This is a genomic window from Duganella sp. GW821-FHT07F09, from assembly GCF_059418705.1.
Genome location: NZ_JBWKQJ010000010.1, coordinates 1 through 56589, shown reverse-complemented (window position 1 = coordinate 56589; position 56589 = coordinate 1). Strand labels below are relative to the sequence as shown.

At 63.9% G+C, this 56589-nt stretch carries 52 protein-coding genes (1 of these 52 only partly in view); 20 read left to right on the top strand and 32 right to left on the bottom strand.

Going from position 1 to position 56589, the window contains the following annotated elements; all coding sequences use genetic code 11:
* The 7 genes from rodA (AC07P1_RS24445) to AC07P1_RS24415 form a co-directional block, all read right to left on the bottom strand.
* Window positions 1–498 carry the beginning of a rod shape-determining protein RodA gene (gene rodA / locus AC07P1_RS24445; RefSeq protein WP_494698283.1) on the bottom strand. It extends 648 nt beyond the left edge of the window, so 498 of the gene's 1146 nt are visible here — the first part of the coding sequence; its start codon is at window positions 496–498; its stop codon lies beyond the left edge, outside the window.
* A 10-nt stretch (window positions 499–508) separates the two neighbouring features.
* Complete coding sequence (locus AC07P1_RS24440) at window positions 509–721, bottom strand: hypothetical protein (protein ID WP_494698282.1); 213 nt, start codon at window positions 719–721, stop codon at window positions 509–511.
* On the bottom strand, window positions 721–1833 hold the full coding sequence (rodA, locus tag AC07P1_RS24435; protein ID WP_494698281.1) for a rod shape-determining protein RodA: 1113 nt from the start codon (window positions 1831–1833) through the stop codon (window positions 721–723). Before rodA (AC07P1_RS24435) ends, AC07P1_RS24440 begins: the two co-directional genes overlap by 1 nt.
* Window positions 1834–1843: 10 nt before the next feature.
* Window positions 1844–3826, bottom strand: a complete 1983-nt coding sequence (gene mrdA / locus AC07P1_RS24430; RefSeq protein ID WP_494698280.1) for a penicillin-binding protein 2 — start codon at window positions 3824–3826, stop codon at window positions 1844–1846.
* A gap of 13 nt (window positions 3827–3839) precedes the next feature.
* Complete coding sequence (gene mreD, locus AC07P1_RS24425) at window positions 3840–4352, bottom strand: rod shape-determining protein MreD (protein WP_315222306.1); 513 nt, start codon at window positions 4350–4352, stop codon at window positions 3840–3842.
* Window positions 4349–5536 (bottom strand): rod shape-determining protein MreC, encoded by a 1188-nt coding sequence (gene mreC, locus AC07P1_RS24420; protein ID WP_494698279.1) that lies wholly within the window; start codon window positions 5534–5536, stop codon window positions 4349–4351. The genes mreD and mreC overlap by 4 nt, the downstream gene beginning before the upstream one ends.
* 87 nt (window positions 5537–5623) lie before the next feature.
* Window positions 5624–6667: a rod shape-determining protein gene (locus AC07P1_RS24415; protein WP_008445008.1), complete on the bottom strand. Its 1044-nt coding sequence runs from the start codon at window positions 6665–6667 to the stop codon at window positions 5624–5626.
* 271 nt (window positions 6668–6938) lie between these two features.
* On the opposite strand from AC07P1_RS24415, the gene gatC reads away from it, so the two are divergent.
* The 3 genes from gatC to gatB all read left to right on the top strand — a co-directional run bounded on the left by gatC (window position 6939) and on the right by gatB (window position 10294).
* The gene (gene gatC / locus AC07P1_RS24410; RefSeq protein ID WP_209725246.1) at window positions 6939–7241 is read left to right on the top strand and encodes an Asp-tRNA(Asn)/Glu-tRNA(Gln) amidotransferase subunit GatC; all 303 of its coding nucleotides are present in this window, start codon (window positions 6939–6941) and stop codon (window positions 7239–7241) included.
* 75 nt (window positions 7242–7316) lie between these two features.
* Window positions 7317–8801 (top strand): Asp-tRNA(Asn)/Glu-tRNA(Gln) amidotransferase subunit GatA, encoded by a 1485-nt coding sequence (gatA, locus tag AC07P1_RS24405; protein ID WP_494698278.1) that lies wholly within the window; start codon window positions 7317–7319, stop codon window positions 8799–8801.
* 32 nt (window positions 8802–8833) lie between these two features.
* Entirely contained in the window at window positions 8834–10294 is a 1461-nt protein-coding gene (gatB, locus tag AC07P1_RS24400) for an Asp-tRNA(Asn)/Glu-tRNA(Gln) amidotransferase subunit GatB (protein ID WP_494698277.1), read from the top strand.
* Between the two features lie 191 nt (window positions 10295–10485).
* Here gatB and AC07P1_RS24395 read toward each other — a convergent pair whose 3' ends face one another.
* On the bottom strand, window positions 10486–11421 hold the full coding sequence (locus AC07P1_RS24395; protein WP_494698276.1) for an alpha/beta fold hydrolase: 936 nt from the start codon (window positions 11419–11421) through the stop codon (window positions 10486–10488).
* A gap of 130 nt (window positions 11422–11551) precedes the next feature.
* Between AC07P1_RS24395 and AC07P1_RS24390 the strand changes: the two genes are divergently transcribed.
* Window positions 11552–12160, top strand: a complete 609-nt coding sequence (locus AC07P1_RS24390; protein WP_494698275.1) for a CGNR zinc finger domain-containing protein — start codon at window positions 11552–11554, stop codon at window positions 12158–12160.
* 59 nt (window positions 12161–12219) lie between these two features.
* Here the strand turns inward: AC07P1_RS24390 and AC07P1_RS24385 are convergent, their stop codons facing one another.
* Complete coding sequence (locus tag AC07P1_RS24385; RefSeq protein ID WP_494698274.1) at window positions 12220–13221, bottom strand: proline iminopeptidase-family hydrolase; 1002 nt, start codon at window positions 13219–13221, stop codon at window positions 12220–12222.
* A 215-nt stretch (window positions 13222–13436) separates the two neighbouring features.
* On the opposite strand from AC07P1_RS24385, the gene AC07P1_RS24380 reads away from it, so the two are divergent.
* Entirely contained in the window at window positions 13437–15116 is a 1680-nt protein-coding gene (locus tag AC07P1_RS24380) for an alkaline phosphatase D family protein (protein ID WP_494698273.1), read from the top strand.
* A 17-nt stretch (window positions 15117–15133) separates the two neighbouring features.
* On the opposite strand, the gene AC07P1_RS24375 is transcribed toward AC07P1_RS24380, so the two are convergent.
* Entirely contained in the window at window positions 15134–15577 is a 444-nt protein-coding gene (locus tag AC07P1_RS24375) for a DUF2147 domain-containing protein (protein WP_494698272.1), read from the bottom strand.
* Between the two features lie 36 nt (window positions 15578–15613).
* The gene (locus tag AC07P1_RS24370; protein WP_494698271.1) at window positions 15614–16567 is read right to left on the bottom strand and encodes an SDR family NAD(P)-dependent oxidoreductase; all 954 of its coding nucleotides are present in this window, start codon (window positions 16565–16567) and stop codon (window positions 15614–15616) included.
* Between the two features lie 130 nt (window positions 16568–16697).
* Between AC07P1_RS24370 and AC07P1_RS24365 the strand changes: the two genes are divergently transcribed.
* From AC07P1_RS24365 to AC07P1_RS24355, 3 genes are all read left to right on the top strand, one after another.
* Entirely contained in the window at window positions 16698–17363 is a 666-nt protein-coding gene (locus AC07P1_RS24365; RefSeq protein WP_494698270.1) for a TetR family transcriptional regulator, read from the top strand.
* A 118-nt stretch (window positions 17364–17481) separates the two neighbouring features.
* Entirely contained in the window at window positions 17482–17853 is a 372-nt protein-coding gene (locus AC07P1_RS24360; protein ID WP_494698269.1) for a BlaI/MecI/CopY family transcriptional regulator, read from the top strand.
* A complete protein-coding gene (locus AC07P1_RS24355; protein WP_494698268.1) occupies window positions 17850–19103 on the top strand; it encodes a TonB family protein in 1254 nt (417 codons plus the stop codon). The genes AC07P1_RS24360 and AC07P1_RS24355 overlap by 4 nt, the downstream gene beginning before the upstream one ends.
* A gap of 34 nt (window positions 19104–19137) precedes the next feature.
* Here AC07P1_RS24355 and AC07P1_RS24350 read toward each other — a convergent pair whose 3' ends face one another.
* From AC07P1_RS24350 to pyrE, 3 genes are all read right to left on the bottom strand, one after another.
* On the bottom strand, window positions 19138–20001 hold the full coding sequence (locus tag AC07P1_RS24350; RefSeq protein WP_494698267.1) for an alpha/beta fold hydrolase: 864 nt from the start codon (window positions 19999–20001) through the stop codon (window positions 19138–19140).
* Complete coding sequence (locus AC07P1_RS24345) at window positions 20001–20372, bottom strand: hypothetical protein (RefSeq protein WP_494698266.1); 372 nt, start codon at window positions 20370–20372, stop codon at window positions 20001–20003. The genes AC07P1_RS24350 and AC07P1_RS24345 overlap by 1 nt, the downstream gene beginning before the upstream one ends.
* Window positions 20373–20490: 118 nt before the next feature.
* Window positions 20491–21159: an orotate phosphoribosyltransferase gene (pyrE, locus tag AC07P1_RS24340; protein ID WP_315222638.1), complete on the bottom strand. Its 669-nt coding sequence runs from the start codon at window positions 21157–21159 to the stop codon at window positions 20491–20493.
* Between the two features lie 97 nt (window positions 21160–21256).
* Between pyrE and AC07P1_RS24335 the strand changes: the two genes are divergently transcribed.
* The gene (locus AC07P1_RS24335) at window positions 21257–22030 is read left to right on the top strand and encodes an exodeoxyribonuclease III (RefSeq protein ID WP_494698265.1); all 774 of its coding nucleotides are present in this window, start codon (window positions 21257–21259) and stop codon (window positions 22028–22030) included.
* Between the two features lie 127 nt (window positions 22031–22157).
* Here AC07P1_RS24335 and AC07P1_RS24330 read toward each other — a convergent pair whose 3' ends face one another.
* The 13 genes from AC07P1_RS24330 to AC07P1_RS24270 all read right to left on the bottom strand — a co-directional run bounded on the left by AC07P1_RS24330 (window position 22158) and on the right by AC07P1_RS24270 (window position 34874).
* Complete coding sequence (locus AC07P1_RS24330; protein WP_494698264.1) at window positions 22158–23045, bottom strand: pseudouridine synthase; 888 nt, start codon at window positions 23043–23045, stop codon at window positions 22158–22160.
* On the bottom strand, window positions 23045–23926 hold the full coding sequence (locus AC07P1_RS24325; protein ID WP_494698263.1) for a M48 family metallopeptidase: 882 nt from the start codon (window positions 23924–23926) through the stop codon (window positions 23045–23047). The genes AC07P1_RS24330 and AC07P1_RS24325 overlap by 1 nt, the downstream gene beginning before the upstream one ends.
* On the bottom strand, window positions 23913–25169 hold the full coding sequence (locus AC07P1_RS24320) for an AmpG family muropeptide MFS transporter (RefSeq protein WP_494698262.1): 1257 nt from the start codon (window positions 25167–25169) through the stop codon (window positions 23913–23915). Before AC07P1_RS24320 ends, AC07P1_RS24325 begins: the two co-directional genes overlap by 14 nt.
* A complete protein-coding gene (gene metW / locus AC07P1_RS24315) occupies window positions 25169–25792 on the bottom strand; it encodes a methionine biosynthesis protein MetW (protein WP_494698261.1) in 624 nt (207 codons plus the stop codon). The genes AC07P1_RS24320 and metW overlap by 1 nt, the downstream gene beginning before the upstream one ends.
* Window positions 25789–26976 carry a homoserine O-succinyltransferase MetX gene (metX, locus tag AC07P1_RS24310; protein ID WP_494698260.1) on the bottom strand — a complete coding sequence of 396 codons (1188 nt, stop codon included), beginning with the start codon at window positions 26974–26976 and terminating at the stop codon, window positions 25789–25791. Before metX ends, metW begins: the two co-directional genes overlap by 4 nt.
* A gap of 79 nt (window positions 26977–27055) precedes the next feature.
* Window positions 27056–28801 (bottom strand): phosphoenolpyruvate--protein phosphotransferase, encoded by a 1746-nt coding sequence (gene ptsP / locus AC07P1_RS24305; RefSeq protein WP_494698259.1) that lies wholly within the window; start codon window positions 28799–28801, stop codon window positions 27056–27058.
* Between the two features lie 44 nt (window positions 28802–28845).
* Window positions 28846–29115, bottom strand: a complete 270-nt coding sequence (locus AC07P1_RS24300; protein ID WP_494698258.1) for an HPr family phosphocarrier protein — start codon at window positions 29113–29115, stop codon at window positions 28846–28848.
* A 76-nt stretch (window positions 29116–29191) separates the two neighbouring features.
* Window positions 29192–29593: a PTS sugar transporter subunit IIA gene (locus AC07P1_RS24295; protein ID WP_315222646.1), complete on the bottom strand. Its 402-nt coding sequence runs from the start codon at window positions 29591–29593 to the stop codon at window positions 29192–29194.
* Between the two features lie 66 nt (window positions 29594–29659).
* Window positions 29660–30610: a glutathione synthase gene (gene gshB, locus AC07P1_RS24290; protein ID WP_494698257.1), complete on the bottom strand. Its 951-nt coding sequence runs from the start codon at window positions 30608–30610 to the stop codon at window positions 29660–29662.
* A gap of 99 nt (window positions 30611–30709) precedes the next feature.
* Entirely contained in the window at window positions 30710–32011 is a 1302-nt protein-coding gene (gene gshA, locus AC07P1_RS24285) for a glutamate--cysteine ligase (protein ID WP_494698256.1), read from the bottom strand.
* A 189-nt stretch (window positions 32012–32200) separates the two neighbouring features.
* Window positions 32201–33739, bottom strand: coding sequence for an ammonium transporter (locus AC07P1_RS24280; RefSeq protein ID WP_494698255.1), 1539 nt, complete (start codon window positions 33737–33739; stop codon window positions 32201–32203).
* 11 nt (window positions 33740–33750) lie between these two features.
* Window positions 33751–34089 carry a P-II family nitrogen regulator gene (locus AC07P1_RS24275; RefSeq protein ID WP_090317127.1) on the bottom strand — a complete coding sequence of 113 codons (339 nt, stop codon included), beginning with the start codon at window positions 34087–34089 and terminating at the stop codon, window positions 33751–33753.
* Window positions 34090–34100: 11 nt separating this feature from the next.
* On the bottom strand, window positions 34101–34874 hold the full coding sequence (locus AC07P1_RS24270; RefSeq protein WP_494698254.1) for a TorF family putative porin: 774 nt from the start codon (window positions 34872–34874) through the stop codon (window positions 34101–34103).
* A 288-nt stretch (window positions 34875–35162) separates the two neighbouring features.
* Between AC07P1_RS24270 and AC07P1_RS24265 the strand changes: the two genes are divergently transcribed.
* Window positions 35163–35423 carry an accessory factor UbiK family protein gene (locus tag AC07P1_RS24265; RefSeq protein ID WP_315220310.1) on the top strand — a complete coding sequence of 87 codons (261 nt, stop codon included), beginning with the start codon at window positions 35163–35165 and terminating at the stop codon, window positions 35421–35423.
* 165 nt (window positions 35424–35588) lie between these two features.
* Here AC07P1_RS24265 and AC07P1_RS24260 read toward each other — a convergent pair whose 3' ends face one another.
* From AC07P1_RS24260 to AC07P1_RS24250, 3 genes are all read right to left on the bottom strand, one after another.
* Window positions 35589–38108, bottom strand: a complete 2520-nt coding sequence (locus AC07P1_RS24260) for a TonB-dependent receptor (RefSeq protein ID WP_494698253.1) — start codon at window positions 38106–38108, stop codon at window positions 35589–35591.
* 44 nt (window positions 38109–38152) lie between these two features.
* On the bottom strand, window positions 38153–39373 hold the full coding sequence (locus AC07P1_RS24255) for a glycoside hydrolase family 88 protein (RefSeq protein ID WP_494698252.1): 1221 nt from the start codon (window positions 39371–39373) through the stop codon (window positions 38153–38155).
* A 237-nt stretch (window positions 39374–39610) separates the two neighbouring features.
* Window positions 39611–40615, bottom strand: coding sequence for a LacI family DNA-binding transcriptional regulator (locus tag AC07P1_RS24250; protein WP_494698251.1), 1005 nt, complete (start codon window positions 40613–40615; stop codon window positions 39611–39613).
* A 176-nt stretch (window positions 40616–40791) separates the two neighbouring features.
* On the opposite strand from AC07P1_RS24250, the gene AC07P1_RS24245 reads away from it, so the two are divergent.
* Both AC07P1_RS24245 and AC07P1_RS24240 read left to right on the top strand, forming a co-directional pair.
* Window positions 40792–41607, top strand: a complete 816-nt coding sequence (locus AC07P1_RS24245) for an NAD-dependent epimerase/dehydratase family protein (RefSeq protein ID WP_363510179.1) — start codon at window positions 40792–40794, stop codon at window positions 41605–41607.
* Between the two features lie 52 nt (window positions 41608–41659).
* Window positions 41660–43591 carry a hypothetical protein gene (locus tag AC07P1_RS24240; protein WP_494698250.1) on the top strand — a complete coding sequence of 644 codons (1932 nt, stop codon included), beginning with the start codon at window positions 41660–41662 and terminating at the stop codon, window positions 43589–43591.
* Between the two features lie 52 nt (window positions 43592–43643).
* Here AC07P1_RS24240 and AC07P1_RS24235 read toward each other — a convergent pair whose 3' ends face one another.
* Both AC07P1_RS24235 and AC07P1_RS24230 read right to left on the bottom strand, forming a co-directional pair.
* Window positions 43644–45080, bottom strand: coding sequence for a glycoside hydrolase family protein (locus AC07P1_RS24235; protein ID WP_494698249.1), 1437 nt, complete (start codon window positions 45078–45080; stop codon window positions 43644–43646).
* A gap of 188 nt (window positions 45081–45268) precedes the next feature.
* On the bottom strand, window positions 45269–46921 hold the full coding sequence (locus tag AC07P1_RS24230; protein ID WP_494698248.1) for a glycoside hydrolase family 43 protein: 1653 nt from the start codon (window positions 46919–46921) through the stop codon (window positions 45269–45271).
* 155 nt (window positions 46922–47076) lie between these two features.
* Here AC07P1_RS24230 and kduI point away from each other — a divergent pair, with 155 nt between their 5' ends.
* From kduI to AC07P1_RS24190, 8 genes are all read left to right on the top strand, one after another.
* A complete protein-coding gene (kduI, locus tag AC07P1_RS24225) occupies window positions 47077–47925 on the top strand; it encodes a 5-dehydro-4-deoxy-D-glucuronate isomerase (RefSeq protein WP_494698247.1) in 849 nt (282 codons plus the stop codon).
* A 9-nt stretch (window positions 47926–47934) separates the two neighbouring features.
* Window positions 47935–48690 carry a 2-dehydro-3-deoxy-D-gluconate 5-dehydrogenase KduD gene (kduD, locus tag AC07P1_RS24220; protein ID WP_494698246.1) on the top strand — a complete coding sequence of 252 codons (756 nt, stop codon included), beginning with the start codon at window positions 47935–47937 and terminating at the stop codon, window positions 48688–48690.
* On the top strand, window positions 48687–49766 hold the full coding sequence (locus tag AC07P1_RS24215) for a hypothetical protein (protein ID WP_494698245.1): 1080 nt from the start codon (window positions 48687–48689) through the stop codon (window positions 49764–49766). The genes kduD and AC07P1_RS24215 overlap by 4 nt, the downstream gene beginning before the upstream one ends.
* A 13-nt stretch (window positions 49767–49779) precedes the next feature.
* A complete protein-coding gene (locus AC07P1_RS24210) occupies window positions 49780–50994 on the top strand; it encodes an AGE family epimerase/isomerase (RefSeq protein WP_494698244.1) in 1215 nt (404 codons plus the stop codon).
* Window positions 50995–51193: 199 nt separating this feature from the next.
* Window positions 51194–53071, top strand: coding sequence for a glycoside hydrolase family 97 protein (locus tag AC07P1_RS24205; RefSeq protein ID WP_494698243.1), 1878 nt, complete (start codon window positions 51194–51196; stop codon window positions 53069–53071).
* A gap of 12 nt (window positions 53072–53083) precedes the next feature.
* Entirely contained in the window at window positions 53084–54355 is a 1272-nt protein-coding gene (locus AC07P1_RS24200) for an oligosaccharide MFS transporter (RefSeq protein ID WP_494698242.1), read from the top strand.
* Window positions 54356–54371: 16 nt separating this feature from the next.
* The gene (locus AC07P1_RS24195; protein WP_494698241.1) at window positions 54372–55562 is read left to right on the top strand and encodes a glycoside hydrolase family 88 protein; all 1191 of its coding nucleotides are present in this window, start codon (window positions 54372–54374) and stop codon (window positions 55560–55562) included.
* 15 nt (window positions 55563–55577) lie between these two features.
* The gene (locus AC07P1_RS24190) at window positions 55578–56417 is read left to right on the top strand and encodes a hypothetical protein (RefSeq protein WP_494698240.1); all 840 of its coding nucleotides are present in this window, start codon (window positions 55578–55580) and stop codon (window positions 56415–56417) included.
* Window positions 56418–56589 lie beyond the last annotated feature (172 nt).

The following is a 56589-nucleotide window of genomic DNA, read 5'->3' as shown; positions in this document are numbered from 1 at the left end:
AGCCGTTCCAAGATCCGGCTGGCGCGCGATGAGGACCACGGGAACCGCCAGCAGCAGCGCGGCGACCGCGTACGCCTGCCAGCGCAACTGGCCGGCCTGGCGCTGGAAGAACCAGGCCAGCATCAGCGGCATGGCGATCTTCATGAATTCGGACGGCTGCAGCTGGATGCCGATGGTGATCCAGCGGCGCGAACCGCCTTTGATGGTGCCCACCAGCGCGACGGCGATCAGCAGCGCCACGGCCAGCGCGTACACCGGCACGGCGAGGCGCATCAGCGTTTGCGGTGGAATGTTCGCGGCCAGCCACATGACGAAGAAGGCGGCGGCGATATTGCGCAGCTGGTCCGACACCTTGCCCGGAATGGCGATGCCGGCCGAGTACAGCGTGACCAGTCCCACCGACAGCAAGGCGAGGATGATGACCGCCAGCGGAATGTCGAACACCATGACATGGGGGCGGAGGCGCTGCCATGGCGAGCGCCCGTCGTCGAAATGCATGCGGCGGCCCTTATTTGGCGCCGGCGGGCGGCTGCCCGGCCGGCTGCGCCACGGCGCGATTCTGCTCGGCCATGGCGGCATAGTCGTCATGCCGCACCACTTGCAGCCAGACCACGCGCGCCATCAGCAGACCGAGGCCGATCAAGGCGACGAGCGCCAGCCCCTTGAGGCGGCGGCGGAAGCGGCGAGCGTCGCCGTCGTGGCTATCGGTATGGGCGCGCATCACGTCTGCACCAGCTTGCGGTGGCGCTGGATGCTCATCAGGATACCGCCGGCGATGCCCAGGGTGAGCAATGCGGTGCCGCCATAGCTCATATACGGCAGCGGCACGCCGACCACCGGCAGGATGCCGCTGACCATGCCCATGTTGACGAACGCGTAGGTGAAGTAAATCATCGTCATGGCGCCGGCCATCAGCCGGCTGAAGAAATTGGGCGCGTTCCCGGCGATCATCAGGCCACGGCCGATCAGCAGCAGGAACAGCAGCATCAGCACCAGGTTGCCCACCAGGCCGAACTCCTCGGAGTAGACGGCGAAGATAAAGTCGGTGGTGCGCTCCGGGATGAACTCCAGGTGGGCCTGCGTGCCTTGCGTCCAGCCCTTGCCGGTGATGCCGCCCGAGCCGACCGCGATGGTCGACTGGATGATGTGGAAGCCCTTGCCCAGCGGGTCGGAGGTCGGATCGATCAAGGTCATCACGCGTTCACGCTGGTAGTCGTGCAGCAGCGACCAGATCACCGGCAGGCTGGCGGCGAAGGCGGCCAGCAGACCGGCCAGCGCCTTCCACGACAGGCCGGCCAGGAAGATGACCGAGAAGCCCGCCGCCACCACCAGCAAGGCGGTGCCGAGGTCGGGCTGCCTGACGATCAGACCCACGGGCATCATCAACAGCAGCGCGGCGATGCAATAGCTTTGCCAGCGCAGTTGACCGGCGCGATGCTGGAAGAACCAGGCCAGCATCATCGGGGTGACGATCTTCATGAATTCGGACGGCTGGATATCGATCCCCACGTGCAGCCAGCGCCGCGCGCCCAGCTTGATGGTGCCGACCAGCGCCACCGCCACCAGCAGGATCATGCCGACCGTGTAGGCCGGCACGGCGATGCGCATCATCATCTGCGGCGAGATGTTGGCGACGACCCACATGACCGCGAACGACAGCAGGATGTTGCGCATGTGGTCTTCCATCTTGCCCGGAATGCCGATACTGGCCGAGTACAAGGTGATCGAACTGACCGTCAGCAGCATCAGAATGATGAAGGTCAGTGGTCCGTCGAAAACCGTGAAGTACGGGCGAAGGCGGCGCCACAGGGAACGCCTTTCGTTGATGCGCATGCAGATCCTTTTATTCGGTGTTGCCCGGGGTTTCAGCACCCGGCTTTTTTTCATCGACCACGCCCTGTTCGGCCTGGAGTTCGGGCAGGGAGCGCAGCACCGCGTCCTCCTTCGGCACGGGCGTCGTATCCTTGTCGCCGGAGCGTTTGCCGAGCATGTAGTAATCCAGGGCCTTGCGCACGATGGGCGCGGCCACGGCGGCGCCGAAGCCGCCGTTTTCCACCACGACGGCGATGGCGATGCGCGGCTTGTCGGCCGGCGCGAAGGCGGTGTAGAGGGCGTTGTCGCGCAGGCGCTCGGCCACCAGGGCGGCATTGTACTTCTCGTTCTTCTTGATGGCGAACAGCTGCGCGGTGCCGGTCTTGCCGCCGGAGGTGTAGCCGGCGTTGGCGAACACGCGCGCCGCCGTGCCGCCGGTGGTCACGCCGACCATCGCGTTCTTGATAAAGTCGATATTCTGCTGCTTGAGCGGGATGCGGTAGCTTTCCTTGGGTACCGTCAGCCGGCGCGCGCGCGTGGTCGGGTCTTCGATGATCTTGACCAGGTGCGGTTTCATCACCACGCCGTTGTTGGCCAGGTTGGCCGTGGCGTGCGCCATTTGCAGCGGCGTGTAGTTGTTGTAGCCGTTGCCGATGCTGATGGAGATGGTGTCGCCGCCGACCCACTTCTGCGCCGCCACGTTTTTCTTGAAGCGGTTGCGCTTCCATTCCTTCGACGGCAGCACGCCCTGCTTCTCGTGTTCCAGGTCGATGCCGGTCAGTTGGCCGAAACCGAAAGGCTTCATGAAATCGCTGATCGCGTCGATGCCCATCTCGTTGCCGAGGATGTAGTAATAGGTGTCGCACGAGTCGACGATCGATTTGTACATGTCGACCGTGCCATGGCCGCCAGGTTTATCGTCGCGGAAGCGGTGCCCGCCCAGCGTGAAGTAGCCAGCGTCCGAGATCGACTGGTTGGGCGTGCGCTTGCCCAGCTCCAGCGCGGCCAGCGCCATGAACGGCTTGAACGTCGATCCGGGCGGATAGGTGCCGGACAGCGGGCGGTTGACCATCGGCCGGTCCAGCGAGGTATTGAGTTCGTTCCAGCTTTGCGAGTCGATGCCGTCGACGAACAGGTTGGGATCGTAGCCGGGCCGCGACACATAGGCCAGGATGTCGCCAGTCTCCGGCTCGATCGCCACCAGCGCTCCGCGCCATTCGCCGAAGGCCTCCTCGATGACCTTCTGCAGCTCGATGTCGATCGACAGTATCAGGTTGCTGCCCGGCGTGGCGTTGGTGCGCGACAGCGTGCGGATCGCGCGCCCGCCTGCCGACACCTCCACCTCCTCGTAGCCGGTGGTGCCGTGCAGGTGCTTCTCGTAGCTTTTTTCCAGGCCTTCCTTGCCGATATGGTTGGTGCCGTTGTAGTTGGCCGCGTCGTCGCTTTCGGCCAGGGCGCGGGCCTCGGACTGGTTGACGCGGCCGATATAGCCGATCACATGCGAGGCGATCTCGCCCTGCGGGTACTGGCGGAACAGGCGTGCCTGGATCTCCACACCGGGAAAGCGGAAGCGCTGCGCCGAGAAACGCGCCACCTCCTCGTCGGTCAGACGGGTACGCAGCGGCACGCTCTCGAAGCGTTTGGACTCCTCCAGCAGTTTGCGGAAACGCTTGCGGTCCTTGACCTCGATGGACACCAGCTTGGCCAGTTCGTCGATCGTTTCGTCCAAGGTCATGGACAGCTTGGCCGGCGTGACCTCCAGCGTGTAGGCCGAGAAGTTACGCGCCAGGACCACGCCGTTGCGGTCCAGGATCAGGCCCCGGTTGGGCGCGATCGGCACGATGGCGATGCGGTTGTCCTCCGCCTTGACGGCATAGTCGCTGTATTTGACCACCTGCAGCCAGATGAAGCGCACCAGCAGCAACCCGAAGCAAATGAACACCAGCCCGCCCAGTACCGTCAGGCGCAGACGGAACTTGTGAAGTTCGCGCTGGTTGTCCTTGAGCTCAGTCATGGCGGGGCTGGAATCAGATCGGGCGGGTGTGGTCGCGGTCGACCGCGCGCCGCTGTGGCGCCAGCAGCAGCCAGGTGGCGATCGGCCACAGGGCCACGGCGACCACGCTTTCGACGAAGTAGTACCAGCTCGGGAATTTACCGGAGACGAAGAAACGTATCACCAGCTGGATCGACTGCGCCATGACCAGCAGCGGGAACACGTGCATCGCCTGCGTCAACAGCGGGAACCACAACACGCGCCGGTGCAGCATGATGGCGAAGTATGACAGCAAGGTGTAGGCCAGCGCGTTTTCGCCCAGCAGGGTCGAGTCGTGGACGTCCATCAGCAGGCCGAGGAAGAAGGCGGTGCCGATGCCGACCTTGCGTGGCTGGTGCACGCCCCAGAACACCAGCACCAGTGCGACAAAATCGGGCACGCCGACGAACTGCCCCCATGGCAGCAGGTTCAGTAAAAAGGCGCAGAACAGGCTGAAGGCGATGAACAGCGGGCTGACCGGCAGCAGAATATAGTGTGGACGATTCATCGTGCCGGCTCCTTCGTTGTGGTGGCGGCGGCCGGCGCGGCGCGCAGCGGTGCCGTGGTCGCGGGCGCGGCGGCGGCAGGTGCGGCCGTGGGCGGTGTGGCGGTCGTGGGTTTGGCCGACCCGCCAGTGGCGGGCGCGGTGGCGCCGTCGGCCGGCGCGACCTTCGGCGCGAGCGGCGGCGGCATCACCGGCATCAGTCCCGGCGCGGCGTTGTTGACTGGAGCGGTGGCAGCGGCGGCCGGCGCGGCCTGGCCGTCGGCGCCCTCCTTCGCCGGATCCTTCACCGGCGCCATCTTGTTATTGCCCTTCTTCGGCGTGCGCGGCTCTTCGTCCGGCGGACGCGGAGGCAGTTCCGGTGTCGACATCAGGATCAGCAACTGGGTATTGTTGGCGACGCCGGCCAGTGGCTGGCAAATCACGCCGCCGAAGGAACCGCCGGCGCTGTTTTCCACCTGCGTCACGCGCGCCACCGCCAGGCCGGCCGGATAGATGCCGTCCAGGCCCGAGGTGACGACGATGTCGCCGACCTGGATATCGGCGTTGGGCGCGGTGAAGCGCAGCTCCAGCGCGCCGATCTTGCCGCGTCCATACGCGACGCTGCGCAAACCGTTGCGCAGCAGTTGCACCGGGATGGCCTGCTCCTTGTCGGTCAGCAGTGTGACCTCGGAGGTGAACGGGAACACCCGCGTCACCTGCCCGACCACGCCCTGGTTGTCGATCACCGGCATGCCGAGCATGACGTCGCTCTTGATGCCGCGGTCGAGGATGATCTTGCGGCTGTTGGCGTCGCGCGCGTCGTACAGCACCTCGGCCAGCATCGACTTGACGGGTAGCTGCTCGCGCGCGCCCATCAGCTTGCGCAGCTGGTTGTTCTCGACGGTGCGGAGCTGCGCCTGCTGCAGCGCCTGGGCGTCGGCGATCTGCTGGCGTTTGAGCTCATTGACCTGCTTTTTCATCGACGACAAGGTGGAGAAGTAGTCGCCGACGCCGTAGATGGCGTCGCGCGGCAGCAGCGCGACCATCTGCAGCGGATACAGCACGGTACCCGCGACCTGGCGCACGGTCGACAGGGTGCGCATGCGCGCGTCGACCAACAGCAGTGCAATCGATATGCACGCGAACACCGTCATCTTGACCCGGGCCGAAGCGCCTTGCTTGAAAAGTGGCGGAGGACTGTATTCCATGACTTCCAATAATCCGGCGCTCCCGCGCCAACGAGACTGTCAACTCATCCAAAGCACCGGGGCCGCTGTTTCGCGGCCCCGTCTTGATCATTCGTAGGAGAAGATCGAGCCCAGTTGGTCCATCCGCTCCAGCGCCATGCCCGACCCGCGCACCACGCAGGTCAGCGGGTCTTCGGCCACCAGCACCGGCAGGCCGGTTTCCTCCATCAGCAGGCGGTCCAGATCGCGCAGCAGCGCGCCGCCGCCGGTCAGCATCATGCCTTTTTCGGCGATGTCGGCGCCCAGTTCGGGCGGCGTTTGTTCCAGGGCGTTCTTCACGGCCGAAACGATGTTATTGAGCGGATCGGTCAGCGCTTCGAGGATCTCGTTGGACGAAATCGTGAACGAGCGCGGAATACCCTCGGACAGGTTGCGGCCCTTGACTTCCATCTCCTTGACTTCCGACCCCGGGAAGGCCGAACCGATGGCCTTCTTGATCGCCTCGGCGGTCTGCTCGCCGATCAGCATGCCGTAGTTGCGGCGGATATAGTTGACGATCGCCTCGTCGAACTTGTCGCCGCCGACGCGCACCGAACCTTTATAGACCATGCCGCCCAGCGAAATGATGCCCACCTCGGTGGTGCCGCCGCCGATGTCGACCACCATCGAGCCGGTGGCGTCCGACACCGGCAGGCCGGCGCCGATCGCGGCGGCCATCGGTTCTTCGATCAGATACACCTGCGAGGCGCCGGCGCCGAGCGCCGATTCGCGGATCGCGCGGCGCTCGACCTGGGTCGAGCCGCACGGCACGCAGATGATGATGCGCGGGGAAGGACGGAAGAATTTGGAGTCGTGCACCATGCGGATGAACTGCTTGAGCATTTGCTCGGTGACGGTGAAGTCGGCGATCACGCCGTCTTTCATCGGGCGGATCGCCTCGATGTTGCCGGGGACCTTGCCCAGCATCTGCTTTGCTTCCTTACCAACCGCCTGGATGGTTTTCTTGCCATTGGGGCCGCCCTCTTGGCGGATCGCGACGACCGATGGTTCATCCAGAACGATGCCCTGGCCGCGGACGTAAATCAAGGTGTTGGCCGTGCCCAAATCGATGGCCAGATCGGTGGAGATATACCTGCGTAAAAAACCAAACATGTGTGTCCTGTGGCGCTACTGGGTGCGCGTAAGCTGTAGAAAGATGTCCTGTGGTGAGCGGCGGCAGCAATGATTCAGCCCCGGCAACGCATCAACCCGCCATTCTACCTTATAATTTGAATGCGATTTGCCGAAAATCCACCCAAAAGTGTATCGGCCCAGCTTGCAAGTTAAGCGGCAATCGTCCGCTTTTGTCAGCGATTAGCCAGAACTTCAAGTTTTTTATCAATGTAACAATTAAACCCCGCGCGGCCCGTCCGCGCCATTCGCTATGTCCCTGACCCTATCCGACGTAACACGCATTGCCAAACTGGCCCAACTTGAGATGAGCGAGCAGCAGAGCGCCACCGCGCTCGAGCAGTTGAATGGCATTTTCGCGCTGGCCGAACAGATGCAGGCGGTCGACACCGACGGCGTCGCCCCGCTGAGCCACCCGCTGGCGGCGCACATGAACAACATCGCCCTGCGCCTGCGCGAGGACGCGGCCACCGAGGCCAATCGCCGCGAGGACTACCAGGCCGTCGCGCCGAAGACACAGGATGGCTTGTACCTGGTGCCGAAAGTGATCGAATAAGCAAAAAGCGCCGTGGTTTGCCACGTGTTTGCCCCCATCTTCGCCTCGATCCTCCCCGAATTGAATTGAAACGCCATGCACACCAAAACCCTTAAAGAGCTGTCCGCGCTCCTGCAGAGCAAAGCCGTCACCGCCACCGAGCTGGCCACGCACTTCCTCGACCGCATCGAGAAGAGCGACCTGAACGCCTTCCTGCACGTGGACCGCGCCCTGACCCTGGCGCAGGCCGCCGAGGCCGACGCCCGCATCGCCGCCGGCACCGCCACCGCGCTGACCGGCGTGCCGATCGCCCACAAGGATATCTTCGTCACGCGCGACTGGCGCTCGACGGCCGGTTCCAAAATGCTGGCCGACTACGTCAGCCCGTTCGACGCCACCGTGGTGGAAAAATTCCGCAAGGCCGGCATGGTCACCCTGGGCAAGCTCAATTGCGACGAATTCGCCATGGGCTCGGCCAACGAGAACTCGGCCTTCGGCCCGGTCAAGAACCCGTGGGACAAGAACGCCGTGCCGGGCGGCTCGTCGGGCGGCTCGGCCGCCGCCATCGCCGCGCGCCTGGCGCCGGCCGTCACCGGCACCGACACCGGCGGCTCGATCCGCCAGCCGGCCGCCTTCTGCGGCGTCACCGGCATCAAGCCGACGTACGGGCGCGTGTCGCGCTTCGGCATGATCGCCTTCGCCTCGTCGCTCGACCAGGGCGGCCCGATGGCGCAAACGGCCGAGGACTGCGCGCTGCTGCTCAACGCCATGGCCGGCTTCGACGAGCGCGACTCGACCTCGCTGACGCCGGAACTGGGCGGCGTCGACGAGGACTTCACGCGTGAACTGGGCCAGCCGCTGACCGGCCTGCGCATCGGCGTGCCGAAGGAATACTTCGGCGAAGGCCTCGCGGCCGACGTCGAACAGGCCGTGCGCGCCGCGCTGGCGCAATATGTGGCCCTGGGCGCGCAGTTGGTCGATATTTCGCTGCCGAACACCGCGCTGTCGATCCCGGCCTACTACATGATCGCGCCGGCCGAGGCCTCGTCCAACCTGTCGCGCTTCGACGGCGTGCGCTACGGCCACCGCGCCGCCGAGTACAAGGACCTGTCGGACATGTACCGCAAGACCCGCGCCGAGGGCTTCGGCGCCGAAGTCAAACGCCGCATCATGGTCGGCACCTATGTGCTGTGCCACGGCTACTACGACGCCTACTACCTGAAGGCGCAAAAGATCCGCCGCCTGATCGCGCAGGACTTCGAAGCGGTGCTCAACGGCCCGAACGCCGTCTGCGACGTCATCATGGGACCGGTCGCGCCGACCGTCGCCTGGGACCTGGGCGACAAGTCGGACGACCCGGTCGCCGCCTACCTGGCCGACATCTTCACCCTGTCGACCAGCCTGGCCGGCCTGCCCGGCATGTCGATCCCTTGCGGCTTCGGCCAGGGCGAGAAGAACGCCAACCGCCCGGTGGGTCTGCAAATCATCGGCAAGCATTTCGGCGAAGCGAAGCTGCTCAACGTCGCCCACCAGTACCAGCTGGCGACCGACTGGCACACCCGCGCTCCGGCCGGCGTCTAAGCATCCACCACACAGAATACAGCGAGAATCATATGGAATGGGAAGTCGTCATCGGTCTTGAGAACCACGTGCAGCTCACGACCGAATCAAAAATCTTCAGCGGCTCGCCGATCAAGTTCGGCGCCGAGCCGAACACGCAAGCCAGCCCGGTGGACCTGGCGCTGCCCGGCGTGCTGCCGGTGATGAACAAGCAGGCCGTCGACCGCGCCATCCGCTTCGGCCTGGCCGTCGGCGCCAAGATCGCGCCGGCGTCGATCTTCGCCCGCAAAAACTACTTCTATCCGGACCTGCCGAAGGGCTACCAGATCAGCCAATTCGAAGACCCGGTGGTCATCGGCGGCTCGCTGACGTTCGGCTTCGAGAAGGATGGCGAATTCGTCACCAAGACCGTCAACCTGACGCGCGCGCACCTGGAAGAAGACGCCGGCAAATCGCTGCACGAGGACTACGCCGGCATGAGCGGCATCGACTTGAACCGCGCCGGCACGCCGCTGCTGGAAATCGTCTCGGAGCCGGAGATCCGCAGCGCCGCCGAAGCGGTGGCCTACGCCAAGGCCTTGCACTCGCTGGTGATGTGGCTTGGCGTCTGCGACGGCAACATGCAGGAAGGCTCGTTCCGTTGCGACGTCAACGTATCGGTGCGTCCTAAAGGCCAGAAGGAATACGGCACCCGCTGCGAGATCAAGAACCTGAACTCGTTCCGCTTCATCGAGGAAGCGGTGCACGTCGAAGTGCGGCGCCAGATCGAATTGATCGAAGACGGCGGCAAGGTGGTGCAGGCGACGCGCCTGTACGATCCGGACCGCAAGGAGACGCGCGAGATGCGCAGCAAGGAAGACGCGCAGGACTACCGCTACTTCCCGGACCCGGACCTGCCGCCGCTGGTGATCTCGGACGAATGGATCTCGCAGGTGAAGGCCTCGATGCCGGAACTGCCGGCCGCCATGCGCGCGCGCTTCGTCAGCGAATACGCGCTGCCGGAATACGACTCGTTGGTGCTGACGGCGTCCAAATCGATGGCGACCTACTTCGTCGCAGTGGTGGAAAAAGCCGGCAAGGAAAACGCCAAGGCCGCCGCCAACTGGCTGATGGGCGACGTCTCGTCGACCCTGAACCGCGAAGGCGTGGACCTGGACGATGCGCCGGTATCGGCCGCGCAGCTGGCCGCGCTGCTCAAGCGCATCGCCGACGGCACGATCTCCAACAAGGCGGCGAAGGAAGTCTTCGCCGGCATGTGGGAAGCCAAATCGGCCGATGAAAACCTGGTCGACACCATCATCGAAGCCAAGGGTCTGAAGCAGATCTCCGACACTGGCGCGCTGGAAGCGATCGTCAACGACGTCATCGCCGCCAACGCCAAATCGGTGGAACAGTACCGCGCCGGCAAGGAAGCGGCGCTCAACGCGCTGATCGGCCAGGCGATGAAAGCGTCGCGCGGCAAGGCCAACCCGGCCCAGCTGACCGAGCTGCTGAAGGCCAAGCTGGCCGGCTAATCCGAGCAGGCGCAGTGCCGCAGAAATGGAAACGCCCCCCAAGCCGCAAGGCTTGCGGGGGCGTTTCCACAAAATCCGGAGGGTCAGTGCCGACATTCGGACATCAGGGAACTTTTATCAGCCTAAAAAGTTTCGAAATGTCCGAATGTCGGCACTGACCCCGTCGTTTAAGCCCCGCGCGTGGGCACGGCTCAGCGCTTGACGTTACGGTTCAAAAATTCCAGCATTTGCGTGGCGATCTCATCGCCGTGGGTCTCGATGGCGAAGTGGCCCGTGTCCAGGAAGCGCACTTCGGCCTTCGGATTGTCGCGCTTGAACGCTTCGGCGCCGGCCGGCACGAAGAACGGATCGTTCTTGCCCCAGATCGCCAGCGTCGGCGGGCGGTGGCTGCGGAAAAATTCATGCAGCTGGCTGTACTGCTTGATGTTCTGCCCATAGTCGAGCAGCAAGTCCATCTGTGCCTCGACGCCTATGCGCTCGATGGCCGCGTGCGCCAACAGCCAAGTCTCGGGCGCGATCAGCGACGCATCCCGCACGCCTTCGGTGTACTGCCATTTGGTCATCTCCAGCGTGTTGAAGCGGCGTAAGGACTCGCGGTTGGCGGCGGTCGGCTCCGCCCAGGCCTTGCGCATGTCGGCCCAGCCCGCGCTCAAGCCCTCTTCGTAAGCATTGCCGTTCTGGCTGATGATCGCCGTGACCTTTTGCGGGTTTTTCACCGCCAGGCGCCAGCCGACCGGAGCGCCATAATCAAACACATACATGGCATAGCGCTCGGCCCCCTTGTCCACGGTAAAGGCGTCGATCACGGAGGCGAGGTTGTCGAAGGTGTAGGCGAGCGGCTTGCCGGGCATGACGCTCGTCTGGCCGAAGCCCGGCAAATCCGGCGCGATCACATGGTACTTGACGGCCAGTTGCGGGATCAGGTTGCGGAACATGTACGACGAGGCGCCGAAGCCATGCAGCAGTAGCACAACGGGCGCCTGGGCCGGGCCGGCCTCGCGATAGAAAACGTTCACGCCCTGGACTTCCATCGTCCGGTGATGGACTTGCGGGGGAGTGTCGGCGGCGTTGGCGACGAGCGCGGTGGCCAGGCTGGCGGCAGCGAACAGCGACGATTTGATGGTCATGATGGTTCCTTCGGTTGGTAAACGTTGAACGGCTGAATAACCTGTATAATTCGATTGAATTGGTTACTTTGAACCGAGTATCCTCAGTTTAAAGTAACCTGTCAACATAATTTTTAACGGTTACCAGATCATGACAAGAGAAGAGCAATCAAGCGGCGGCTCCGAGGCGCCGATGGTGGGCGACCATCTGGCGATGGATCTGCTTAACACCGAGGCCAGCGTGGACGGACAACCGGTCGATTATTGGCAAAGCGGAGAGGACGTTCTCAGGTGGTTGGGGCGGCACGGCATCGCGCCGGTGCGCAAGGACAGCCCGATCGACCCGGCTGCGCTGCTGACGCGCGCGAAAACGCTGCGCTCGCTGGTGAGGCGGCTGATCGTGGAACGCAAGGAGGACAGGCTCGGCGATGTCGCCGGCCTGGACGCGTATCTGCACGCCCACGTCAGCGCGCCCCATCTGGCGCGCGACAGCGAAGGCGGTTTGACCCTCACGCGCCTGGTCCGCGCCGATCCGCTCGCGTCGATGTTGGGCGCGGTTGCCGAGGCGGCGGCGCAACTGCTGGTCGACGGCGATTTCGACCTCGTCAAGCAATGCCAGCACCCCGAATGCATACTATGGTTTTACGACCGCACCAAGGCGCACAAGCGGCGCTGGTGCAGCATGGCCCTGTGCGGCAACCGCTACAAAGCGGCCCAGTTCCGGAAGAAGGCGGCACGCGGGGCGGATGCCGGGGAATGACGCGTTCACTGCAAGTGGGGTCACGTCAGGCTGGTGCTTGCGTGGTGGGCGGCAGCCGGCTACACCCCCTTGAGGAACGCCAGCAACCGCTCGAAATAAAACGCCTGGTCGTCCCACATGCACAAATGGCTGCCGTTGGCGCAGATGACCGCCTTCGCGTTGCCCATCGCCGACGCCATCTTCGGCATGTCACGCGGGTCCATCTCATCGTAGGTGGCGCCGATGACCAGCGCTTTGACCTTGATCTCGCCAAGCCGATCCCAACGCTCCCAGTCCTTCAGGTTTCCCGTCATGACGAATTCGCTCCGCCCCTGCATCTGGTGATAGATTTTCAGGTTGGCGTGCGCGAACGTGCGGTTGACCGCGTCCGGCCACGGCGCGAGGCGGCAAATGAATTTGGGATAGAGCTCCTCCATCATGATTTGCTCGTAGTCGGGCGAGTCGTAGGCGTCGGCCGCCTCCAGTGCCTCGAGACGCGCCAGCGCCGCCGGCGGCAACTGCTGTTTGAGCACGGCAAGATGGCGCTTCAGCGCCTGCATCCCGGCCGTCATGTTCGAAATGACGAGGCCGCGCAAACGGGCTTGATGGCGCAGCGCGTAGTCGATCGCCAGCACGCTGCCCCACGAGTGGCCGAACAACACGAACGATTCCAGCCCGAGGCCGGCGCGCACCTCCTCCACCTCGTCCAGGTAGCGCGGCAGCGTCCACAGCGCGGGATCGTCGGGACGGTCCGAGTTGCCGCAGCCGAGCTGATCGTAGTAATACATCTCGATGCCCGCCTGCGGCAGGAACGACTCCATCGCCTCCAGGTACTCGTGCGAGAAGCCCGGCCCGCCGTGCAGCAGCAACACCTTGACCGGTCCGCTGCCGATCTTTTTCGTCCATACCTTGTATTTGCCGCCCATGACCGGCACCATGCGCACACCGGCCGTCCTGATGCCGGGCGGGTTCAGGCCGTCGGCCTTGGTGATGGTGGGGGGTTGCGGCGCCGGGCGCGACGCGGCGCTGGCGGCCGGGGATGCCACGGCGATGCCGGTGGCGATAAAATGACGACGATCCATTGCGTTCCAGGTGGGTTGCGATGACGGCATTTTGCGCAATACCGTCCGAAACCAGAATGGCCGCGCCGCGCAACACACTATTTCGCCCAGCGCGGCAATGGCTGCGCGACCGCCCCTGGGCGCGCAGCCCAGGACGCGATACCTCCCCATGTCATCAGCCGGTAACGCTGGCTATCTAAGCTACGCCTTCTTTCACTTTCGGCAACAGCCCAGCCATGACACCATCGAATTCGCGTCGCAAGTTCATCCGCAACTTTTCGGTCGGCACCGCCGCCATTTCGCTCAGCGCCTGCGGTGGCGGCGACCCGTACTACCAGCCGATCAGCTTCGCGCACGGCGTCGCCAGCGGCGACCCGCTCAGCGACCGCGTGATCCTGTGGACCCGCGTCACGGCCACGCCCGGCGCGGACGACATGGATGTGGGCTGGATGGTGGCGGAAGACAGCGCCTTCGCCAAGATCGTCGCCTCCGGCACCGCCCGCGCCGGCGCCGCAGGCGACTACACGGTCAAGGTCGACGCGACCGGCCTGTCGGCCAACCGCGGCTACTACTACCGCTTCCGCTGCCAGGGCGTGGACTCGCCGGTGGGCCGCACCAAGACCTTGCCGACCGGTTCCGTGTCGCGCGCCCGCTTCGCCGTATTCAGCTGCTCGAACTACCCGACCGGCTACTTCAACGTCTACGGCGACGCCGCCAAGTTCGACGACATCGACGTCGGCCTGCACCTGGGCGACTACATCTACGAATACGCGGCCGGCGGCTACGCGTCGCAGAACGCCGCCACGCTGAACCGCGTGTCGCAGCCGGCCACCGAGATCATTACCCTGACCGACTACCGCCGCCGCTACCAGCAATACCGCACCGATCCGGACCTGCAGGCCGTGCACGCGCGCATCCCGTTCATCGCCGTCTGGGACGACCACGAACTGGCCAACGACACCTGGCGCGAGGGCGCGGAGAACCACAACCCCGCCACCGAGGGCCTGTGGGCCGCGCGGCGCATGATGGCGATCCAGGCGTATCACGAATGGATGCCGATCCGCTTGCCCGACGCGGCGCGCCCGGACCGCATCTACCGCTCCTTCGACTTCGGCAACCTGCTGTCGCTGCACATGCTCGATACCCGCGTCATCGGCCGCGACAAGCAGCTGGCCTACGCCAGCTACGCCGGCGCCGATGGCAGCTTCAATAGCGCGGGGTTCACGGCCGACGTGTCGAACCCGACGCGCCAGCTGATGGGGACGGAGCAGACCGCGTGGCTGCAAAACCAGATGAGCAAGTCGACCGCCACCTGGCAGGTGCTGGGCCAGCAGGTGCTGATGGCGCGCATGCTGCTGCCGGCGCCGATGGTGCTGACCGCCACCGGCTACGCGTCCTACCTCGCCATCGCGGCCAAGGTGCGCGCGGGTGTGGCGCTGAGCGAGGCCGAACAGCAGCAACTGGCCGCGCCCAAAGTGCCGTACAACCTCGACGCGTGGGACGGCTATGCCGCCGCGCGCGAGACGGTGCTCAACATGGCGCGCACGCTCGACAAGAACCTGGTGGTGCTGGCCGGCGACACGCACAATGCCTGGGCCAGCGACCTGGCCGACCTCAACGGCCAGGCGGTCGGCGTCGAATTCGGCGTGCCGTCGGTAAGCTCGCCGGGCTTCGAAAGCTACTTCCCCACCGCCGCGCCGGCCACGGTGGCCGGCGGCATGGAACAGCTGATCGGCCCGTTGCAATACGCCGAGACGGCCTCGCGCGGCTTCGTCGTGCTGACGGTCACGCCGGCCGAGACGCGCGCCGAGTACCGCTACGTCGACACTATCCAGTCCAAGACCTACACGGCGTCGGTCGGCAAGACCTTGCGCATGTTGCCGGGATCGGCCAACCGGAAGATCGTGGCGGCCTGACGGGAATTGGCCATGACTTACTCGACCCGGGTCCAGCGCTGGTTGCGGAAGAACGGACCGATGTAGCCGCGCACCTCGAGCGCCTTGCCGCCCTCGATCGGCTTCAGGCGCACGCGATAGACCTTGCCGTTGTTCGGGTCGAGGATGTCGCCGCCCTCCCAGGTGCCGTCGCCGGACGCCTTGACGTTGCGCATGATCGTCATGCCCAGCATCGGCTGGTTTTTGCGCTCGTCGGCGCACAGCGTACACTTGTCGTTCTGGCGCGCCGGGTCGAGCAGCTTTTCCAGCTTGCCGCTCTGGACGCCTGCCGTCTCGCTGATGCGCACCAGCGACAATGGCTGCTTGGTGTCGTCGTCGAGCATCTGCCACAGGCCGACGGGGGTGCCCTGCGCCATGACGGCGCCGCCGGCCAGGCCCAAGATGAGCGCCAGCATGGTCATCAAACTACGTTTCTTCATCATGTTTCTCCAGGTGGTGGTGAGGTTGCGGCATGGCGTTTATCTCGGCTGGACCAGCGCCTCGCTGACGCTCCACAGCCGCCCGGCGACGGCGTCGTCGTGCGCCACCGGGTTGGGTGAGCGCAGCGGCCAGCCGCCGGCGCGCGAAGCCTTGTCCTTGTAGCGGGCGATCTGGCTGTAATAGGCGCCCGACTGTTGCTCCACCTCCGGCGCCAGCAGCGCGTGCAGGGTCGTCTGCGCGCCCTCCCACGGCTCGAGCATGCCGCCCAGGCGCAGCACCGGGATCACCAGTAGACGCTGCAGCCACATCGGCAGCGGGATCGTCATCAGGTTGGTGCGCACGAAGCCGGGATTGACGCTTGCGGTGGTCACGCCGGTGCCGGCCAGGCGGCGGCCCAGTTCGCGCGCGTGCAGCAGGTTGGCCAGCTTCGATTGCGCGTACGCCTCCCACGAGTCGAACGGTCGGCTGTGGTAGTTCAGATCGTCGAAGTGGATCTCGCCCTTGCGGCCCATCGCGAACTCGTGGAAAAAGCTCGACAGGTTGACCACGCGCGACGGCGCGCCGGCCTTCAGGGCGTCGGTCAGCAGGTTGGTGAGCAGGAAGTGCCCCAGGTGGTTAACGCCGAACTGGGTCTCGAAGCCGTCCTTGGTATGGCCGAACGGCGTTTTCATCACCCCGGCGTTGTTGACCAGGCCCTGCAGCTTCGGATGGTGGCGGTTGACCTCGGCGGCGAAGGCGCGCACCGATGCCAGCTCGGCCAGTTCGAGCTGGTAGACGAACAGCTTGGCCGATGCCGTCTCGCGGCGGATCCCGGCGGCCACGCGCTGGCCCTCCTTGACGCGCCGCACGCCCATGACGATGGTGGCACCCTGCTTGGCCAGTTGCTGGATGGTGACCAGGCCGATGCCCGAATTGGCGCCGGTGACGACGTAGGTTTTGCCGGTCAAGTCTTGGTTGAGCAGTTCCGAACGAACCATGAGTGGGGTGGGCATATCGCGCTCCGATAAAATACGAAAAATAAAGAACCAGTGGTCTTCAATATATAAGACCACCAGTCTCTTGTCAACCGGCGCCGCACCCGATACAGTTGCGCCATTCCGTAATTTTTATCGATTGATCTTTATGACAACGCCAGAACCCTTCCAACGCGCCCGCCGACCGGAGCAAAAGGAGGAGCGTCGCCAACATCTGCTGGACACGGCCCGGACGGCTCTGCACGGCGGCATGGAGCTGAGCGAGCTGGGACTGAACGAGCTGGCGCGCCAGGCCCAGATGACCAAGTCGAACGTGTACCGGTATTTCGAGAACCGCGAGGAGTTGCTGTTGGCCTTGCTGGAGGAGGAATCGGCGCGGTGGAGCGCCGAGCTCAGCGCCAGGCTGGCCGCCGCCACGCGGGTCACGCCGGAACAGATCGCGCGCGACTTCGCCGCCGCCAGCATGGCCTGCCCGCTGATGTGCAGGCTGTTCAGCATCCTGCCGTCCATCATCGAACGCAACGTCTCGCCCGAGCGGCTGACGGAATTCAAGCGCAATTCATTGGCGTCGATGGCGGGCGTGGCGGAGCAACTGCACCAGCTGGAGCCGGCGCTAACGTTCACCACCTATATGGAATTCCTGCGGCTGGCGATCCCGCTGATGATCGGCTTGTGGCCGCTTGCGACCCCCGCCGTGGCGCTGGCCGGCGTGCTGGAACTGCCGGAACTGCGACCGCTGCGCTACGACTTCGAAGCCGATCTCGGGACCGGCCTGCTAGTGCTGCTGCGCGGCCTGGAAACGCGCGCCGTCTGAACTATACATTCCTGTCTAGATAAAACAACACCGCCTTTCAGCCCTGAAATTTAAAGTATACATTTTTGTCTAGACAGACTAATCTACAAATACTTTAGCAAGCTGGCAAGAGGCGAAGATGTCCATTCCTAAACCCACGGCGGCCGAGCTCGACCTGCTGCAAACGTTGTGGCCGCTCGGCTCGGCCACCGCCAAGCAGGTGCACGAGGCCATGCTGGCCGACAAACCCGACCTGGCCTACGGCACCGTGCTGCGCCTAATGCAGATCATGCACACCAAGGGCATCCTCATCCGCGACGAAAGCCAGCGCTCGCACGTCTACGCGCCGGCCCAGGCGCAGGACGCGCTGCAAACCAATCTGCTCAAAGACCTGGTGCAAAAGGCCTTCGCAGGCTCGGCCAAGGCGCTGGTGCTGGCGGCGCTGCGCAGCGGCATCTCCAAAAAGGAGCGCCAGGAAATCGAGAAAATACTCAAGGAGGACGAGCAGTGAGCCCCTTTATCGTCGCCCTCGGTTACACGCTTATGCACTTCCTGTGGCAAGGACTGCTGCTGGGCTGCGCCACCGCCGCCGTCCTCGTCCTGCTGCGCAACAGCGGCCCGCACCTCCGCTATCTGGTGGCCTGCTCGGCGCTGATGGCTTGCCTTGGCTGGCCGGCGCTCGATCTGTACCAGCGGCTGGCGGGCAACGCGCCCGGCAACGCCGGCGGCGCGTCGGCGATGCTGCTGGCCGCGCAAGCGGTCATCGGCACCGTCCAACCGTTCAACCTGCGCGGCATCGTCAGCCTGTGGGCGCTGTGCGCGGCGCTGCTGTCGCTGCGCATCTTGCTCGGCTTGCTGTGGATCGACCGCACCGCCCGCCGCGCGGACGGCAGCCACGGACCGGAACAGGCCCGCTGGGAAGCGACCTTGTCGGCCCTGGCGCTACGCTTCGGCGTGACGCGCCCGGTGCGGCTGCGCATCATCGACACGCTGGCCAGTCCGATCACGGCCGGCTGGTGGCGGCCGGTGATCCTGGTGCCGGCGTCGCTGGTCTCGGGCATGTCGCCGCATCTGCTCGAAGCGCTGCTGGCGCATGAAATGGCGCATATTCGGCGCCACGATTTTATTGTCAACCTGCTGCAAAACGCCATCGAAGCGCTGCTGTTCTACCACCCTGCCGTCTGGTGGATATCGCACCGCATCCGCGTCGAGCGCGAACTAATCGCAGACCATATCGCGGCGAGGGAACTAGGCGAACCGCGGCGCCTGGCCCTTGCACTTTCTGAACTGGAGCGACTCCAGTTCTCCCACCACCACCTGGCCCAAGCGGCCAACGGAGGAAATCTGATGGAACGTATCAAGCACTTAGTACAACCGGCGCCGCGCGCGCTCAACTGGAAAGCGGCGATCCCGATGCTGGGACTGGCGCTGGTCTGCGCGTCGATCTATACCCAGGCCAACGCCGCCGACCCCGCGCCGGGCAAGCAAGTCCCGGCCGTGGTCAACTTCGGCAGCTGCGCCAAGCCCGTGTGGCCGGCCGGCGCCATCGCCGCCAACAAGACCGGCACGGTAACGCTGTCGTTCCTGATCGGCGCCGACGGTAAGTCGAAGGAGTCGAAGATCATCAAATCCAGCGGCCACGGCGAGCTGGACGAGGCGGCCCGCACCGGCATCGAGAAGTGCACGTTCAAGCCCGGCACGCTCGACGGCAAGCCGACCGAAGCCTGGATGATGATGCAGTACGTCTGGACGCTGGACTGATCCGGCGCTGACACCGCCGCCGGCGCGATGACGATCAGCCGGCGGTCGGCAGCCGCATCCACGCAAGGATGTCGGCAAAGATTTGCTCGCGATTGAGCTCGTTGAAGTTCTCGTGATAGTTTTGCGGATGGCGCTGATACGTCAACAGCGCCGCCGGCACCGATTTAAGCATCGCTTCGGCCGCGTCGGCGTCGGCCAGCTTGTCATCCCCCGCCACGACGGCGAACAAGCGATGGTTCCACGCCGGTAGCCGCGCCGCCAGCCCCCGCTGGGCCGCCGTCAGCGCGTTGCCGAAGCGGACCGTGATCTCGGTGGCGCGCACGCCGTCGCGCTCGTCGGCATGATGGCGCGCGGTGATGGCGCCGTCGTGCGTGAGCACGTCGGTCAGCGGCGCCAGCGGCACCTTCATGCGCGGCGCCAGCGCGCCCAGCACGCCGGCCAGCGCCAGCAGCAGCGGCGATACCTTGATCGCGTTGACATAGTAAGGCGACGACAAAATGAAGCCTTCGATCGCGGTGTCGCCGGCGAAGCCGCCCAGCCCCAGATGGGTGGCGATCAGCGCGCCCATCGAGTGGCCCATCACGAAGATCGGCACGCCGGGATACTCGCGCTTGACCCATTGCAGGAACAGCACGCTGTCGTCGAGGAACACGTGGAAGCCCGGAATGTCGACCCGGCGCGCATCCTGATGCCCGCACAGGTCGTAGGCGACGGTGGCGACGCCGTGCCGGCGGAAGTACAGCGCCGGGGTGACGTAGTCGCCGCCATGCGCCATGCCACCGTGGATGGCGAGCAGCACGGCGCGAGGCGGCGCCGGCGCCGCCGGTTCCCAGATGTGGATGCGCCGCTCGGCCTGCCCGCAACGAAAACCGGCAAGCCGCGTTTCGGCGAAGCGCATCAGGCGATGATGCTGAGCGTGATGCCCATTTCGACCAGCAAGGTCAAATCGGCCAGCGTAAAGTCCAGGCTGGGCGTCGCCGCGCCACGCTCGGTGGTGAAGGAGATGCGCAGTTCGGCCGCAACGTCCGAGCGTTCGAAGTGGATGCCGCGCGCCTGGCATTCGGCCAGGTAGTGGCGGATCTGCTTGAGCAGCTCGTCCGGGTTCTCGTCCGTGCCTATGCCGACGTAAAAGCCGGAATCGATGCGTACCCGGCCGTCGGGCTTGACGTCGCCCTTCTGCCAGTCGCTATCCGGTTCGGTTGGCAAGCCGTCGCGGATGTCTGCCAGTCCGGCGTCGTCGCCGTGCACCTTCATTGTTGCGATGTTCATGGATCTGCCTTGTTTGTCGACGGCCTATATACCGTCTCAAAAGGTTACACCATAGAAATATCAAAGTCTAGCAATATGGCCGATTCAACAAGGCATCAGCGCCAGACGGACCGATAGATCAGGCAATCCCGTAGCGTTCGCGATACGCCGCCACGGCGTCTTTATGCTGAAGCAACTGCGGATCGGCGCCCTTGCCGTTCAAATAGGCGAACAAATCATCCAGGTTGCCGATCGAAATGACCGGGATATTGTAGAGTTTGGACACCTCCTGCACCGCAGAATTCGGCGACATCACGCCGTCGGCGTTGGCGGAGCGCTCCATGCGGTCCAGTGCGATCAGCACGGCGCACGGCTCGGCGCCGGCGGCGCGTATCATGTCCACCGATTCGCGCACCGAGGTACCGGCCGAGATCACGTCGTCGATGATGACGACCTTGCCTTGCAGCTTGGCGCCGACCAGCGAGCCGCCCTCGCCGTGGGCCTTGGCTTCCTTGCGGTTGAAGGCGAACGAGGTGTTGCGGCCCTTGCCGGCCAGCGCCACCGCCGTGGCCGACGCCAGGGTGATGCCCTTGTAGGCCGGGCCGAACAGCATGTCGAACTCGACGCCCGAATCGAGCAGGGTCTGGGCGTAGAACTGGGCCAGCTGGGCCAAGGTCGCGCCGTCGTGGAACAGGCCGGCGTTGAAGAAGTACGGCGACTGGCGCCCGGCCTTGGTGGTGAACTCGCCGAAGCGCAACACACCGGTGTCGACCGAAAACTCGATAAACTGCTGACGTAAATTGTTCATGCTGCCTCATTTCTTTAAAGTGGCCGTATTTTAACGCTACACTAACGCATTCTGAAATTCCGACCCATTTTTAAGCACTTATTTAAGCACTACTTCCATGCCAAAAATCATTTCAGCCAATCTGAACGGCATCCGTTCGGCATCCTCCAAAGGCTTTTTCAAGTGGATGGCCACGCAGGACGCCGACTTCATCTGCGTACAAGAACTCAAGGCGCAAGCGCCGGACATGACGCCCGAGTTCCTGAACCCGGGCGGCTACCACGGCCACTTCCACTATGCCGAGAAAAAAGGCTACTCCGGCACGGGCGTCTACAGCAAGATCGAACCGGACCGCGTGGTCATCGGTTTCGGCGCGCCGGAATTCGACGCCGAGGGCCGCTATGTCCGTTGTGATTTCGGCAATCTTAGTGTGATTTCGGTGTATTGCCCGTCTGGATCTTCCGGCCCCGAGCGTCAGGAGGCCAAATTCCGCTTCATGGCGCTGTTCCTGCCGCACCTGCAGCAGTTGCACGCCGAAGGGCGCGAAGTGGTCATCTGCGGCGACTGGAACATCGCCCACAAAGAGATCGATTTGAAGAACTGGAAGGGCAACAAGAAGAATTCCGGCTTCCTGCCGGAGGAACGCGAATGGATGACGCGTGTGTTCGACGAGGTGGGCTTCGTCGACGTGCACCGCGGCCTCGACCCGCGCGAGGAGCAGTACACGTGGTGGAGCAACCGCGGCCAGGCGTACGCGAAGAACGTCGGCTGGCGCATCGACTACCACGTGGCGACCCCGGGCATCGCCGCCAAGGCCACCACGGTGGCGATTTACAAGGAAGAGAAGTTCTCGGATCATGCGCCGTTGATCATTGATTACACGCACGACTGAATACAGCGCCCTCGGAAACACCTCGGAAACACGTAGGGCGGATTAGGCGGAACGCCGTAATCGGCCATGCATGCGCCGTCGAGACGCATGCATGGCCGATTACGCTGCGCTAATCCGCCCTACGTAATCACAGGCTGCGTCGGCTGCTGAACTCGCGCCAGTCGCGGGTGAGCGGATCCAGGAAGGAGATGCGCCTTGCCAGCAGTTTCAATGGCTGCGACACGTCGTCCGCCTTGCACGGCAGCGCCACCGGATAGAACGCGTCGTTGATGATCGGGATGCCGAGCGACGACAGGTGCAATCGCAACTGGTGCTTGCGCCCCGTGTGCGGAAACAGCCGGTACAAGGTGCAATCGGCGCGGTGCTCGATGACCTCGATGATGGTCTCGGAATTGGGCTCGCCCGCCTCCTCCTTCATGATGAAGAACTTGTCGCCGTCGACCATCCGGCTGCGGTACGTGAACGGATACTCGACACCTGTCAACGTCGGCGCCAGCGCCTCGTATTCTTTCTCGATCACCCGCTTCTGGAACAGCGACTGATACGCGCCGCGGCTTTCCTGCTTGCGCGAGAAGATCACCACGCCGGCCGTCTCGCGGTCGAGCCGGTGGATCGGGGTCAGCGCCTCCTCCCCCAGCGTTTTCTTGAGCCGCACCAGCAAGGTCTCGTGCAGGAAGCGCCCGCCCGGCGTCATCGGCAGGAAGTGCGGCTTGTCGACCACCACCAGATGCTCGTCCATGTGCAGGATCTCTTCGGTGAACGGTATCGGCGTCTCCGCCTCCAGCTCGCGATAGTAGAACATGCGCATGCCGCGCTTGAAGGGGCTGTGCGGCGCCAGCGGCTTGCCGTCGCCGTCGACGACCTCGTCGCGCGCCATGCGCTCGTACCAGGTCGACGCCTCGACGTCGGGAAAGCGCGCCACCAGAAAAGTGATCAGGTCCGGCCACTGTCCTTCCGGCAGCCACAGATAACTCGGCGCGACCCCGTCGCGCATCGGCAACGGTGGCCGCGACATCAGGACTTCGGCAGCGCCAGCGAGTGGTACTTGGGCAGGTTGTTCGGGTCCAGCCCCTTGGCGCGGGCGTACACCGGCAGCACCAGCGGCATGTTCTTGTTCATGTTGGCGATGCGGTCCTTGCCGGTCGGGTGGGTCGACAGGAAGCTGATCGGCTGGCTCTTGTTGATAGCGCCCATCTTCTGCCACAACGCCACGCCGGCGCGCGGATCGTAGCCGGCGCGCGCCGCCAGGTCGATGCCAACCAGATCGGCCTCGCTCTCGTCGCCGCGCGAATAGGTCAGTGCGGCGCCCTGCGCGACCATGCCGGCGGCGGCGTCGCCCAGGCGCGGATCGACGCCGAAATAGGCCGAGCCGATGGCGCCGAGGATGCGCGAGCCGACCTGAGTGACGGTGTTCTTGCCGGCCTGCTCGCGCGCGTGTTCGCGCAGCGCGTGGGCGATCTCGTGCCCCATCACCGCCGCCACTTCATCGTCGGTCAGATTGAGCTTGGTCAGGATGCCGTTATAAAAGGCGATGCGCCCACCCGGCATGCAGAAGGCGTTGACGGTGTCCGACTTGAGCAGGTTGACTTCCCACTTCCATTGCGCCGCGTCCGGATTCCAGCGCGTGGTGAACGGAATCAGCCGCTTGGCGATGGCGCGCAGGCGTATCAATTGCGGATTGTTGTCGCTGGCGACGGCATCCTTGTCGTGCGCCTGCTTCAGCATCTGATCGTACTGCAACTTGGACTGTTGATCGAATTGCGCGGAATCGCCGCCCAGCCCGCGCATGCGCGACAGCTTTTCGACCGGAATGCCGTCGTTTTGCGCGTAAACGGGCATGGCGCCCATCACGCAGACCAGCGCCATGGCGGCGCCCTTCAATTTAAGCTTTTTCATTTGCACTATTCCAAGGAGCGATTTTCGGCAGCATCATCATCGCCGGGAAGGCGAGGATGAAACACACGATAAAGAACCAGAACCAACCCGTTTCGGCAACAATATAACCCACGGAGGAATTAATGAATGTGCGCGGGACCGCAGCCAGACTGGAAAACAACGCGTACTGGGTGGCAGTATAACGGGGATCGGTCGCCCTTGACATAAATGCCACCAGCGCCGCCGATCCCAGCCCCAGGCTGGCGAACGCCTCGAACCCGAATACGGCGCTGAGCAGCACCGGGTCCGGCCCCACCTCGGCCAGCCAGGCGAAGCCCAGAATGGCGATCGCCTGCAACACCCCGAACACCCACAGCGCACGGTTGATGCCCAGTTTGATCATCCAGATGCCGCCGACGGCGCCGCCGGCCAGGCTGGCCCACCAGCCGGTGGCGTTGGCCGCCAGCCCGATCTGCTTGGTGGTGAAGCCGACATCGAGGAAGAACTTGGTCGACAACGCGGTCGCCATGCTGTCGCCGATCTTGTACAGCAGGACGAACATAATGATGATGATCGCCTGTTTCAAGCCGTCGCGCAGGATAAATTCGCGGAACGGGAGCACCACCGCCTCCTGCAGGTTCTTGGGCGGCGCGCCGTAGACGGCCGGTTCCTTCGCCAGCAAGGTGCAGATGAAGCCCGGCAGCATGAATGCGGCGACGATCCAGAACACCGCCTGCCACGACATCGTATCGGCCAGCACCAGCCCCAGCGCGCTGGGGATCAGGCTGGCCGCCTTGTAGGCGTTGACGATGATGGCCGCGCCCAGGCCCTGCTCGTCCTCGGCCAGGATCTCGCGGCGGTAGGCGTCGACCACCACGTCCTGGCTGGCCGACAGGAAGGCGATGACGCCGACGAAGACGGCGATCAGGGTCAGCTCGAGCTTGGGGTCGAGCATGCCCAGCCCGCCGATGACCAGGAACAGGCCGATTTGCGTGACCGCCATCCAGCCGCGCCGCCGGCCCAGCGGGCCGATGGTGTAGCGGTCCATGAACGGCGCCCACAGGAATTTGAACGTGTACGGGAACGTCACCAGCGCGAACAGGCCGAGCGCCTTCACATCCAGCCCGGACTTGGCCAGCCACGCCTGCATCAGGTAGATCAGCGTGTACAGCGGCAGCCCGGAGCTGAAACCCAGGAACAGAATCGAGACGGTGCGGCCGTTCAGATACGACAACCAGTGTCGCTGCTGTTCCCGGGCGGCCATCAGTGGGACGCCTTGGTGGAGACCTTTTTACGCAGACGGAACACCGCCAGGTCGCCGCGCAGATTGGGCAGGAACGACACGCGCCGGCCTTCCGCCAGCGCCACGTACTCGATCACTTCCAGCCCGCATTCGACGGCCAGGTCGCGGAAGTCGTTGATGGTGGCGCAGCGCAGGTTGGGTGTGTCGTACCATTCGTACGGCAGCGACTCGGACACCGGCATGCGGCCCTTGAGCAGCGCCACGCGGTGCGGCCAGTAGGCGAAGTTGGGGAACGAGACGATGGCCTCCTTGCCGACGCGGACGATATCGCGCAGCAGCGCCTCGACGTGCTTCATCATCTGCAAGGACGACAGGCACAGCACCGTGTCGAAGGAGTTATCGCCGAACAGCGACAGGCCGTTCTCCATGTCCTGCTGAATCACCTGGACGCCGCGCTTGGTGCTGTCGAGGACCTTGTCGTCGGCGATCTCGATGCCGTAACCGCTGCACTGCTTGTCGCTTTGCAGGTAGTCCATCATCACGCCGTCGCCGCAGCCGACATCCAGCACGTGCGCGTTGTTCGGCACCCAGTGGGCGATGAAGGCCAGGTCCGGCCGGGCCGTGCTTAATTGGGTGAAGTTCATACCTGTTCTCCCGAATTCGCCTTAATATCGTTCCATACCTGGTCGTAGTAGGCGCGCACCAGCTTCAGGTAGCGCGGGTCCTCCAGCAGGAAGGCGTCGTGGCCGTGCGGCGCGTCGATTTCCGCGTAGGTCACCCGGCGGCGGTTGCTCACCAGCGCCTGCACGATCTCCTGGCTGCGCTCGGGCGAGAAGCGCCAGTCGGTGGTGAACGAGGCCACGAAAAACTTGGCGCGGGTGCCGGCCAGGGTCTTGGCCAGGTCGCCGCCGTGGTGGCGCGCCGGGTCGAAGTAGTCGAGCGCCTTGGTGATCAGCAGGTAGGTGTTGGCGTCGAAGTATTCGCTGAACTTGTCGCCCTGGTAGCGCAAATACGATTCGATCTCGAAGTCGACGCCGAAGCCGAATTTGTAGTTGGCCGGATTGTCGCCCGGGACGCCGGCGATGTCGTCCACCGCCGCGCGCAGCCTGCGGCCGAACTTCTCGGCCATGTCGTCGTCGGACAGGTAGGTGATGTGGCCGACCATGCGCGCCACGCGCAGGCCGTTCTTCGGCACCACGCCGTGTTCATAGAAGTCGCCGCCATGGTAGTCCGGGTCGGACAGGATGGCCTGGCGGGCGACGTCGTTGAAGGCGATGTTCTGCGCCGACAGCTTGGCCGTCGAGGCGATCACCACGCAGTGGCGCAGCCGCTCCGGATACATGATGGACCAGGCCAGCGCCTGCATGCCGCCCAGGGAGCCGCCCATGACGGCGGCGAACTGCGTGATGCCCAGCGCGTCGGCCAGGCGGGCCTGCGCGGACACCCAGTCCTCCACCGTGACGACCGGGAAGGCGGCGCCGTAAGGCTTGCCGGTGGCGGGGTTGTTGTGCATCGGCCCCGTCGAGCCGAAGCACGAACCGAGGTTGTTGATGCCGATGACGAAGAACTTGTCGGTGTCGAGCGATTTGCCGGGACCGACCATGTTGTCCCACCAGCCCAGGCTTTTCGGCACGCCCTCGTATTCGCCGGCGACGTGGTGCGAGGCGTTGAGCGCGTGGCACACCAGCACCGCGTTCGATTTGTCGGCGTTGAGGGTGCCGTAGGTTTCGTACATCAGCATGTAGTCTTGCAGCGCGGCGCCGCTTTGCAGCGGCAGCGGCTGCGCGAAATGCATGGTTTGCGGTTTGACGTATCCCAGGGATGACATGTGTGGTTTAGTTTTTATTGGGGGCGGCCCCACGGGCCATCTATCAAGGCGGAACCGCGAGGATGGGTTCCGCCACTTACTACATCAGTTGCAATTGTTCGACCGCGTCTGCAATTGCCCCTGGTTCCATCGAGCGCATGATCTTGCGGGTTTGCGGAACGATCCGCGCAAGGTCGCTGTTCAGGATTTCCTGCTTGACCGACAGCAGCTGCGCCGGGTGCATCGAGAATTCGCGCAGTCCCATGCCCAGCAGCAGGCGTGTCAGCTTGACGTCGCCCGCCATTTCGCCGCACACGGCGACGTCGATCCCGGCTTTATGCCCGGCCGCGATTGTCATCGAGATCAATTGCAGCACAGCCGGATGCAGCGGATTGTAAAGGTGCGCGACCTCATAATCAACCCGGTCGATCGCCAACGTGTACTGAATCAGGTCGTTGGTGCCGATCGACAGGAAGTTCATGCGCTTGACGAACATCGGCAGCGACAGCGCCGCCGCCGGGATTTCGATCATCGCGCCCACCGGCACCGTATCGTCGAATTTGATCTTCGCCTCGCGCAGTTCGGCCTTGGCCTGGGCGATCATCGCCAGCGACTGGTCGATCTCGAACGCGTGCGCCAGCATCGGGATCAGGATCTTGACCTTGCCGAAGGCCGACGCACGCAGGATGGCGCGCAGCTGGGTCAGGAAAATCTGCGGCTCGGCCAGGCAATAGCGGATCGCCCGCAGGCCCAGCGCCGGATTGAGCGCCGTGTGTTCGGTCTGGTCGAGCGGCTTGTCGGCGCCGATGTCGAGCGTGCGGATCGTCACCGGCCGCCCCTTCATCGCCACCACCGCGCGCTTGTACTGCTCGAACTGCTCGTCCTCGGACGGGATCTTGCTGTTGCGGCCCATGAACAGGAACTCGGAGCGGAACAGGCCCACGCCGTTGGCGCCCGCCTCCATCGCCGCCGGGCAGTCGTCGGGCAGCTCGATATTGGCCAGCAGGGTGATCTCGGTGCCGTCCCTGGTGATGGCCGGCGTTTTCTTGAGCTTATTGAGCTTTTTGCGGGCGCGCAGCGCGGCGCCCTGGCGCTCGCGGTACTGCTCCAGCACCAGCGCGCTGGGGTTGGCGATGACCACGCCGGCGTCGCCGTCGATGATCAGCCAGTCGTCCTGCTCGATCAGCGTCGAGGCGCCGGACATGCCGACCGCCGCCGGGATGTCCAGGCTGCGCGCGACGATGGCCGTGTGCGAGTTCTGGCCGCCGACGTCGGTGACGAAGCCGATGAACGAGCGGTCGCGGAACTGCAGCATGTCGGCCGGCGAGATGTCGTGGGCCACGATGATCATCTGCGCCTGGAATTCGTCGCCGCTGTTGGTGGTCGGCGGCAGGATCTGCGCGGTGCCCATCAACACCTTGAGCACGCGCTCGGCCACCTGCTGGATGTCGGCCTTGCGCTCGCGCAGGTACGGGTCCTCGATCTCGTCGAACTGCGCCGACAGCTCGTCGATCTGGGTCAGCAGCGCCCATTCGGCGTTGTAGTGGCGCGCGCGGATGATGTCGAGCGGCGCCTCCGAGATCATCGGGTCCGACAGGATCAGCGCGTGGACGTCGATGAAAGCGCCCAACTCGGTCGGCGCGTCCTTGGGCAGCTCGTTCCACAGCGTTTGCAGTTCCTTGTGCACCTGGGCCAGCGCCTCGCGCAAGCGCGTCACTTCCGCTTCCAGATGCTCTTCGGCCACCAGGTAATGCTTGACGTCGAGCGCCGCCGGCGCCAGCTTGTGCGCGCGGCCGATGGCTATGCCGCGGGAGACGGGAATGCCGTGCAGTGTGAAGGAAGCCATGGGTGGACCAGTGAAAATGCGGGAACGGCTACGATCCGAGGGCATTACTCGCCTTCGCCGAACTTGTCGTTGACCAGCGTCGACAAGGCGGCGATGCATTCGCTTTCATCGGGGCCGTCGGCCTCCAGGGTGACCTTGGCGCCCTTGCCGGCGGCCAGCATCATCACGCCCATGATGGACTTGGCGTTGATGCGGCGCGCGTTGCGGGTCAGCCATACGTCGCTTTGAAACTTTGCTGCCAGTTGGGTAAATTTGGCGGAAGCGCGGGCATGCAGTCCGAGCTTGTTGATAATCTCAAGTTCTTGTTGAATCATTTTTCTTTTGTCTCAATGAGAAATCGGCGCAAAAATACCGCGCAAATAAGCCGCACAAAAAATTCCCGCGTCGTCACTACACGACGCGAATCCGGTTGTCGACGCGCACCGCTCCGCTTTGCGCGCCGGCCAGGGCCATCTCAACGACCACGTCGAGCGTGTCGCGCCGGTAGGTGATGGCCCGCAGCAGCATCGGCAAACTGATGCCGGCGATGACCTCCACCCGGCCCGCGTCCGCCAAACGGTCGCAACAATTGGCGGGGGTACCGCCCTTGACATCGGTCATGATCAAAACGCCGTCGCCGTCGTCGAGGCGCTTGATCGCCGCCGCCGCCAGGGACTGCACTTCGCCGAGGTCCTGGTCGGCGATCACATCGATCGCCTCGAGCCGCTCGGTCGGACCACGGAACACATGCGCGCAGGCGGCGATGAAGGCTTGCCCCAGTGGTGCGTGCGTCATAAGCAGTATGCCAACCATATTCTTAAACCGCCAGTGAGCGCGGAGGTTTTTGAGGCCGTCCGGCAAATTTATTTTGAGTAACCATCATCGGGCCGCTGCCACCGCCGCTTCCACCGCATCCATGAACATCGCCGCCACCGGGAAACCGGCTTGCTGGGTGATTTCCTGGAAACAGGTCGGGCTGGTAACGTTGACTTCCGTGAGGCAATCCCCGATCACGTCCAATCCTACCAGCAACAAGCCGCGTTCGGCCAGTATCGGGCCCAGCGTATTGGCGATTTCGAAGTCCCGTTCGGTCAAAGGTTGCGCCACGCCAATGCCGCCGGCCGCCAGGTTGCCCCGCACCTCGCCGTTTTGCGGGATGCGCGCCAGCGAAAACGGCACCGGCTTGCCGCCGATGACGAGGATGCGCTTGTCGCCCTTGGCGATATCCGGGATGAAGCGCTGGGCCATGATGGTGCGCTTGCCGTTGTCGGTCAGCGTTTCGATGATGGCGCCCAGGTTCATCGCGTCCGGCTTGACGCGGAAGATGCCGGTGCCGCCCATGCCGTCGAGCGGCTTGAGGATGACGTCGCCATGCTCGGCCTGGAAGGCGCGGATGCGCGCCTCGTCGGCCGTCACCAGCGTCGGCGAGGTGAACTCGCTGAACTGGGCGATGGCCAGTTTTTCGTTGTGGTCGCGGATGGTCGCCGGCTTGTTGAAGACGTTGGCGCCCTGCTTCTCGGCCAACTCCAGCATGTAGGTGCCGTAGATGTACTCCATGTCGAACGGCGGATCTTTGCGCTGGATGATGGCGTCGAACTCGCCGAGGTTGGTTTCCACGGCCGGAGCGGCGCGGAACCAGTCGGTCGCGTCGTCCAGAATGGTGATTTGGGCAACGTTGGCATACGCCACGCCGCCGTTGACGGCCATGTCTTTTTGCTCGAAGGCGTAGACGGTGTGGCCGCGCTTGGCGGCCTCCACCATCATGGCGTAGGTCGAATCCTTGTAGGTCTTGAAACTGGCCAAGGGATCGGCGAGGAAAGCTATTTTCATGGGCGCATCCAGTCTGGGTAATGCCTGATTTTAGCCGAGATTCGCCGCCGGCACCGGGGAGCGGATCTGGCCGCACGCCCGGTGACGTTTGTAAAACAGTTAATACACTTCCGGATTCGGATCGGTGCGTTCCATTTCCAGCGACGCCGCCAGCAGCGCCAGCCGCGCCACCACGCCGTAGACGTAGAAGCGGTTCGGCGCCGCCGTGCCCGGCTTCGCCTTCAAATCCGGCACCGCGTGCTGCTGCGCGAACGCCAGCGGCACGTACTGCGAACCGGGCGCATTGAGGTTTTGGTCGATGCCCTTTTCCGCGTGCACGCGGTAGAAACCGCCGACCACGTAGCGGTCGATCATGTAGACCACCGGCTCGGCGACGTCGTCCTTGATGCTCTCGAAGGTCGGCACGCCCTCCTGGATGATGAAGTCGGTCACTTCCTTGCCATCCTTGATGACGATCATCTTGTCGCGCTGGGCCTGGCTCAAGTCCTTGATTTCACTGGAATCCTTGATCGTCAGGATGCTGGTGCCGTAGGTCCCGGCGTCCGGCTTGACGATCACGAACGGCTTGTGGTCCTTCATGCCGTATTCCTTGTACTTCTTCTTGATCTTGGCCAGCAGCGCGTCGACATTGGCGGCCAGGCAATCGTAGCCGTCGCCGGTGCGGAAGTTGACGGCGTCGCACTTGGCGTGGAACGGGTTGAGCATCCACGGATCGACGCCGATCAGCTTGCCGAACTTCTTGACCACCTCGTCGTAGGCGTTCAGGTGGTTGCTCTTGCGGCGCACGGCCCAGCCGGCGTGCAGCGGCGGCAGCAGGCTCTGCTCGTGGATGTTCTGCAAAATCTCGGGGATGCCGGCCGACAGGTCGTTGTTCAGCAAGATCGTGCACGGATCGAAGTCCTTGAGCCCGACGCGGCGGCCGTTGGCCGAGCGCACCAGCGGCTCGACCACCAACATATTGCCATCCGGCAGAGCGATCGGGGTCGGCTGCGTCACCTCCGGCGACAGCGAACCGAGGCGCACGTGCAGGCCGGTCTGGCGGAAGATCTGCATCAGACGAGCGACGTTTTGCCAGTAGGTCGGGTGGCGCTGGTGGATTTCCGGGATCAGCAGCAGATTGCGCGCGTCCGGGCAATATTTGTCGATCGCGGCCATCGCGGCCTGCACCGACAGCGGCAGCATTTCCGTGGCCAGGTGGTTGAAACCACCCGGGAACAGGTTGGTATCGACCGGCGCCAGCTTGTAGCCGGCGTTGCGCATATCGACCGAGCAATAGAATGGCGGCGTATGTTCCTGCCACTCCAGACGGAACCAGCGCTCAATGGCCGGCGTGGCGGCCAGGATTTTTTCTTCGAGATCGAGCAGCGGACCGGTCAGAGCCGTGACGAGATGGGGAACCATGATTACTTCCTTAAATGTGCGGGAGGACGGCCCTCCAGGCAACAGAACCTCAAATATTACCTTGCAGATAGCCCAAATCAGGGCGAAAACCCTATTTTAAAGGTGGAAATGCCGCAGAAATGAAAAAAGCGCCTCATTCGAGGCGCTTTTGTAGGCACCCGCCGAAGCGGGTTATTACAACAACAACGATTAAGCGTGGTAAGCGGACTCGCCGTGGGTGGTGATGTCCAGGCCTTCGCGCTCTTCCTCTTCAGGAACGCGCAGGCCGATGACCACGTCGACCAGCTTGTAGGCGATGAACGAGACGACAGCCGACCACAGGATGGTGACGCCGACGGCGGTCGCCTGGGTGGTGACCTGGCCCATGATCGAGTAGTCAGCCGATGCCTTGTTGGCAACGTAGTCCCAGATGCCCTGGCCGCCCAGCGACGGCGAAGCGAACACGCCGGTCAGCAGCGCGCCGAGGATGCCGCCGACGCCGTGGACGCCGAACACGTCCAGCGAGTCGTCGGCGCCCAGCAGGCGTTTCAGACCGTTCACACCCCACAGGCAGATGACGCCGGCGGCCAGGCCGATGACCAGCGCGCCCATCGGACCGACGAAACCGCAGGCCGGGGTGATGGCGACCAGACCGGCCACCGCACCCGAGGCGCCACCCAGCATCGATGGCTTGCCTTTGAAGATCCATTCGGCGAACACCCAGGCCACGGTGGCGGCGGCGGTTGCCAGCAAGGTGTTGACGAAGGCCAGCGCGGCGATATCAGCGGCTTCCAGCGCCGAACCGGCGTTGAAACCGAACCAGCCGACCCACAGCAGCGATGCGCCGATCATGGTCATGGTGACCGAGTGCGGGGCCATCGATTCGCGGCCGTAGCCGACGCGTTTGCCGATCATGTAGGCGCCGACCAGGCCGGCAACAGCGGCGTTGATGTGCACCACGGTGCCGCCGGCGAAGTCCAGCGCGCCTTTTTGGAACAGGAAGCCCGCTTTGGCCGCTTCGGTGGCGGCGGTGGCCGCGTCCTTGATCGCGTCCGGACCGGTCCAGAACCAGACCATGTGGGCGATCGGCAGGTAGGCGAAGGTGAACCACAGCACGACGAAGGCGAGCACGGCGGTGAACTTGGCGCGTTCGGCGAAGGCGCCGACGATCAGGCCGCAAGTGATGGCGGCGAACGTGGCCTGGAAGGCGACGTAGATAAATTCAGGAATGACCACGCCCTTGCTGAAGGTGGCGGCGTACGAGAACGCGCCCTTGGCCGGATCGAAGATGCCGTTCAGGAAGGCACGGTCGAATTTGCCGTAGAAGGCGTTGCCTTCGGTAAATGCCAGCGAATAGCCGTACACGCACCACAGCACCACGATCAGGGCGAAGACCATGAACACCTGCATCAGGATCGACAGCATGTTTTTGGAACGGACCAGGCCGCCGTAGAACAGCGCCAGGCCGGGAATCGTCATCAGGATCACCAGCAGGGTGGCGACCATCATCCAGGCGGTGTCGCCCTTCTGTGGCGCGGGGGCCGGCGCCGGTGCGGCCTCGGCGGCGGCGGGCGCGGCTGCGGCGGGCGCGGCGGCCGGAGCGGCAGGCGCCTCGGGCGCGGCGGCGGCGGGCGCGGTGGCGGCGGCGGCCGGCGCGTCAGCCGGTTTGGCCTCCTGGGCATGGACCGGCGCGGCGAGTGCAAACAGGATGGATACCCCAGCGAGCAATGTTGTTATAGTTTTCTTCATCAATCTTCCCCTTAAAGAGCTTCGTGGCCGGTTTCACCGGTACGAATACGGATCACCTGTTCCAGGTTGTATACAAAGATCTTGCCGTCACCGATTTTGCCGGTGCGGGCAGCGCCTTCGATCGCTTCGATCGCCTGTTCGACGATCGCGTCGTCCACCGCCGCCTCGATCTTGGTCTTCGGCAGGAAATCGACCACATACTCGGCGCCGCGATACAGCTCGGTGTGGCCTTTCTGGCGGCCGAAGCCTTTCACTTCGGTCACGGTGATGCCTTGCACGTTGATCGCCGAGAGGGCCTCGCGGACCTCGTCGAGCTTGAACGGCTTGATAATGGCGGTAATCATTTTCATGCTGGCCTCGCTTAGAAGGTTTTGGAAATAGTAAGCACAGCCCCGGTTTTGCCGAGGTTTTTACCGCGTCCGACGTAGGTGTCCGTATTGGTAAAGACCGCCGCCAATGCCACCGTCGCCACGCCGAAATCTTTGGTGAAACCTACTTTGTAATCGCTGTAGCTGGACGCGCTGTTGTTCTTGACCTTCTGATGGCCGGCGTGCAGGTTCAGGATGTAGCCGTCGTACACGTCCTGGTTAAACTGGGCATCGACATAGCCGCTGTTCTTACTGTCGGCAAAGCCGAACAGATTGGTCGTCGAGTGCGAATACTTGATCGAGAATGGGCCCGTGCCCACTTGCGCGTACAACTCGAAGGTGTTGGCGCTCGGGGTCAGGCCGTTCGACGGGTAGATGTAATACAGGCCGCCGACGTCATAGGTGACGTCCTTGGCGATCTCGCCGCGCTTGCCGGCGTAGACATCGATTTCCACATCGGCGTCGCCGCCGCCGTCCGTGACCCACTTGATGGTCGAGGCCCAGGTGCCGACATACAAGCCGGTTGGATTGTTGACGTAATCCACGCCGCCTTGCAGCGCTGGATTCAAACGTGTTTGCGAGATGCCGCGATAGCGGTAGTCGCTGGTCACAGCAACGTTGTAGCTGATCTGGTTGTCCGGTGCCGGTTCGGCAGCGGCCGGGGCCGCAGGCGCGGGTTGCGCGTCCTGGGCCTGCGCCACGGAGGCGCCCATGGTGGCGAATGCGAAGGTCAATGCTGCGATCAGAGTCAGGTTCGTGCTTTTCATAATTTTGTCCTTGTAGTTATCGAACTTAGTCACAGATAGAGAATACGGTTACGGGTAAAATCCTTATGAGGCAAAGCAGTGAGCGGCATTCATTTACTTCTTTAGCAGAATGCGTGCCAGCTAATGTTGCTCGCTGGATAGCCGCTGTAGCATCCGCGACAACGTACGTACTCCGACGAAAGTGATAATTCGAAAGTGTCGAACGCAAGAGTCTTTGGTTTTGCACCACAATGAAGCATGAATGCACTTTTATGGTGCATACATAACCCCACCAGATCAAGGAATATTATGGATATGAACACTTTTTTTAACGACTTGCAAAACAAGATCAGCCAAGCCGTCCAAAACTCACCAGCAAAGGACATTGAGAAGAACGTCAAGTCCATGATGACGCAGGGATTCTCCAAACTGGACCTGGTGACGCGCGAGGAATTTGATGTTCAAACGCAAGTCTTAGCGAAAACCCGCGCGAAGTTGGAAACGCTGGAGACGCGTCTGGCGGAACTGGAAGCGAAGGCGGCGGCGCCTAAGAGCGATATCATCATTTAAGATGACCACCGATGCCGCCAAGTAAGTCATTAGCCCCGATGACGGGGCGAGGCGGCCCATGACAATGCCGGGTTACGAAGCCTGCGCAGTAGGACTGGCTCGCCATCCCGTCGGCGTTTCCCAGGCGCCCCGCCCCCATCGCGCGCGGCGCCGCGTTCCGGCGGTTCAGAACTTCACGTCAAGCTTGACGCTGAAGTAGCGGAACACATCGCGCGGCGGCACCCAGCTGTCGACCGTGATCAAGGGCGACGTGGCCGTCGGCCCGGCGCGGTAGGTCGGCCCGCTGGCGTTAGCGTTCGGAATGTAGAAGCGATCGAACAAATTATTGATACGGAAGCTGAGTTTGTACCGATCGCTCGGCGCCCGTACGCCAAAACCGAGATCGGCAATGGTGTAGCCGGCGTTGATCGCGCGCGGATCGTTGTTGATGTTGTTGCTGTACTCGCTCTGGTATCGCACATTGCCGTCGACGAAACCGCCCCACGTCATGCCCGGAAGCTTGAAGTCCGCGTTGGCGCCGATATTGACCTTTAGCTTGGAAGTACCCGGGAACACACCGCCGCTCAGATCCTGGATGCCGGTGGTCGAGCCGGGCTTGATCGGGAAGCAGGCGCTGTTACGGCCGGGGATAGATCCGTTCGCTCCCGGTCCGCCCGGGGTGACGGCGACGTTGGTCGCATCGTTGTAGCAGGGGCCGTTCTTCCAGTCCTCGATGGTCGGACGGGTGTAGGCCAGCGAGGCGTTCACGGTAAAGCCTGGACGTACCAGCATATGGGTGTCGAGTTCAACGCCACGGGTCTGGATCAGCGGAATCGAATTGAGCTGCGTGTAGATGGTCGGGTCGTCAGGCAGCACGAACGACACATTCTGCTGGTAGCCGCGGAACCGGGTCCTGAACACGGTGGCCGCGACCGACATGCGATTGTCGAACAGGTTGGCCTTCGCTCCGAGCTCGATGGTGCGGCTCTTTTCCGGAGCGACCGGGAACGCGGCCGACGCCGTCAGGCCGCTGGTGACATCGTAGGCGCGGCCCTTGTGGCCGGTGGCCGTCATCACATAGGCCATGAGGTCGGGCGTGATCTGCTTCTGGATACTGAGCTTGCCCGTGGTCGCGTAATCCTTGTTGCCGGTGCTGGCGAACTGGTCCACGCCAACCGGGCCGGGAACGAAGGTCGAGCGGTCCAGCTGGTCCGTGTAGAAGCTTCGGCTGTAGTGGAAGCCCGATTCCTCCATGTTGCGCCGCGCGCCCGCGACCAGCGTCCAGGTCGGCACGAATTCCCATGTCGCCTGGCCGAACGCGGCCTTGTTGACGTTGTAGATATCGGTATAGTAATTGGTCGGGCTTGACGGTGAGTTGGCCGCGCAGTTGCTCGGCGCCACGCAGAAGCCCCGGATGAAATGGCGGTCGATCTCGTTGCGCGCCCACCACAAGCCGGCCACGTAGCGCACCGTTCCACTGTCGGGCGACACCAGGCGCAGTTCCTGCGTTTTGGAACGGATGTCGTAGGTGCCGAACTGGTTGTTGCCTATAGTAAGGCCAGGGACGCCTGGGCGGGCCAGGGTCGGCACGTCGACGAAGTCCTGGTCGCGCGAGTCGTTGGCCTTGTACTTGCTGTACGAGGAGATCGACATCAATTGGGCGTCGTTGGGCAGCGTGTAGGCCAGCTTCAGGCCCAGACCGTTGGTCTTGGACGCGATGCCGGTCGGGAAGTCGCGCCGCACGTTGCGGTTATTGCGGTCGGTCGGATCGATGCCGGCCATCGTGGCCGTGGCGGGCAGCAACGGATTGCCGTTCAAGTAGGCGGTCGATATGTCGGCCGGCGTGCGCACCTGGTTGCCGGCCGTGCCCGTTGTCCGGTAAAAGCCGTTGACGGCGGTGACGCCGCGCGTGTTCTGCTGCTTGTTATAGCTCGGCATCAGGTCGACGTCGAGCGAACTGGTCGGACGCCAACTGAACTTGGCCATCAGGGTCGTGCCGCCCGAACCGTTGACATCGTCGCCGGTCGTCAGGTTGGTGAAATTGCCCGGCATGCGGCTGCGGTTGGCGGCCACGCGCACGCCAAAGGTATCCGAGACCATGCCGCCGGCCGACAGACCCAGGCGCCATTCGCCGTCGTTGGTGTACAGGGAGCTGCCACGATAGACCATCGGTCCACTGATGGGCTTGGTGACGATGTTGATCGCGCCGGCGACGGCGGATTTGCCGAACAGCGTGCTTTGCGGTCCCTTCAACACTTCGATGCGGGCCACGTCCGCCAAGTCGCGGAAGGCCTGGAATTGCGTGGCGATCGGAATGTCGTCGATGATGACCGAGACGTCCGATTCGACGCCGATGCCCACCGAGACGGTGCCGATGCCGCGCATAAAGATGGCGTTGTTGGCCGCCGTCGTGCCCGAGGCCATCGTCAGCGAAGGCGTCAGCGCCACCACGTCCTCGATTTCGCGAATGTTGGTGCGGGCGATCTCCGCCTCGGTCAGCACCGAGATGGCCATCGGCACCGACTCCAGTTTTTCCACACGCTTGTTGGCGGTGACGACCACGGTCTCGAGCCGGGTGCCGTCGTTCGGCCCCTCCTGGGCGATGGCGCCGTTCGCCACGCCCAGCACCGCCGCGCCGACCAGCGCCGCCAGTGGTTTCATGCGGATGCGGCCGTGTTGATTTTCGCTATAGTTATTCAATGCCACGATTGTCTCCCCTCTTATAATCAAACACCAAAACCTGCGGCCCGTTAAGGCGATTTCGTCGGCCGGGCAAGCCCCTTGAAGCGCAGCAGCGCTTCAAGAAAGTAGTAGTCGCCATAGTTGAGCGGGACGTCGATTTCCTTGCCGGCGGGCTTGTGGCCTGTGGCATGCTTGAGCAGGAAACCGCCGTTCTCGCCCGGCGCCGCCAGGTAGGCCGGCGACGACAGGCTGCGTAGCTGCTGTTCGGCCAGCGCGAGATAGCGTTGCGCCAGCGGCGGCTGGACGAAACCGGAGAGTTCCAGCAAGGCCGACGCCATGATGGCGGCCGCCGACGAGTCGCGCGGCGCGTGCGGAATCGCCGGATCGTCGAAGTCCCAGTACGGCACCTTGTCGGTCGGCAGGCGCGGATGGTTCATCATGAACGAGGCGATTTTGTTGGCCTGGGCCAGATACTCGGGCTTGCGGGTCTCGCGGTACATCATCGTGTAGCCGTACAGCCCCCACGCCTGCCCGCGCGCCCAGGCCGAGCCGTCGGCGTTGCCCTGCTGCGTGACGCGCGCACGGACTTTGCCGTTGGCCGGATCGTAGTCGACCAGGTGGTAGCTCGAGCCGTCGGGCCGGAAATGCTCGCGCAACGTGGTATCCGCATGGGCGACCGCGACGTCGCGGTAGTAGTTGTCGCCCGAGGCGCGCGCAGCCCACATCAACAGCTCCAGGTTCATCATGTTGTCGACGATGACGGGAAACTTCCAGTCCTGATCGGGACGCAGGTTCCAGGACTGGATGCTGCCGACCGTCGGGTTGAACCTCGTCACCAGCGTCGTGGCGCCGGCCAGCAGCGCGTCCCGGTACCCAATCCCGCCAGCGCCGCCCTCGCCCAGCCGCAGACCGTTGCCATACCCGCAGTTCAGGATGAAGCCGACGTCATGCTGGGATTTGTCGAATTTGGCGGAGGCGGTGGCGGCCGTGTAGCGCGCCGCCGCCGCGCGCCATTTGGCGTCGCCGCTCGCCTCGGCCAGATACCACAAAGCGCCGGGGAAAAAGCCGCTGGTCCAGTCGCGCGTGGGGATCATTTTGACTTCGCCGTTCTCCACCGTGCGCGGGAAGCCGGGCTTGCCGGCGATCTTGTCAAGCATGGCGCCGTACTGACGCGCCGCCACCGCGATGTCGCGCGCGATGAGGTCATCCATCGTTTCGGCCGCGCGCAGCGGACTCGCGGCCATTGAAATACCCAGCCCGAGGCCGAGCAGCCATCGTTTGATTTTCATTCAGTCTCCGTATCGGCGCGTGGCCGCGACAATCGGTCAAGCGCCGATTTCAGAGCAAATATACACGCAAAAACTGCTTAGTAAAACGTTTTTCTTCGTGATTGAAAAAGTCCCTGCCTTTAGGGATAAGCTGTGGTTTTTTAGTGCCGGGGGCGGCGCAAATACACGGAAAACATGGCCGTTGGGCGCCGGCAGAAAAATCGATTACCCCTGCGGCAGAACGCCACCGTAATGGGCTCAGCCGCCGTGCGGGGTCCGCCGCATGATGGACGACCGGAGAACGAGCTGCGGCTCGAGAAGCGACAGGTCGATGTTGGCGTCGTCGCCTATGGTGGAAAGCAAGGTGTTCATACCTACCACGCCCATCTCCTCGCTGCGCAGGTCGACCGTGGTCAGCGCTGGCGACGCGTAGCGGCCGAACTGGATATTGTCGAAGCCCGCGACGGAAATATCCTCCGGCACCTGGAAGCCGAGCGCTTGGGTGGCCTTCATGAAACCGAGCGCCATCAGATCGTTGTAGCAGACGATAGCGTCCGGCCGCTGCTCGCCCAACATGATGGCCGAACTCCGGCGTTCGCCCTCGGGCGCGGTGGGGGCGGCGCCGCTGAACACCTGCAATGGCAGGCCGTGTTTTTCCAGGCAGCCGCGCACACCGGCCATGCGGTCCTGGTCGCGGTGCGACTTCGGGAATCCCAGGTAGGCGATGCGCTTGTGCCCCATCGTCACCAGGTGCTGCGCGATCATGTAGCCGCCTCGCCGGTCGTCGCTGGTGACGGTGGGCAGCGTCATGCGGGACAGGCGGCCGAAGAATACCAGCGGCTTGTCGAGCCGGGCCATCCAGTCCATGTCCTCCTCGGCCAGCCGCGAGTACACCAGCAAGCCATCGACCCGGCGGCTCAGCGACTCCAGCAACATGCGCTCGCGGCCGGGGTTCTCGTCGATGTCGACCAGCAGCATGGTGTAGCCATGTTCGGCGGCCACCCGGTTAGCGCCCTTGACGATGCTGGTGAAATGAGGGTTGCTCACATCCAGCACCGACAGGCCGATGGTGTTGGTGCGCCCGGTGATCATCGATTGCGCCAGCGGATTGGAGCGGTAGCCGAGTTCCTCGATCACCGCCTTGATGGTGGCCTCGACCGCCGGCGAAAACCGCTGCGCCTGGTTCACGTACTTCGAGACGGTGGTCGTCGACACGCCGGCGGCGTTGGCGACATCGCGGATGGTGGGTACCTTGATTTTCATTATGTGTGGCGGGAACGGCTGTCCGGAAAGCGCAGATGATCGCACAGTTTATCGCCGCCCCGGCCCGGCCATTTTCCTTTTCAAGAAGCTGTTGACGTCCAAAACGATTAATATATACTCCGGTTAAACGTTTTACAAGCACCTCCTCCAACCGCCCCCACTCCTTGGACGACATCATGAACGACAGCGCCACCGAAAAACCCTTTGATCGACTGTTGCTGACCGGCGCCGCCGGTGGGCTAGGCCAGGTTTTACGGGACAGGATCAAGCCATGGGCACGCATCGTGCGCCTGAGCGACCGCGCCGACTTGGGCGAGGCGGCCGAGGGCGAGGAGATCGTCCGTTGCGATCTGGCCGACAAGCCGGCGGTCCTGGCACTGGCCGAGGGGGTCGACGCGGTGCTGCATTTCGGCGGCATTTCGGTCGAGGACCGGTTCGAGCCCATCATGCAAGCGAACATCCTCGGCCTGTACAACCTGTACGAGGCGGTGCACAAGGCCGGCGTCAAGCGGGTGGTCTACGCCAGCTCAAACCACGTCACCGGCTTCTACCGCAACACCGAAATCGTCGACGCCGACATGCCACCGCGCCCGGACGGCTTCTACGGCCTGAGCAAGTGCTTCGGCGAATCGCTGTCGCGTTACTACTACGACCGCCTTGGGATCGAAACCGTTTGCCTGCGCATCGGTTCGTCGTTCGCGCAACCGAAGAACGCCCGCATGATGACCACCTATCTCAGCTACGATGACCTGGTGGAACTACTGCGCTGCGCGCTGTTCACCCCGCGCGTCGGGCACACCATCGTCTTCGGCACATCCAGCAACGATACCAGTTGGTGGGACAACCGCAAGGCCAGCCACCTCGGCTTCCGGCCGAAGGACAGTTCGCGCCGGTTCAAGCACCTTTTTCCGGATACGGCCCAGCGCCCCGGCGACGATCCGGCCACCATCTTCCAGGGTGGCCCGTTTGTGACGGCAGGTCCGTTGTACTGACGGCGCCAGACACCGATATCAACCATCAGAGAACACGACCGGAGGCAGACGTATGCGCAGCGCGATAAAACCAACACCGGAGCCGACGCCAAAATCGATCAACGCCCGCCTGCTCGCCGCCGCGCTGGCCGGCGCGCTTTCGGTGAACGCCGACGCCGCCGACAAGCCGCCACCGCCACCGCCACCATCGTCGAGCTACCAGCCGCCGCTGGCGGCCGTCCCGATGAACCAGATCATCCAGCGACGGTTGTACCCGCAACTGGAGTATCTGTTCGACAAAATGGTGGCCGAGAAGGACCACTTCACCCTCGACGGCGTCGCGGCGCTGAAAAGCAACGACAAATTCTTGCAGGGCAAAATCGCCGTCGGCCTGGCCCATGTGTTGCTGAACATGCGCACGGACGACCCCCGCCTGCCCGAGCGCCTGCGCCAGTTCCGCGCCATCGCCGACATGACGATCGGCATGGACAACCAGACCTGGGGCATCCACTACTACCTGACCGCCCTGTACCAACTCAAGCAGGCCGGCTTGCTGGAACGGGCGGTCTCTCCGGCCACGCTGGCGGCGCTGCGCGCCAAGCTCGACTGGCGCCACTTCGTGACCCAGCCCGACTTCCAGCTGATACGCCTGCCCACCAATTACTACGGCGTGGCCTTTAGCGTGGCCCGCCTGCGCATGCTGCTAGGCTGGGAGGATGACAGCGCCGGCAAGATCCTCCTCGACAAGATGCTCGAACATTACAACACCTACTCGGGCAAGTTCGGCTTTTCCGACGAGACCGCCGGCGAAGGCCGTTTCGACCGCTACAGCATCCTGCTGATCGCCGAAATTTGCGAACGCTTCATCGAGACCGGCCTGACGGTGACGCCGGAACTCAAGGCGCTGCTGCGCAAGGCGGCCGACGTGGCCCTAAACATCGCCAACACATCGGGCGACGGCTTCACCTTCGGCCGCAGCCTGGGTCCCTATGGCGAGACGGCGGCGCTGGAGATCCTGTCGGTGTCGGCCTACCTCGGCGTGCTCACGCCCGAGGAAAAAAAGTACGCCTACGCCTACTCGAACCGCATCGTCGCCAGGTACGTGGACTTCTGGTACAACCCGGCGATGCGCTCGGTCGACATGTGGGGCCAGGGCCGGCGCACGGACGCCTACCGCGCCAAGCACCGCATCCTCGGCGAGAACTTTTCGCTGGCACACCAGTTGATCTTCACCACCGCGTTCTGGAACAAGGCCGGGATGGAGGGCGCCGAACCCAGCGCCGATTTGCAGGCATGGCTGGACCGGACCCGGCCCAGCTTCAGCCTGGTGCGCTTCGCGCAGGGCCAGTACGACCGCGCGCTCGCCATTTACCGCGACCGGCGCCACATCTTCAGTCTGCTGATGGTCAACGGCGGCGGCGGCCAGTACGACAACAGCCCCTACTACCCGTTGCCGTTCGCCACCGGCATCGTCGCCGGCACGCCGGACAGTGGCGCCGAGCATCCGCAACTGCTACCCAAGTTCAGGCTGGCCGACGGCACTGAGCTGATTGGCACCAGCTACATCAAGGATATCCGCGCCACCAGCGAAGGCGACCAGGCCAGCGTCAGCTATCGGCAGGACGAACTGGCCAGGCTCGGCGGCAAAGCGCCGACGCCCGACGGCCGCATCCGGCTCGAAACCACGTACACGATGGCGCCTGGCGTCATCGTGCGCACCGACACTTACACGCCGACGGCCCCGATCGAGGTTACGCGCGCCAGCCTGGAGTTCGCCTCGTTCTCCGACGGCGCCACGGTGCTAGGCAAAAAGGTCAGCTTTGCGCAAGGCGACGCCACCTCATTCGAGGTCGAAGGGCTGGACGCCTGCACGGTCGCGCCGACCAACGGCGCCGAACCGTTCCGCTCGCCGGCCGGGGCGATGCGTTCGCACGTGAGCTGCGCGACAACCAACTTCACCTTCGCCAGGCCGCTGACGATCCGGTGGACCTTGAAGTACCGTTAGCCGGAGGATGCGCCGACACGGGTCACAGCAATGCCTGCCAGACCGCATTGCCCTATCTGAACGTGACGCCTTCGACGAACTTGCCGATGTCGAGCACGTTCGCCTCGGCGCCCTTGATCTTGCGGCCGCCGACCGTCACGTTGTCGATCATGATGTTCTTGACCTTGCGCGTCTCGTCGTAGCCGTAGATCGCCGACGCGCTGGGCGAGCCGTTGCCTGAAAAATGGATGTTGCGCAACGTGATATTCTCGATGCCCCGTCCCGGGCTGGTATTGTATTTGGGCGTGAAGGCGATGTGCAGGTTGAACAGCTTGCCCTCCTCGATGCGCTCCACCCGGATATCTTCGAACAGCACATCCCGCACCAGGTTGTCGTCGGCCGCCATGATGCCGATCGCGCCCTCGTACTCGGGGTCGTCCTCGTCGTGATCGAGGATGTCGATGTTGCTGAAGCGGATGCGCTCCAGCACCTCCGGCTCCGGATGCGCCGGCGACGGCGTGTTGCCGTGGATGCCGATCATGACTGCGTGGGCGATGTCGGCCCACAGGGTCGAGTCCTTGACGACAATGTCGCGCGTGTTGCCCCATATATCCCAACGGTGGTTATACAAGGTGATGCAGTCGTCGGAGGTGCGGATGAAGCTGTCGGCCACCGTCACGCGCTCGCAGGCGAAGTGCCCCAACCCGTCCGACCACTTGCCGCCGCCGATGGTGCGGATGTTGCGCTCCTCGATATCCTGCGAGGTGATGCAACGCATCGTCCCATGTATCTGGTTGAAGAAGATCGGACCGTCGATCACCACGTTCTTTGAATCCTTGATCGTCAGCATATCGACGCTGTCGAACAGGCCGTCGCTGATGACCTTCACGTTTTGCACGCCGTTGATGATCAGCGGGCGCTTCAGCATGGCCGAGCCGTCGATGTACACCGTGGTGTTGGAACGCAGGTTGAAGTCGCCATCGTGCACGCCGGGGCCGAAGTACACCACCGGCTGGGTGAAGTCCGGCGTCTCGCCCTTGCCGATCGCCTCGTTGGGTTTGCGCGCTGGCGGCTTGGGCATGTCCTTGCGGATAGCGTGCGTGAACAGGTGCAGGTTGTGCAGGCGGTCGTCGTCGAATTCGATGCTGAGATTGGCGGGACGGTTCAGCGTGAAGAAGGCGGTCTGGCCTTTGATGACCGGTTTAATGCCTTTGGCGTCGGGACGGATCGCTACGCTGGAGAAGCGGCCGTTGTTCTTTTGTACCGCGACTTCCACCGGGCCGTCGAAGTTGAAGTAGACCATCGAGGCGGTGCTTTGTGTATCGAGGTCGACCTTGACTTTGTATTCGTACAAGTCTTGCCAGACGCCGCCAGGGGTGCGCACGCGTACCGTGAAGTCGTCGCTGTGGTGCGAGTACCTGATCTGCTCGGGGAAGGGGAATACCTGCACCTGCGCCGAGGACGACGCACACCACAACAAGGCGGCCGCCGTTAGTATCTTTTTAAACACGCTAGTCTCCTGATTTTATTTTCATGTTATCGATAACTCTATAACCGCTGATGCTATCACACTACCGAATCAACCACGCCCTTCAACTACGAAAAAACCACGGAAACACGTAGGGCGGATTAGCGCAGCGTAATCCGCCAATGTATGCGTTTCGACGGCTCATGCATTGGCGGATTACGGCGTTCCGCCTAATCCGCCCTACGTGGAACACGTGTGATTCCCGTGACGCGGAAATAATCGACGTCCATGTACGATGGCTTCTTGCCCGCCGCCGGCCAGCGCGTGCTGATCAAACCAACTTGTGCGCCCACCCAGCGTCCCACAGTCGCCTGGAACGGCTTGCCCGCCGGCGTAAACTCCTTGCCGTCCAAGCTGTACAAAAACGTCACCATCGCGCCGTCGCCAACCTCCGCGCGCAGATACACGGGCTCGCGGCCCACGGTGCGCAACGGTTCGACGCGCTCCTTGCACGTCAGCGCCGGCTCCTCGCAGGTGGACAACACCAGCCGCGTCACCCCATCGCTCTGGCGCAAGCCCAGCCACGCATACCGAATCCCCAGCACCAGCAATCCGGCCCGCTGAAGATCGGCCCCGCGCGCCTCGATCTTCGTATCGACCGTGAAGACAGGCGCGGGAAACTTCTGCGTCAGCACCGACGGCACCTCGCGCGCGCTGCCCTCCTCCGGTGCCGCCAAGGCCGGCAGCCGCAGGAAGCCCGGCCGCGTCTTCAGCGAATACCAACCGCCGAGAGCGTTCGGCGCCGGATTGGCATTCCATTGCCACTGAAGACCTAGCGACCCAACGCCGAACTCGTCGCCCGTCGGCGGCACCAGGATGCCGCGATCCTTGCCGGCCGGCTTGGCGTGGGTCGGCACCGGCTCGCCGACGCCGGTGTTGTCCTTGTCCACGCCGATCACCGGCCAGCCATCGCGCCATTGCATCGGCTGCAAATGAACCACGCGCCCATACGCCCCCTTGTCCTGGAAATGATAAAACCAGTCGCGCCCGTCCACCCCATCCACCCACGCCCCCTGGTGCGGTCCGTTGATCGTGGAGGTGCCCTGCGCCATGACGATCTTGCCCTCGTACGGCCCCTCGATATTGCGGGACCTGAACACGGATTGCCAGCCGTGCTCGACGCCGCCGGCCGGCGCGAAGATGTAGTAGTAGCCGTCCTTCTTGTGCAGCTTCGGACCTTCGACCGTGTGATAGCCCGGCAGTTTTCCGCCATCGATGATGTCCCTGCCGCGCTCGTCGAGCAGTTTTCGGGCGTCCGCGTCCATGCTGCGCAAGGTCAAAATATTGTTTATGCCGGAGCGGCTCTTGGCCCAGCCGTGCACCAGCCAGGCTTTGCCGTCGTCATCCCACAGCGGCGCCGGATCGATGATGCCTTTTCCCGCCAGCAGCAGATGCGGCGCGCTCCACGGACCGGCGAAGTTTTGCGCCGTCATCACATAGACGCCGAAATCCGGGTCTGGATAGAAAATCCAGAATTTGCCGGCGTGGTGGCGCAGCGCCGGCGCCCAGACGCCCTTGCCCGGCTGCGGCTTGGCGAACACATCCTCCGGCACCAGCTTCGGCAGCGCGTGACCCACCAGCTCCCAGTTGACCATGTCGGACGATTGCAGCAGCGGCAGCCCGGGCGCGTTGCTGAAGCTCGACGACGTCATATAGAACATCTGCCCGACGCGGATGGCGTCCGGATCGGAATAGTCGGCGTACAGGATGGGGTTTTGATATTGGCCGTTGCCCAGGTCGGCGACCCACGGCTGGCCGGACGGCGGCTGCGCGGCGGCCGAGGCGGCGCACAGGCTCAAAAACAGGGCGACAGCGCTTTTCAATGGACCACTCCTAACGAATCACTCTTCAAGTTGATTTAACCGGATCGCAAAAAACCACGATGCCCGGCTTCCTGTGCGTTGCTTTTCAAACGAGTATGCCATTATACTTGTTATCGATAACAGATATCAGTAGAATTCATTTTCAGGAGACTAAGATGTACGAAAAAATATTTCATGCCACTCATCCGGACATGATGACGCAAGTTAGCAATGAACAGTTACGCGAGCGCTATTTAATCAGCAACCTGTTCGTCAGCGACCGGATCAAGCTCAATTACTGCCATCACGAGCGTTTCGTGATCGGCGGCGCCGCGCCCGTCGCCGAGGCGATCAAGCTGCCGACGCACACGGAGCCGGTCTCCGCGCTCGGCCAGCCCTTCCTGTCGCGCCGCGAGCTGGGCGTGATCAACGTCGCCGGCGGCGCCGGCCGCATCACCGTCGACGGTCAGGTGTTCGACATGGCGCCGCTCGACGGCCTGTATATCCCGATGGGCAGCAACGACGTCAGCTTCGAATCGGTCGATGGTGCCAATCCGGCGCGCTTCTACCTGGCCTCGACGCCGGCCCATGCCCGCCACGAACTGACCAAGATCACGCACGCCCAGGCCGTTCCGCTGGAGCGCGGCAGCGCCGAGACATCGAACGCCCGCACCATTTACCAGTACGTGATTCCCGGCGTGTGCAAGTCGGGGCAACTGCTGCTCGGCCTGACGATACTGAAGACCGGCAGCGTCTGGAACACGATGCCGCCGCACCTGCACGACCGCCGCTCCGAGGTCTATTTCTACTTCAACCTCGACGAGCAGCAGCGCATCTTCCACTTCATGGGGGAGCCGGATTCGGCGCGCCACATCATCGTCGCCAACGAAGAAGCGGTGGTCTCGCCGCCGTGGTCGATCCACATGGGTTCGGGCACGGCCAACTACGCCTTCATCTGGGCCATGGGCGGCGAAAACCTCGACTACACCGACATGAACGTGCTCGATATCTGTCAGCTGAAATAAGGAGCATCGATGTTCGAACTGTTTAACTTGACCGGCCGCACGGCGCTCGTCACCGGCGCCAACACCGGACTCGGCCAGGCGATCGCGATCGCGCTGGCCGGGGCCGGCGCCGACATCGTCGCCGCCGGCCGCAGCCCCGCCGACGACACCGCCGCGCAAGTCCGGGCGCTGGGCCGCCGCTTTCTGTTCGTGCGGGCCGATTTCGGCTCCACCGAGCCGGTGCGGCGCGTGGTGGAGGAGGCGATCGCCGTCAACGGCCAGCTGGACATCCTGGTCAACAACGCCGGCACCATCCACCGCGCCGACAGTCTCGACGTCACCGAGGAGAACTGGGACGCGGTCATGAACACCAATCTGCGCTCCGTCTTCTTCCTGTCGCAGGCGGTGGCCGGGCACATGGCGACGCGCCACGGCGGCAAGATCATCAATGTCGCCTCGCTGCTGTCGTTCCAGGGCGGCATCCGCGTGCCGGCCTACGCCGCCAGCAAGAGCGCGCTGGCCGGGCTGACGCGCGCGCTGGCCAACGAATGGGCGACCAAAGGCATCAACGTCAACGCGCTGGCGCCAGGCTACTTCGAAACCAACAACACCGCCGCGCTGCGCGAGGACGCCCAGCGCTCCGAGGCGATACTGGCGCGCATACCCGCAGGACGCTGGGGCAAGCCCGACGACCTGGCCGGCGCGGCGGTGTTCCTCGCCGGCCGCGCCAGCGACTACGTGCACGGCATCACCCTGCCGGTGGACGGCGGATGGCTGGCGCGATGAACGAGACGAACCGCATGAGTGACCGGGCTGGAAAAGAAACGCGCCGCGCATGGCAACTGGCGTGGGACTTCGGCAGCGCCGAGGTGCAGGCGCTGGGCGGCATGCTCGGCCCGGTAAGCCTGCGGCTCGACGACGAGCGCGAGCTCGACATCATGCACGTGGCGCCATGGGCCAGCACCATCGGCGCCGCCGCCCTGCCCGGCCTGCTGAGGCGCATGCGCGGCGAATGGCCGTGCGTGCCTTTCGGCCGCACCGACGATCCCGGCGACTTGCCGGCCGACTGGCTGCGCACCATCGACAATGACAAGGCCAGCGGCGACGGCTGGATGCACGGCTACGCCGCCAACCACCACTGGCACTGCATCGAGGCCACGCCGCACCGCGTGCACCTGGCGATCGACTACCCGGCCGGCAGCGCCATCGCCCGCGTCGAACGGGTGATCGCGGTCGATCCGCACGCCGCCGCGCTCGACATCAGCCTGGGCATCTGGTCGCGCCGCCCGACGCGCATGCCGGTCGGCCTGCATCCGACCTTCCGCATTCCGCCCACGCCTGGACGGGTGAAGGTGGTGCTCGGCGAGCACGCCGGCATCCACAGCTATCCTACCGCCGCGCCCGGCGCCGTGTCGCGCCTGGTGCCCGACGTGCGCTCCGGTTCGCTGTCGGCGATGGCCGGCGTCGACGGCGCGCTCGATCTGGCGCAATTGCCGCTGACGATGCCGACCGAGGAACTGATGCAGGTGAGCACCCTGGCGGGCACCGGCGACGCGCCGCCGTTCGCGTTGCATTACCTCGATTACGACGCCTGCGTCGGCATGTGGTGGGACACCGCGCAACTGCCGGACCTGATGCTGTGGATCAGCAATGGCGGCCGCATCAATTACCCGTGGATGAGCCGCCATCTGGCGATCGGCGCCGAGCCGGTCAACAGCCTGTTCGACCTGGGCCGCGTCGCCCGCGCGCCGGCCGGCCATCCGCTGGAAGACAGGCTCGGTGTCGCGCTGCGGCCAGAAGAACCGTGGCACACGCGCTACCGCATCGCCGCCTGGCCGAACGCCACGCCCCCCACCCGCTAAGGAGAACCGGACCATGCATCCCGACTTTCGCTCGCGCGACATGCTGCTGTCGCACATCGCGCACACCATGCGGTTCTACCACCCGCGCTGCATCGACCCGAGCGGTGGATTCTTCCACTTCTTCCTGGACGACGGCACCGTCTACGACCACCACACGCGGCACTTGGTCAGCAGCACGCGTTTCGTCTTCAACTACGCCAAGGCCTACCGCCAATTCCGCGACCCGGCCTATCTGGAAGCGCTGCACCACGGCGTCGCCTTCCTGCGCAACGTGCACCGCAACGCGCGCACCGGCGGCTACGCGTGGCAGCTGTCGTGGCGCGACGGCAAGAAGCAGGTCACCGACGGCGACAACCATTGTTACGGCCTGGCCTTCGTGCTGCTGGCGTACTCGCAGGCGCTGGCGGCCGGCATCACGGAGGCGCGCATCTACATGAAGGAGACCTTCGACCTGATGGAAAAGCGTTTCTGGCAACCCGAACACGGGCTGTACGCCGACCAGGCCAGTGCCGACTGGCGCGTGCTCGACCCGTATCGCGGGCAGAACGCCAACATGCACGCCTGCGAGGCGTTGATCGCCGCCTTCGAGGCGTCGGGCGAGACGCACTACCTGCAGCGCGCCGTCACCCTGGCGCGCAACATCACGATGCGCCAGGCCGGGCTGGCCGGCGGCATGATTTGGGAACACTATCAGGCCGACTGGTCGGTGGACTGGCACTACAACCGCCACGACAAGAGCAACATCTTCCGCCCGTGGGGCTACCAGCCGGGGCATCTGACGGAATGGGCCAAGCTGCTGCTGCAGCTGGAGCGGCATCCGGTGGCGCTCGATGGCGCGACCGAGTGGATGGCGCCGCGCGCCGCGCAGCTGTTCGACATCGCGCTGGGCAAGGCCTGGGATGGCGAGCATGGCGGGATTTTCTACGGCTTCGGCCCGGCGGACGAGATTTGCGATGGCGACAAGTACTTTTGGGTGCAGGCCGAGAGTTTCGCCGCGGCGGCCATGCTGGCCGACCGGACCGGCGATCCGAGGTACTGGGATTGGTACGACAGGATCTGGGCGTATAGCTGGGAGCACTTCGTCGATCACGAGCATGGCGCGTGGTATCGGGTGCTGGGTCCGTCGAACGCCAAGCTCAGTAATCAGAAGAGCCCGGCCGGCAAGGTGGATTACCACACGATGGGCGCGTGTTACGAAGTGCTCAATCTGATCGCAAGCGAGCCCTGACAGTCTACAATCGATCCATAAGACAACTATAAACGAGACAAGAATGAATATACTGGCCAACATAAGCCACGCGTTACCACGGATACACGTAGGGCGGATTAGGCGGAACGCCGTAATCCGCCATCTACGAGCCGTCGGCGGCGCATGCATTGGCGGATTACGCTGCGCTAATCCGCCCTACGTGTCTCCCCGGCTGATCATGGTTCTGCTGCTTGCGGTTGGCGCGCAGAGCCACGCGGCGGAGCAGCAGCATCTGGCCACCGTCCAGTCGCCCGATAAGAACCTGCAATACATCTTCTATCAAACCACGGCGGCCACCGGCGAGCGGCAGCTGTACTACCGCGTCAACTACAAACACAAACCCGTCATCCTCGATTCGCTGCTGGACCTGCAACTGGACAACCACCTGTCCGAAAGCTCGATGGCGCTCAAAATCGACCGCCACAAAAAATGGTTCGACAACCTGGCCATCACCGGCAACAGCACCACCAGCCACAACGCCACCTGGAAACCCCTGCACGGCGAACAAGCCGAGATTCCGGACAACTACAACCAGCTGACCGTGAACATGGTCAAGGACGACAATCCCGACTACACGATGAAGCTGGAAGTGCGCGCCTACAACGAGGGCGCCGCCTTCCGCTTCGTGTTCCCGGAAAACCCCAAAGGCAGCTATTACCGCGTCACGCAGGAGAACACCGAATTCACCCTGCCGGTGGAAACCAAAGCCTGGTTCGCCGGCTGGGCGCAAGCGCCGTACAAAAAACTCGAACTGGCCAACTGGCCCGACGAAGCCGAACGCCCGCTGACGCTGGAACTGCTCGGCGGCATCCACGTCGCCCTGCTCGAAGCGCAAATGGTCGACTACTCGCGCACCAAGTTCAAACTGAGCAAGACCAAGCTCAACACCATCGTCACCGCGATGCACGACCCGGCCGACCTGATCTCGCCGTTCGCCACGCCTTGGCGCGGCATCATGGTCGCCGAATCGGCCGGCGCGCTGGTCGACAACAATCATTTCATCCTCAACCTCAACCCGCCGTCGAAGATCGCCAAGCCGGACTGGATCAAGCCCGGCAAAATCATGCGCGTGATGACGCAGACCACCGCCGCCGCCAAGGCCAACATCGATTTCGCCGTCAAGCACAAGCTGCAATACGTGCTGTTCGACTGGAAATGGTACGGCCCCGCCTTCTCCTTCGATTCCGACGCGACCAAGGTGGCGATACCGGACTTCGACCTGCCGGCGATCATCAAATACGGCAAGGACCGGGGCGTCGGCATCTGGCTCTACGTCAACCAGCAAGCGCTGCTGACGCAGTCCGACACCCTGTTCAAGACCTACAAGGACTGGGGCGTCAAAGGCGTGAAGTTCGGATTCGTCCAGGTCGGATCGCACCGCTGGTCCACCTGGGTCAACAAGGCGATCCAGCAGGCGGCGGACGCCCAGATCATGGTCAACATCCACGACGACTGGCGCCCCACCGGCGAGCAGCGCACCTGGCCCAACCTGCTGACGTCCGAAGGCGTGCGCGGCAACGAGGAAATGCCCGACGCGACGCATAACACGGTGCTGCCGTTCACCCGCTACCTGGCCGGCGCGGCCGACTACACGATCTGCTACTTCGATCCGCGCATCAAGACCACGCATGCGCATCAACTGGCGCTGGCGGCGATTTACTACAGCCCCTTGCAGACCTTGTACTGGTACGACCGGCCGGAAAAGGAAAACAACGAGCCCGAGCTGGAGTTCTGGGACAGGATTCCGGTGAGCTGGGACCAGAGCAAGGTTATCTCGGGCAAGCCGGGGGAATCCGTCACGGTCGCGCGCCGCAGCGGCGCCGACTGGTTCATCGGCGCCATCACCAACAACGACGCGCGCAACGTCAACATTCCGCTGAACTTCCTGGAAAAGGGCAAGAAATACCAGGCCACCGTGTATGCCGACGACGCCTCCGCGCCGACCGCCACCCGCGTCGGCATCGAGCGGCGGGCGGTGGACGCCTCCAGCGTCATCGAGGCCAAGCTGTCCGCTTCCGGCGGTGTCGCCATCTGGATCACACCGGTCCAGCCATAACAGGAACCCGTCATGACCCAAACCCAATCGCATTTCCGGTTCCTGAGCGTCTTCGTCTTCGTGTACTTCTTCGCGCAGGCAATGAGCATCTCGCTGCTGACCCTGTGGCTGCGCAACACGCTGAAGTTGTCCGGCACCGAGGCCGGCGTGGTGTTCGCCGCCAACTTCATCGCCGCGATGTGCTCGCAGCCGATCTACGGCTTCATCTCCGACAAGGTCGGCATGCGCAAGCACATCCTGTGGACCGTCAGCGCGCTGTGCACCATGTGCGGGCTGTTTTTCATGTTCGTCTACGCGCCGCTGCTCAAGGCCAACCTGCTGCTGGGCGCCGCCATCGGCGGCCTGTACCTGGGCGTGACCTTCATCGCCGGCAGCTACGCGATCGAATCGTATGTCGACCGCATCGGCCGCCGCTACGGCTTCGAGTACAGCCGCGTGCGCCTGTGCGGCTCGCTGGGCTTCGCCAGCGCGGCGATGATGACCGGCCACCTGTTCAACATCAATCCCGGCATCAACTTTTTCATCGCCTCCGGCGCCGGCCTGCTGATGATCGTCATGCTGCTGGTGTGGCGCACGGAGACCGACACCGGTACGGTCACCGAAGCGAACAAAGTCAAGCTGGCCGACGCGCTCGGCCTGCTGCGCGATCCCAAGTTCTGGCGCTTCATGGTCTTCATCCTTGGCGTGACGAATCTGTACCTGGTGTTCGACCAGCAATTCCCCAGCTACTTCGCCTCGCTGTTCCCGACGCCGCAAATGGGCGCGGCCATGTTCGGCTACCTGAACTCCGCGCAAATCTTTATCGAGGCGGGCGGCCTGTTCCTGTCGCCGATACTGGTCAAGCGCATCGGCGCCAAGAACGGACTGATGCTGGCCGGCGCCATCATGATGCTGCGCATCGGCGGCTCCAGCTTCGCCGTCGGGCCGGTGTCGATCTCGGTGCTCAAGATGCTGCACTCGGTCGAGTTGCCGATACTGGTGGTGTCCGTGTTCCGCTACATCGCCCACCACTTCGACACGCGGCTGGCCTCCACCCTGTACATGGTCGGCGTCAGCTTCGGCCATTCGCTGGGGCTGGCGATCCTGTCGCCCATGGTCGGCAAGAGCTACGACCTGATCGGCTTCCCTTCGACCTATCTGGTGCTGGCGGGGCTGGGACTGGTCTTCCTGGTGCTGTCCGCCTTCGCGCTGGAACCGACGCCGGCTGAAACACCGCGCCGCGGCGCCAGCAAGCCCCACGCCGACGGCGACGCGGCCTCCGAAGCGCTGCAAAAAACTCTGTGATCATCAAGGAAACCCTATGTCCGCATCCCTGAACGCCGCCGTCATCGAACCGTTGAAAGGCGCCACCCCGCCCGACCAGCAAAGCCGGCAGATGCTGACGCGCGCGCTCGACCAGGCGCTGGCGTCGATCGACCGCAACCTGGCCCATTTCGGCGACGACTTCCCGGCGCCGTCGAGCACGGCGGGCGTCTACCCGGCCATCGGCAATATCGAATGGACCAACGGCTTCTGGACCGGCATGCTGTGGCTGGCCTACGAAGCGACCGGCGCCCGGCGCTACCGCGACGCCGCCGAGCGCCACGTGCTCAGCTTCCACCGGCGGCAAGCGGAAAAGATCAACGTCAACCACCACGACCTGGGATTCCTGTACAGCCTGTCGTGCGTGGCGGCGTACAAGCTCACCGGCAGCGCCATCGCGGCGGAAGCGGCCATGGGCGCGGCGCACCTGCTGCTGGAACGCTACCAGCCAAGTGCCGGCATCATCCAGGCCTGGGGCGACCTGAACGATCCCCAGCAAAGCGGCCGCATGATCATCGACTGCAACCTCAACCTGCCGCTGCTGTACTGGGCCAGCGAGCACAGCGGCGACCTGCGCTTCCGACAGGCCGCCGACCGGCATATCGAAGCGGCGGCGCGCCACATCGTGCGGCCGGACGGCTCGACCTTCCACACCTTCTTCTTCGACACGGCGACCGGCCTGCCGCGCCATGGCAAGACGCACCAGGGCTACGCCGACGACTCTTGCTGGGCGCGTGGCCAGGCATGGGGCATCTCCGGCTTCCCGCTGGTGTTCCGCCACAACGGCGACACGCGCTTGCTGGACCTGTCCAAGGTGCTGGCCAACTACTATCTGAACCGTTTACCGGAAGACGGCATCTGCTACTGGGACTTGATCTTCACCTCGGGCGAGGAAGAGCGCGACAGCTCGGCCGCCGCCATCGCCGCCTGCGGCCTGCTGGAGCTGGCCAAGAACCTGCCGCTGCTCGACCCATTGCGCGCCGACTACGAGGCCGCCGCGTTGCGCGCCGTGCGGCAGCTGTCCGAGCACTACGCCGACACGGACGGCGTGGCCGGCGGCGGGCTGCTGCGGCATGCCGTCTATCACAAGCCGCACCGCATCGGCATCGACGAGAGCTGCATCTGGGGCGATTACTTCTATTTCGAATCCCTGGTGCGGCTGAGCCGCACGTGGGAACCCTACTGGTAACGAGGAAACGACCGCATGACACTGACACACAAACTGCTCGCCATCGACGAAGGCCGCCAGCGCATCTCGCTGATCGACACCACGCGTCCGGGGGCGCTATGGTCGCGCGAGCTGACCGACTTCCCGCTGGCGCGCGACATGCAGCGCCTTGACGACGACCGCGTGTTGATCGGCTTCGAACGTGGTTTCTTCGAGCTGCGGATCGGCACCGGCGAGGTATTGTCGTCCTGCGACCGGTGGAGCGATGTTACTTCCGCGTGCCGGCTGGACGATGGCTCGACCCTGGTGACTGGCTATAACCTGGATGGCACCGGCGGCATCAACGTCCTGACGCTGGACCGCGATTTGAATCTGACGCACACGGCCCGCCGCGACGGCGACTACGTCCGGTTGATGCGGCGTACGACCGGGGGCGGCTACCTGCTGTGCATGAACGATCACATCCTGGAGACCGATAGCGGACTCAATGCCGTGCGCGAGTTGCGGGCGCCGGGTTTCTTTCATGCGTGGAAGGCGGAGCAATGCGCGGACGGCACGACGTTGGTCTCGGCCGGCTATGGCGGCTTCATGGCGCGCTTCGACGCGCAGGGCGAATTGCTTGGCACCTTCGGTGGCGAAGGCGACGTGCCACCGGAAGTGGCGCCGTTTTTCTACGCCACGTTCCAGCAGTTGAATGACGGACGTTTGATCGTCGCCAACTGGCAGGGCCACGGGCCCGACAACGGCGGCAAAGGACGGCAGTTGCTTGAGTTTGACGGCGCCGGCCGCCTGCTCGGCAGCTGGTCCGATGCGGAAAACATCTCGTCGCTGCAGGGAATTTTGATAGTGGGGCCTGGGACGTCGGCAAAATTCTGAATTACGCCCCCCCGGGGGTCAGGTCCGACATTCGGACATTTGGCGAAAAATTGGAACCCATTTTGAAGGCAAAAGTTCCCCAATGTCCGAATGTCGGACCTCGTATATTGAGCGTACCGCATCTCCATTGGATAATGAAGATGTAGATGCGGCCAGGCGGAGTGACGCTGAT

Excerpts from the sequence above, each read along its gene's own strand:
- AC07P1_RS24440 (WP_494698282.1), bottom strand. The coding sequence starts at position 721 with ATGCGCGCCCATACCGATAGCCACGACGGCGACGCTCGCCGCTTCCGC.
- rodA (WP_494698281.1), bottom strand. The coding sequence starts at position 1,833 with ATGCGCATCAACGAAAGGCGTTCCCTGTGGCGCCGCCTTCGCCCGTAC.
- mrdA (WP_494698280.1), bottom strand. The coding sequence starts at position 3,826 with ATGACTGAGCTCAAGGACAACCAGCGCGAACTTCACAAGTTCCGTCTG.
- mreD (WP_315222306.1), bottom strand. The coding sequence starts at position 4,352 with ATGAATCGTCCACACTATATTCTGCTGCCGGTCAGCCCGCTGTTCATC.
- mreC (WP_494698279.1), bottom strand. The coding sequence starts at position 5,536 with ATGGAATACAGTCCTCCGCCACTTTTCAAGCAAGGCGCTTCGGCCCGG.
- AC07P1_RS24415 (WP_008445008.1), bottom strand. The coding sequence starts at position 6,667 with ATGTTTGGTTTTTTACGCAGGTATATCTCCACCGATCTGGCCATCGAT.
- gatC (WP_209725246.1), top strand. The coding sequence starts at position 6,939 with ATGTCCCTGACCCTATCCGACGTAACACGCATTGCCAAACTGGCCCAA.
- gatA (WP_494698278.1), top strand. The coding sequence starts at position 7,317 with ATGCACACCAAAACCCTTAAAGAGCTGTCCGCGCTCCTGCAGAGCAAA.
- gatB (WP_494698277.1), top strand. The coding sequence starts at position 8,834 with ATGGAATGGGAAGTCGTCATCGGTCTTGAGAACCACGTGCAGCTCACG.
- AC07P1_RS24395 (WP_494698276.1), bottom strand. The coding sequence starts at position 11,421 with ATGACCATCAAATCGTCGCTGTTCGCTGCCGCCAGCCTGGCCACCGCG.
- AC07P1_RS24390 (WP_494698275.1), top strand. The coding sequence starts at position 11,552 with ATGACAAGAGAAGAGCAATCAAGCGGCGGCTCCGAGGCGCCGATGGTG.
- AC07P1_RS24385 (WP_494698274.1), bottom strand. The coding sequence starts at position 13,221 with ATGGATCGTCGTCATTTTATCGCCACCGGCATCGCCGTGGCATCCCCG.
- AC07P1_RS24380 (WP_494698273.1), top strand. The coding sequence starts at position 13,437 with ATGACACCATCGAATTCGCGTCGCAAGTTCATCCGCAACTTTTCGGTC.
- AC07P1_RS24375 (WP_494698272.1), bottom strand. The coding sequence starts at position 15,577 with ATGATGAAGAAACGTAGTTTGATGACCATGCTGGCGCTCATCTTGGGC.
- AC07P1_RS24370 (WP_494698271.1), bottom strand. The coding sequence starts at position 16,567 with ATGCCCACCCCACTCATGGTTCGTTCGGAACTGCTCAACCAAGACTTG.
- AC07P1_RS24365 (WP_494698270.1), top strand. The coding sequence starts at position 16,698 with ATGACAACGCCAGAACCCTTCCAACGCGCCCGCCGACCGGAGCAAAAG.
- AC07P1_RS24360 (WP_494698269.1), top strand. The coding sequence starts at position 17,482 with ATGTCCATTCCTAAACCCACGGCGGCCGAGCTCGACCTGCTGCAAACG.
- AC07P1_RS24350 (WP_494698267.1), bottom strand. The coding sequence starts at position 20,001 with ATGCGCTTCGCCGAAACGCGGCTTGCCGGTTTTCGTTGCGGGCAGGCC.
- AC07P1_RS24345 (WP_494698266.1), bottom strand. The coding sequence starts at position 20,372 with ATGAACATCGCAACAATGAAGGTGCACGGCGACGACGCCGGACTGGCA.
- pyrE (WP_315222638.1), bottom strand. The coding sequence starts at position 21,159 with ATGAACAATTTACGTCAGCAGTTTATCGAGTTTTCGGTCGACACCGGT.
- AC07P1_RS24335 (WP_494698265.1), top strand. The coding sequence starts at position 21,257 with ATGCCAAAAATCATTTCAGCCAATCTGAACGGCATCCGTTCGGCATCC.
- AC07P1_RS24330 (WP_494698264.1), bottom strand. The coding sequence starts at position 23,045 with ATGTCGCGGCCACCGTTGCCGATGCGCGACGGGGTCGCGCCGAGTTAT.
- AC07P1_RS24325 (WP_494698263.1), bottom strand. The coding sequence starts at position 23,926 with ATGAAAAAGCTTAAATTGAAGGGCGCCGCCATGGCGCTGGTCTGCGTG.
- AC07P1_RS24320 (WP_494698262.1), bottom strand. The coding sequence starts at position 25,169 with ATGGCCGCCCGGGAACAGCAGCGACACTGGTTGTCGTATCTGAACGGC.
- metW (WP_494698261.1), bottom strand. The coding sequence starts at position 25,792 with ATGAACTTCACCCAATTAAGCACGGCCCGGCCGGACCTGGCCTTCATC.
- metX (WP_494698260.1), bottom strand. The coding sequence starts at position 26,976 with ATGTCATCCCTGGGATACGTCAAACCGCAAACCATGCATTTCGCGCAG.
- ptsP (WP_494698259.1), bottom strand. The coding sequence starts at position 28,801 with ATGGCTTCCTTCACACTGCACGGCATTCCCGTCTCCCGCGGCATAGCC.
- AC07P1_RS24300 (WP_494698258.1), bottom strand. The coding sequence starts at position 29,115 with ATGATTCAACAAGAACTTGAGATTATCAACAAGCTCGGACTGCATGCC.
- AC07P1_RS24295 (WP_315222646.1), bottom strand. The coding sequence starts at position 29,593 with ATGGTTGGCATACTGCTTATGACGCACGCACCACTGGGGCAAGCCTTC.
- gshB (WP_494698257.1), bottom strand. The coding sequence starts at position 30,610 with ATGAAAATAGCTTTCCTCGCCGATCCCTTGGCCAGTTTCAAGACCTAC.
- gshA (WP_494698256.1), bottom strand. The coding sequence starts at position 32,011 with ATGGTTCCCCATCTCGTCACGGCTCTGACCGGTCCGCTGCTCGATCTC.
- AC07P1_RS24280 (WP_494698255.1), bottom strand. The coding sequence starts at position 33,739 with ATGAAGAAAACTATAACAACATTGCTCGCTGGGGTATCCATCCTGTTT.
- AC07P1_RS24275 (WP_090317127.1), bottom strand. The coding sequence starts at position 34,089 with ATGAAAATGATTACCGCCATTATCAAGCCGTTCAAGCTCGACGAGGTC.
- AC07P1_RS24270 (WP_494698254.1), bottom strand. The coding sequence starts at position 34,874 with ATGAAAAGCACGAACCTGACTCTGATCGCAGCATTGACCTTCGCATTC.
- AC07P1_RS24265 (WP_315220310.1), top strand. The coding sequence starts at position 35,163 with ATGGATATGAACACTTTTTTTAACGACTTGCAAAACAAGATCAGCCAA.
- AC07P1_RS24255 (WP_494698252.1), bottom strand. The coding sequence starts at position 39,373 with ATGAAAATCAAACGATGGCTGCTCGGCCTCGGGCTGGGTATTTCAATG.
- AC07P1_RS24250 (WP_494698251.1), bottom strand. The coding sequence starts at position 40,615 with ATGAAAATCAAGGTACCCACCATCCGCGATGTCGCCAACGCCGCCGGC.
- AC07P1_RS24245 (WP_363510179.1), top strand. The coding sequence starts at position 40,792 with ATGAACGACAGCGCCACCGAAAAACCCTTTGATCGACTGTTGCTGACC.
- AC07P1_RS24240 (WP_494698250.1), top strand. The coding sequence starts at position 41,660 with ATGCGCAGCGCGATAAAACCAACACCGGAGCCGACGCCAAAATCGATC.
- kduI (WP_494698247.1), top strand. The coding sequence starts at position 47,077 with ATGTACGAAAAAATATTTCATGCCACTCATCCGGACATGATGACGCAA.
- kduD (WP_494698246.1), top strand. The coding sequence starts at position 47,935 with ATGTTCGAACTGTTTAACTTGACCGGCCGCACGGCGCTCGTCACCGGC.
- AC07P1_RS24215 (WP_494698245.1), top strand. The coding sequence starts at position 48,687 with ATGAACGAGACGAACCGCATGAGTGACCGGGCTGGAAAAGAAACGCGC.
- AC07P1_RS24210 (WP_494698244.1), top strand. The coding sequence starts at position 49,780 with ATGCATCCCGACTTTCGCTCGCGCGACATGCTGCTGTCGCACATCGCG.
- AC07P1_RS24205 (WP_494698243.1), top strand. The coding sequence starts at position 51,194 with ATGGTTCTGCTGCTTGCGGTTGGCGCGCAGAGCCACGCGGCGGAGCAG.
- AC07P1_RS24200 (WP_494698242.1), top strand. The coding sequence starts at position 53,084 with ATGACCCAAACCCAATCGCATTTCCGGTTCCTGAGCGTCTTCGTCTTC.
- AC07P1_RS24195 (WP_494698241.1), top strand. The coding sequence starts at position 54,372 with ATGTCCGCATCCCTGAACGCCGCCGTCATCGAACCGTTGAAAGGCGCC.
- AC07P1_RS24190 (WP_494698240.1), top strand. The coding sequence starts at position 55,578 with ATGACACTGACACACAAACTGCTCGCCATCGACGAAGGCCGCCAGCGC.